Origin of the sequence: Holdemania sp. 1001095H_141210_F2, assembly GCF_015558105.1 — a bacterium.
Classification (GTDB): Bacteria; Bacillota_I; Bacilli_A; order Erysipelotrichales; family Erysipelotrichaceae; genus Holdemania.
In genome coordinates this window covers 200,352-245,881 of the sequence record NZ_JADNPO010000002.1, presented here as the reverse complement: position 1 = coordinate 245,881, position 45,530 = coordinate 200,352, and the positions used below count along the sequence as shown (strand labels likewise).

General features: G+C 50.6%; 45 protein-coding genes and 2 tRNA genes (1 of these 47 only partly in view). 33 read left to right on the top strand and 14 right to left on the bottom strand.

Annotated features, from left to right (window positions below):
• Nucleotides 1–231, bottom strand: a 231-nt coding sequence (locus I2G61_RS16330; protein ID WP_229100645.1) for a hypothetical protein, incomplete at its 3' end; no start/stop codon positions are given.
• A 157-nt stretch (nucleotides 232–388) separates the two neighbouring features.
• On the opposite strand from I2G61_RS16330, the gene tsaE reads away from it, so the two are divergent.
• The 6 genes from tsaE (at nucleotide 389) to asnS (ending at nucleotide 5,230) form a co-directional block, all read left to right on the top strand.
• Nucleotides 389–838: a tRNA (adenosine(37)-N6)-threonylcarbamoyltransferase complex ATPase subunit type 1 TsaE gene (gene tsaE, locus I2G61_RS02530; protein WP_072683634.1), complete on the top strand. Its 450-nt coding sequence runs from the start codon at nucleotides 389–391 to the stop codon at nucleotides 836–838.
• Complete coding sequence (gene tsaB, locus I2G61_RS02525) at nucleotides 835–1,446, top strand: tRNA (adenosine(37)-N6)-threonylcarbamoyltransferase complex dimerization subunit type 1 TsaB (protein ID WP_072683633.1); 612 nt, start codon at nucleotides 835–837, stop codon at nucleotides 1,444–1,446. Before tsaE ends, tsaB begins: the two co-directional genes overlap by 4 nt.
• Nucleotides 1,443–1,892 (top strand): ribosomal protein S18-alanine N-acetyltransferase, encoded by a 450-nt coding sequence (gene rimI / locus I2G61_RS02520; protein WP_072683632.1) that lies wholly within the window; start codon nucleotides 1,443–1,445, stop codon nucleotides 1,890–1,892. The genes tsaB and rimI overlap by 4 nt, the downstream gene beginning before the upstream one ends.
• On the top strand, nucleotides 1,889–2,911 hold the full coding sequence (tsaD, locus tag I2G61_RS02515; RefSeq protein ID WP_072683631.1) for a tRNA (adenosine(37)-N6)-threonylcarbamoyltransferase complex transferase subunit TsaD: 1,023 nt from the start codon (nucleotides 1,889–1,891) through the stop codon (nucleotides 2,909–2,911). The genes rimI and tsaD overlap by 4 nt, the downstream gene beginning before the upstream one ends.
• A gap of 54 nt (nucleotides 2,912–2,965) precedes the next feature.
• Nucleotides 2,966–3,586, top strand: coding sequence for a redox-sensing transcriptional repressor Rex (locus I2G61_RS02510; RefSeq protein ID WP_006060166.1), 621 nt, complete (start codon nucleotides 2,966–2,968; stop codon nucleotides 3,584–3,586).
• A 261-nt stretch (nucleotides 3,587–3,847) separates the two neighbouring features.
• Nucleotides 3,848–5,230 (top strand): asparagine--tRNA ligase, encoded by a 1,383-nt coding sequence (gene asnS / locus I2G61_RS02505; RefSeq protein ID WP_072683630.1) that lies wholly within the window; start codon nucleotides 3,848–3,850, stop codon nucleotides 5,228–5,230.
• Nucleotides 5,231–5,355: 125 nt separating this feature from the next.
• Here asnS and I2G61_RS02500 read toward each other — a convergent pair whose 3' ends face one another.
• A complete protein-coding gene (locus I2G61_RS02500; RefSeq protein ID WP_139248560.1) occupies nucleotides 5,356–6,216 on the bottom strand; it encodes a hypothetical protein in 861 nt (286 codons plus the stop codon).
• A gap of 87 nt (nucleotides 6,217–6,303) precedes the next feature.
• Between I2G61_RS02500 and I2G61_RS02495 the strand changes: the two genes are divergently transcribed.
• The 5 genes from I2G61_RS02495 to murQ all read left to right on the top strand — a co-directional run bounded on the left by I2G61_RS02495 (nucleotide 6,304) and on the right by murQ (nucleotide 11,821).
• Nucleotides 6,304–6,516 carry a hypothetical protein gene (locus I2G61_RS02495; protein ID WP_139248559.1) on the top strand — a complete coding sequence of 71 codons (213 nt, stop codon included), beginning with the start codon at nucleotides 6,304–6,306 and terminating at the stop codon, nucleotides 6,514–6,516.
• A gap of 245 nt (nucleotides 6,517–6,761) precedes the next feature.
• A complete protein-coding gene (locus tag I2G61_RS02490; protein WP_072683628.1) occupies nucleotides 6,762–7,574 on the top strand; it encodes a phosphorylcholine transferase LicD in 813 nt (270 codons plus the stop codon).
• Nucleotides 7,575–7,589: 15 nt separating this feature from the next.
• Nucleotides 7,590–8,894: an N-acetylmuramoyl-L-alanine amidase gene (locus I2G61_RS02485; RefSeq protein WP_072683627.1), complete on the top strand. Its 1,305-nt coding sequence runs from the start codon at nucleotides 7,590–7,592 to the stop codon at nucleotides 8,892–8,894.
• A gap of 108 nt (nucleotides 8,895–9,002) precedes the next feature.
• A complete protein-coding gene (abc-f, locus tag I2G61_RS02480; RefSeq protein WP_072683626.1) occupies nucleotides 9,003–10,856 on the top strand; it encodes a ribosomal protection-like ABC-F family protein in 1,854 nt (617 codons plus the stop codon).
• Between the two features lie 68 nt (nucleotides 10,857–10,924).
• Entirely contained in the window at nucleotides 10,925–11,821 is an 897-nt protein-coding gene (murQ, locus tag I2G61_RS02475; protein ID WP_195547864.1) for an N-acetylmuramic acid 6-phosphate etherase, read from the top strand.
• Nucleotides 11,822–11,879: 58 nt separating this feature from the next.
• On the opposite strand, the gene I2G61_RS02470 is transcribed toward murQ, so the two are convergent.
• Nucleotides 11,880–12,119 (bottom strand): hypothetical protein, encoded by a 240-nt coding sequence (locus tag I2G61_RS02470; RefSeq protein ID WP_072683624.1) that lies wholly within the window; start codon nucleotides 12,117–12,119, stop codon nucleotides 11,880–11,882.
• On the bottom strand, nucleotides 12,106–13,356 hold the full coding sequence (locus tag I2G61_RS02465; protein ID WP_072683623.1) for a helix-turn-helix transcriptional regulator: 1,251 nt from the start codon (nucleotides 13,354–13,356) through the stop codon (nucleotides 12,106–12,108). Before I2G61_RS02465 ends, I2G61_RS02470 begins: the two co-directional genes overlap by 14 nt.
• 520 nt (nucleotides 13,357–13,876) lie before the next feature.
• Here I2G61_RS02465 and I2G61_RS02460 point away from each other — a divergent pair.
• The 3 genes from I2G61_RS02460 to I2G61_RS02450 all read left to right on the top strand — a co-directional run bounded on the left by I2G61_RS02460 (nucleotide 13,877) and on the right by I2G61_RS02450 (nucleotide 16,266).
• Nucleotides 13,877–14,152 (top strand): helix-turn-helix transcriptional regulator, encoded by a 276-nt coding sequence (locus I2G61_RS02460; RefSeq protein WP_072683622.1) that lies wholly within the window; start codon nucleotides 13,877–13,879, stop codon nucleotides 14,150–14,152.
• 46 nt (nucleotides 14,153–14,198) lie between these two features.
• Nucleotides 14,199–14,489 (top strand): hypothetical protein, encoded by a 291-nt coding sequence (locus I2G61_RS02455; protein WP_072683621.1) that lies wholly within the window; start codon nucleotides 14,199–14,201, stop codon nucleotides 14,487–14,489.
• Between the two features lie 277 nt (nucleotides 14,490–14,766).
• Complete coding sequence (locus tag I2G61_RS02450) at nucleotides 14,767–16,266, top strand: hypothetical protein (protein ID WP_195547863.1); 1,500 nt, start codon at nucleotides 14,767–14,769, stop codon at nucleotides 16,264–16,266.
• Between the two features lie 227 nt (nucleotides 16,267–16,493).
• Here I2G61_RS02450 and udp read toward each other — a convergent pair whose 3' ends face one another.
• From udp to I2G61_RS02435, 3 genes are all read right to left on the bottom strand, one after another.
• Nucleotides 16,494–17,282 carry a uridine phosphorylase gene (gene udp, locus I2G61_RS02445; RefSeq protein ID WP_229100644.1) on the bottom strand — a complete coding sequence of 263 codons (789 nt, stop codon included), beginning with the start codon at nucleotides 17,280–17,282 and terminating at the stop codon, nucleotides 16,494–16,496.
• 100 nt (nucleotides 17,283–17,382) lie between these two features.
• Nucleotides 17,383–18,459 carry an NTF2-like N-terminal transpeptidase domain-containing protein gene (locus I2G61_RS02440; RefSeq protein WP_195547862.1) on the bottom strand — a complete coding sequence of 359 codons (1,077 nt, stop codon included), beginning with the start codon at nucleotides 18,457–18,459 and terminating at the stop codon, nucleotides 17,383–17,385.
• Nucleotides 18,460–18,470: 11 nt separating this feature from the next.
• Nucleotides 18,471–19,448, bottom strand: coding sequence for a phosphodiester glycosidase family protein (locus I2G61_RS02435; RefSeq protein ID WP_083538428.1), 978 nt, complete (start codon nucleotides 19,446–19,448; stop codon nucleotides 18,471–18,473).
• 517 nt (nucleotides 19,449–19,965) lie between these two features.
• Here I2G61_RS02435 and I2G61_RS02430 point away from each other — a divergent pair.
• The 7 genes from I2G61_RS02430 (at nucleotide 19,966) to I2G61_RS02400 (ending at nucleotide 27,008) form a co-directional block, all read left to right on the top strand.
• On the top strand, nucleotides 19,966–21,189 hold the full coding sequence (locus I2G61_RS02430; protein ID WP_195547861.1) for an ABC transporter substrate-binding protein: 1,224 nt from the start codon (nucleotides 19,966–19,968) through the stop codon (nucleotides 21,187–21,189).
• 63 nt (nucleotides 21,190–21,252) lie between these two features.
• A complete protein-coding gene (locus I2G61_RS02425) occupies nucleotides 21,253–23,052 on the top strand; it encodes an iron ABC transporter permease (protein WP_195547860.1) in 1,800 nt (599 codons plus the stop codon).
• 1 nt (nucleotide 23,053) lies between these two features.
• Entirely contained in the window at nucleotides 23,054–24,172 is a 1,119-nt protein-coding gene (locus I2G61_RS02420) for an ABC transporter ATP-binding protein (RefSeq protein ID WP_072683616.1), read from the top strand.
• Between the two features lie 34 nt (nucleotides 24,173–24,206).
• Complete coding sequence (locus I2G61_RS02415; protein WP_072683615.1) at nucleotides 24,207–24,854, top strand: YesL family protein; 648 nt, start codon at nucleotides 24,207–24,209, stop codon at nucleotides 24,852–24,854.
• A 98-nt stretch (nucleotides 24,855–24,952) separates the two neighbouring features.
• Nucleotides 24,953–25,029 (top strand) — tRNA-Glu (locus I2G61_RS02410).
• A 7-nt stretch (nucleotides 25,030–25,036) separates the two neighbouring features.
• A tRNA-Trp gene (locus I2G61_RS02405) sits at nucleotides 25,037–25,110 on the top strand.
• 236 nt (nucleotides 25,111–25,346) lie between these two features.
• A complete protein-coding gene (locus I2G61_RS02400) occupies nucleotides 25,347–27,008 on the top strand; it encodes a diphosphate--fructose-6-phosphate 1-phosphotransferase (protein WP_072683614.1) in 1,662 nt (553 codons plus the stop codon).
• A 101-nt stretch (nucleotides 27,009–27,109) separates the two neighbouring features.
• On the opposite strand, the gene I2G61_RS02395 is transcribed toward I2G61_RS02400, so the two are convergent.
• The 4 genes from I2G61_RS02395 to thrC all read right to left on the bottom strand — a co-directional run bounded on the left by I2G61_RS02395 (nucleotide 27,110) and on the right by thrC (nucleotide 30,634).
• Nucleotides 27,110–27,697 carry a shikimate kinase gene (locus I2G61_RS02395; RefSeq protein ID WP_072683613.1) on the bottom strand — a complete coding sequence of 196 codons (588 nt, stop codon included), beginning with the start codon at nucleotides 27,695–27,697 and terminating at the stop codon, nucleotides 27,110–27,112.
• Nucleotides 27,698–27,821: 124 nt separating this feature from the next.
• Complete coding sequence (locus I2G61_RS02390) at nucleotides 27,822–28,259, bottom strand: ACT domain-containing protein (RefSeq protein WP_006060701.1); 438 nt, start codon at nucleotides 28,257–28,259, stop codon at nucleotides 27,822–27,824.
• A complete protein-coding gene (thrB, locus tag I2G61_RS02385) occupies nucleotides 28,252–29,145 on the bottom strand; it encodes a homoserine kinase (protein WP_072683612.1) in 894 nt (297 codons plus the stop codon). Before thrB ends, I2G61_RS02390 begins: the two co-directional genes overlap by 8 nt.
• Nucleotides 29,138–30,634: a threonine synthase gene (thrC, locus tag I2G61_RS02380; protein ID WP_072683611.1), complete on the bottom strand. Its 1,497-nt coding sequence runs from the start codon at nucleotides 30,632–30,634 to the stop codon at nucleotides 29,138–29,140. The genes thrB and thrC overlap by 8 nt, the downstream gene beginning before the upstream one ends.
• Before the next feature lie 97 nt (nucleotides 30,635–30,731).
• Here thrC and I2G61_RS02375 point away from each other — a divergent pair, with 97 nt between their 5' ends.
• From I2G61_RS02375 to I2G61_RS02355, 5 genes are all read left to right on the top strand, one after another.
• On the top strand, nucleotides 30,732–31,901 hold the full coding sequence (locus tag I2G61_RS02375; RefSeq protein ID WP_072683610.1) for a homoserine dehydrogenase: 1,170 nt from the start codon (nucleotides 30,732–30,734) through the stop codon (nucleotides 31,899–31,901).
• Entirely contained in the window at nucleotides 31,898–33,235 is a 1,338-nt protein-coding gene (locus tag I2G61_RS02370) for an aspartate kinase (protein WP_072683609.1), read from the top strand. The genes I2G61_RS02375 and I2G61_RS02370 overlap by 4 nt, the downstream gene beginning before the upstream one ends.
• Nucleotides 33,232–34,236: an aspartate-semialdehyde dehydrogenase gene (locus I2G61_RS02365; protein WP_195547859.1), complete on the top strand. Its 1,005-nt coding sequence runs from the start codon at nucleotides 33,232–33,234 to the stop codon at nucleotides 34,234–34,236. The genes I2G61_RS02370 and I2G61_RS02365 overlap by 4 nt, the downstream gene beginning before the upstream one ends.
• Nucleotides 34,237–34,517: 281 nt before the next feature.
• Nucleotides 34,518–34,871 (top strand): demethoxyubiquinone hydroxylase family protein, encoded by a 354-nt coding sequence (locus I2G61_RS02360; RefSeq protein WP_072683607.1) that lies wholly within the window; start codon nucleotides 34,518–34,520, stop codon nucleotides 34,869–34,871.
• Nucleotides 34,872–34,883: 12 nt separating this feature from the next.
• Entirely contained in the window at nucleotides 34,884–35,696 is an 813-nt protein-coding gene (locus I2G61_RS02355; protein ID WP_229100643.1) for a family 1 encapsulin nanocompartment shell protein, read from the top strand.
• Nucleotides 35,697–35,871: 175 nt separating this feature from the next.
• Here the strand turns inward: I2G61_RS02355 and I2G61_RS02350 are convergent, their stop codons facing one another.
• Both I2G61_RS02350 and I2G61_RS02345 read right to left on the bottom strand, forming a co-directional pair.
• Nucleotides 35,872–36,516, bottom strand: a complete 645-nt coding sequence (locus I2G61_RS02350; protein ID WP_072683605.1) for an HAD family hydrolase — start codon at nucleotides 36,514–36,516, stop codon at nucleotides 35,872–35,874.
• Nucleotides 36,513–37,502 (bottom strand): hypothetical protein, encoded by a 990-nt coding sequence (locus tag I2G61_RS02345; RefSeq protein WP_072683604.1) that lies wholly within the window; start codon nucleotides 37,500–37,502, stop codon nucleotides 36,513–36,515. Before I2G61_RS02345 ends, I2G61_RS02350 begins: the two co-directional genes overlap by 4 nt.
• A gap of 223 nt (nucleotides 37,503–37,725) precedes the next feature.
• On the opposite strand from I2G61_RS02345, the gene I2G61_RS02340 reads away from it, so the two are divergent.
• The 3 genes from I2G61_RS02340 to I2G61_RS02330 all read left to right on the top strand — a co-directional run bounded on the left by I2G61_RS02340 (nucleotide 37,726) and on the right by I2G61_RS02330 (nucleotide 40,371).
• Complete coding sequence (locus I2G61_RS02340; protein ID WP_072683603.1) at nucleotides 37,726–37,938, top strand: HTH domain-containing protein; 213 nt, start codon at nucleotides 37,726–37,728, stop codon at nucleotides 37,936–37,938.
• A 117-nt stretch (nucleotides 37,939–38,055) separates the two neighbouring features.
• On the top strand, nucleotides 38,056–39,534 hold the full coding sequence (locus I2G61_RS02335) for a glycoside hydrolase family 1 protein (protein ID WP_072683602.1): 1,479 nt from the start codon (nucleotides 38,056–38,058) through the stop codon (nucleotides 39,532–39,534).
• A 96-nt stretch (nucleotides 39,535–39,630) separates the two neighbouring features.
• Nucleotides 39,631–40,371 (top strand): AAA family ATPase, encoded by a 741-nt coding sequence (locus tag I2G61_RS02330; protein ID WP_072683601.1) that lies wholly within the window; start codon nucleotides 39,631–39,633, stop codon nucleotides 40,369–40,371.
• A gap of 57 nt (nucleotides 40,372–40,428) precedes the next feature.
• Here the strand turns inward: I2G61_RS02330 and I2G61_RS02325 are convergent, their stop codons facing one another.
• Entirely contained in the window at nucleotides 40,429–41,334 is a 906-nt protein-coding gene (locus tag I2G61_RS02325; RefSeq protein WP_072683600.1) for a LysR family transcriptional regulator, read from the bottom strand.
• A 177-nt stretch (nucleotides 41,335–41,511) separates the two neighbouring features.
• Between I2G61_RS02325 and I2G61_RS02320 the strand changes: the two genes are divergently transcribed.
• The 4 genes from I2G61_RS02320 to I2G61_RS02305 all read left to right on the top strand — a co-directional run.
• Nucleotides 41,512–43,236 carry an FAD-dependent oxidoreductase gene (locus I2G61_RS02320; RefSeq protein WP_072683599.1) on the top strand — a complete coding sequence of 575 codons (1,725 nt, stop codon included), beginning with the start codon at nucleotides 41,512–41,514 and terminating at the stop codon, nucleotides 43,234–43,236.
• Nucleotides 43,237–43,437: 201 nt separating this feature from the next.
• On the top strand, nucleotides 43,438–44,250 hold the full coding sequence (locus I2G61_RS02315; protein WP_072683598.1) for a MerR family transcriptional regulator: 813 nt from the start codon (nucleotides 43,438–43,440) through the stop codon (nucleotides 44,248–44,250).
• A gap of 20 nt (nucleotides 44,251–44,270) precedes the next feature.
• Nucleotides 44,271–45,251: a serine hydrolase gene (locus I2G61_RS02310; RefSeq protein ID WP_072683597.1), complete on the top strand. Its 981-nt coding sequence runs from the start codon at nucleotides 44,271–44,273 to the stop codon at nucleotides 45,249–45,251.
• 117 nt (nucleotides 45,252–45,368) lie between these two features.
• Nucleotides 45,369–45,530, top strand: partial view of a hypothetical protein gene (locus I2G61_RS02305; RefSeq protein WP_072683596.1) — the start only. The gene runs 315 nt beyond the window's last position; the window shows 162 of its 477 coding nt (coding positions 1–162); the start codon lies at nucleotides 45,369–45,371; its stop codon lies off the right edge, out of view.

The window sequence follows — 45,530 nt, the reverse complement described above, 5'->3', positions numbered from 1 at the left end:
CGCGGCGAGAATAGCTATGCCTGCCATAGTGAACGTAGCTCGTTGCCAGGTTCTCCGGTTCCCTTTCTCAGGGAGCCTTTTTTTTGTTTCTCGCTGGATTGATCCGGAAGGGGGGAGGAAGCGGTTTGTTTCGTTGAGGAAATCCGGAAGCGCTGGAATGGATTTCCATGCATATTGAATCAAGGATTCATAAAATAAGGGGAAACGGTTCTGTGTTAAAACGGTTTTCATCTTTTTTATTGCTTTTCAGATTTGCAATCAGAGTTCCAATCAAAAAGGAAAAATAAAATAATTGTCGATTTAAATACAGGTATGGTTTTCTTTCTCCCGTGCTTTAAATCTGTGCTATAATATTTTCCAAGTGACACTGAAGAAAGGATGTGAACAAATGAAGCTTGAATTCATAACGGAAACACCGCAGGAAACCAAAGCTCTCGGTGAGAAAATGGGAAGTTTATCCAAGCCCAATATGGTGTGGACGATGAGCGGGGATTTAGGCGCCGGCAAGACGACGCTGACCCAGGGGATTGCCCGGGGACTAGGAATCACCCGCACTGTCAGCAGTCCTACTTTTACGATATTGAAGATTTATCAAGGCCGTTTGCCATTGTATCATTTTGACGCCTATCGTCTGGAAGGGACGCATCAGGAACTGGGTTTTGAGGAAATGATCGACGGCGAGGGCCTGACGGTTATCGAATGGCCTGAATATATGGAAGACCTGGATCAAACGGAACCGCTGCGGATTACGCTGCGTCGCTTAGGCGAGAATCGCCGCCAGATCGTTTTGGAAACCGAAAGTGAAAAGTATGTCGAATTGATGGAGGCATTAAAATGATTACTTTATGTATGGATACCAGCAGTAAGTTTCTGGTGCTGGCTTTGATTGAGAATGATCAGCTCATCGGCAAACGCTGCCTGTCTTCCTGGAAGCGACAGTCGGAAATGATCTTTCCGCAGTTAACCGCATTGCTTGAGGAATGTCATTTGACGCCGAAGGCGATCAACGAAGTCGTAGTGACAAAAGGACCGGGCAGCTACACCGGCGTGCGGATCGCGATGACGATCGCCAAGGTGTTATGCTCTACGGCGCATTTACCACTGTATGCGCTGCCGACGTTGGAACTGATTGGGGCTGGAAAAGAGAAAGCTGGCGTACTGCTGGACGCCCGCAGCCAGCGTGCTTATTTTGGATTTATTGAAAAGGGAAAACTGATCGGTAAAGAAGACGTGCTGCCGCTCAGCGAGATTCAGGCGCGGATTGAAGAAGCCGGCGATTTAGAACTGGTCGGTGATTGTTCCCTGTTGGGGTTGGAAGATTGTTATCCCGATCTGGCAGAAGCTTTCCTCCTTGCGCGGCCGCAATGGCAGAAGGTTGAGAACGTTCATCTGTTAGTGCCGGAGTACCTGAAATCGGCCGATGACTATCTGGTAAAAAAAGCATGATCCGGGAAATGACGCTGGACGATTTAGAAATTGTCTGCGAAATGGAGCTGCGGTTGTTTAGTTCGCCCTGGCCGCGGGAAAGCTATGAATATGAGTTAAAGGAAAACCCATACTCTCATTTATTTGTGGCTGAAAACGAAGCAGGAACGATTGTCGGCTATGCCGGCATCTGGACGACGTTCGATCAGGCGCAGATCACGACAATCGGCGTGGATCTTCCTTACCGCCGTCAGCATTGGGCTTCGCGGCTGATGGATCACATGATCAACTGCGCCGCAGAGAATGGCTGCGAAATGATTTCGCTGGAGGTTCGCGTCAGCAACGCCCCAGCTTTGACCTGTTACAAAAAATATGGTTTTGAAATTATCAATATCCGGAAAGGTTATTATCAGGATAATCATGAAGATGCGTATTTGATGATGAAACCAATAGGAGGGAATTTATGAAACGGAATTTAATCCTGGCGATTGAGTCCAGCTGTGATGAAACAGCCGCCGCGGTGGTGGAGGATGGCTGTAAAATCTGTTCCAACATCGTTTCTTCACAGATTAACGTCCATAAAAAATACGGCGGCGTTGTGCCGGAGGTCGCTTCGCGGATCCATGTTGAAAATATTTCCGTTGTGATCGAAGAAGCGCTGGTTCAGGCTGAAGTAACAATGGATGATATTTTGGCGATCGCGGTAACGCAGGGACCCGGCCTGGTCGGCTCGCTGCACGTCGGCGTCCAGGCTGCGAAAACCCTGGCCTGGTATTACGATAAGCCACTGATCCCGCTGCATCACATCATCGGGCACATCTATGCCAACCGCTTTGTCGACGAACTGCGGTTCCCGATGATTGCACTGGTGGTGTCCGGCGGTCATACCGAGCTGGTCTGGATGAAGGATGAATGGTCATTTGAAATCCTCGGCACAACGCAGGACGACGCGATCGGCGAGGCTTATGACAAGGTTTCCCGGGTGATGGGAACCGGATATCCGGGCGGCCCGGTCATTGATAAAATGGCGAAACAGGGACATCCGCATTACACCTTGCCGAAGCCAAAGACGGAAAAACCGCTTGATTTCTCCTTCAGCGGTCTAAAATCAGCGGTCCTGCAGCTGATCGACCGGGAAAGTAAAAAAGGTGAGGAGCTGAACAAGGAAGACCTTTCCTACGCTTTCCAGGAAGCGGCGCTGGACACGCTGCTGAAAAAGACGATGCAGGCGGTCAGGGAATTTAAACCGAAGCAGGTTGTGCTGGCAGGCGGCGTGGCGGCCAATTCGCGCCTGCGTGAGAAAATCTCGGAGATGATTCAGGAAACGCCGGAGGTTCATCTGACGATTCCGCCGTTATGGTGCTGCACGGACAATGCCGCGATGATTGGCGCTGCGGGATGGACGGCGTATACGCACGGTTTAAACGGCTCGTTGGACATCGCCGCGAACCCGTCGATGGAAATTGAAACAAGTTCAATTCATTAAATCATTCACAATTTAAAACAAGTGTGCTAGAATAATGCAGAAGGGGTTGATAGTATGCCAACAAAGTCAGTCCCTAAGGCTACACTGCAGCGTTATCCAATCTATCTGAAAGCTTTACGCAAACTCAAAAATTCCGGCGTAACCCGGATCATGTCCAAGGAGCTTTCGGAATATGTGGCTATTGAGTCCACGACGATCCGCCGGGATTTCTCATTCCTGGGATCGCTGGGGAAGCAAGGTTATGGCTATGACGTTGACCGCCTGATTGAAATATTCAACGAGCAGTTGGGCATGGGATTCGATGAGAAGATTATTCTTGTCGGAGCAGGCAACCTTGGGAAAGCTTTAATGAATTACAATCGCTGGAACCATGTTGTCGGCGAGATTGTATGTGCCTTTGACATCCGTCCGGAGTCTGTCGGGAAGACGCCGATTCCGGTTTACCACGTTGATGAAATGAAGGATAAGATTCCAGAAGGTTGTCGAATCGCGATCCTGTGCGTTTCGTCGAATGTTCAGGACGCAGCCGATCGTTTGATCGAATGCGGCATTACCGGGATTGTTGATTTCTCGCATGAGCATTTCCAGGTTCCCAAGGGAGTTCTGGTCAAGCCGATCGACGTTGTATCCACGATCCAGGAACTGGTTTTTGAAACCAACAATATGAAAAAGTAGAAGGCAGCGAAAAGAGAACGATCCTATTACTGAAGCACAGCGAGCCGGGCAGGGTGAAAGCCGGAGTTCAGTCAGGGAATGCGGAACACTCTGGGAGCCGGATCGGAGAACTGACAGTAGACGATCCCGTCGGCGGCGTTAACGCACCCTGAGGCCCGATGATTTTGCGATCATCCGGGTAAATGAGGATGGCACCACGTTGTTGAACGTTCCTTGATCAGGAACGTTTTTTTATTCATAAACAAACAAAAGGAGAAAAGTATGCTTACATTCATGACCGTCAGAGAACTTTACGAGATGGCCTGTTCCGGCAGCACCATGGAAACCGATCAGATCGAGTATGCCCAGCTGCAGGGATGGGTCAGAACCAACCGCAACAACGGCTCCATCGGGTTTATCGAGCTGAACGACGGAACGTATTTCCGCAACGCCCAGCTGGTTTATTCTTCCGATCTGGCCAACTTTCAGGACGTGTCCAAATATCTGACCGGCACGGCGCTGACCGTCACGGGAAAAGTCGTGCTGACGCCGCAGGCAAAGCAGCCGTTTGAGCTGCAGGTCACAGAAGTGATTTTGGAAGGCGCCTGCGACAACACCTATCCGCTGCAGAAGAAACGGCATTCGTTTGAGTATCTGCGCGAGATCGGACATCTGCGTCCGCGCAGCAACACCTTTAACGCGGTTTTCCGCGTTCGCTCGGTCCTGGCGATGGCGATCCATGAATTTTTCCAGGATCAGGGTTTTGTTTATGTCAACGCCCCGATCATCACCGGCAACGACGCAGAAGGCGCCGGCGAGGTCTTTACCGTCACTACCCGTGATGATGGCAACTACGAAGAGGACTTCTTCGGCAAGAAAGCAAACCTTACAGTTTCCGGTCAGCTGCAGGCGGAAGCGTTTGCGATGGCTTTCCGTGATGTTTACACCTTTGGTCCGACCTTCCGTGCGGAAAACTCCAACACAACGACCCATGCTTCTGAATTCTGGATGGTCGAACCGGAAATTGCGTTTGCAGATCTTGAAGATGATATGGATCTGATTGAAGATATGATCAAATACTGCATTCAGTACGTCATGGACAACTGTCAGGAAGAAATGAAATTCTTCAACCAGTTTATTGACAACACGTTATTGGAAAGGCTGAATCATGTGCTGAACAGCGAATTCGTCCGGATGCCATACACCGAAGCGATCGATCATCTGTTGAAAGCCAGGAAAAAGTTTGAAAACCCGGTTTCCTGGGGAATGGATCTCAACACGGAGCATGAGCGCTATCTGTGCGAAGAAGTTGTAAAAGGTCCGGTCTTCCTGATCGATTATCCGAAGGATATCAAAGCGTTCTATATGCGGATGAACGATGACGGGAAAACTGTGGCAGCCTGCGATTTGCTGGTGCCGGCAGTCGGTGAACTGGTCGGCGGTTCTCAGCGTGAAGAACGGCTGGAAGTGCTGCAGAGCCGAATGAAGGAAATGGGTGTTCATGAAGACGGACTGCAGTGGTATCTGGATCTGCGCCGCTATGGCGGCTGCCAGCATGCGGGCTTTGGTCTGGGCTTTGAACGATTCATCATGTATGTTACCGGAATGCAGAATATCCGCGATGTGATCCCGTTTGCCCGTACCCCGAAGAACTTATTGTTCTGATTGAGTTTTCCTTCAATCAACTTTTCGGCAATTCAATTTAATCTTACTGAAGATGAACTGACAAATGAAAAAGAGTTAAACGTCGTTTGGATATTTAACTCTTTTTCATTTTAATATTTCCAAAGTTAACGATGAAGAACGGCTTGCTTCATTTGAACATTTTGATTCGCTTTTTCATGGATTTGCCTATGAAAATCTTCCGGTGTATGAATTGCATCTAAGCTTTGAATAAGGTCAAAAAGTGTTTCTCCGTCAAGTTCTTCGATTTGTTTTTCTTCCTGCTCGGTCAACTCTATCCGCTGTTTCAGCACAAGCTTAACCAACATTTTCTGACCTTCTATTTTTCCTTCCTCTTTGCCTATTGATTTCCCTTTAGCGATGCCTTTTTCATAAACCACCTGTTCATCCCGTTCGTCAAACCTGGCCCGCATCCGGGCCAGCGCCAAATTGGTGTCTCTTAAAAAATCCATTTTCTTCTCTTCCATCATTTGAATGATTTCCTCCTTTTCTGATAATTCCTGAATCCACTTCTGTTTTTCTGCAACGTGACTGAACCGAACCGTGTAGTGTATTTTCTCCGACAGCCTCCATTCTTCCACCGGCTTCTTTTCCAGCGCTTCCAGCTTGTCCATTTCCACCCAAAGAATCCGACATCGCCCGTCCGGTAAAGGAACTGCCTTTTCTTCTTTCGTATAACGATAATCATGCAGATAACCGTCATTCTTTTGGATTTGCGGGACATGGTTGGTAAGCATGACCTGAACGACCGGATTAAACTCATACAGATCACCAACACAGAGCTGATCGGCAACAATGCGGGACAGATATCCCTGCGAACGCATTGCCAATGAATCACTCATCTGATAGTTCTGCATCTCAAGATTGATTACCAGGAGGGTTCCTCGTTCATCTTCAGCTTTAATCAGTAAATCAAATCGAATCCCTTTCTCGCCGCGATGATTTTTTACAGGCTCGGTATTCATCATCGAAGTTCGGACTAACCGGCAGAGAAAGAGATCGGAGAAATAAGCGATCCGGATCTTTCTGGATATTTCATCCTCAGAGCCAAAGGTGTGGCGGAAGACGTCGTTTTCTCGGAAATCAATGGTGGCCAGAAGCTGACGGATTTGAGTGGAATCCAGACAGAGCGTCAGCGGTTGCAGGGGATCGTTGTTATGAAGTTTCTTCGTATTTTCCATCGCAATAAAAACCTCCTCTACTTTAATATTGCGGAAAATCAGAAAAAGCCTCATAAAAAACAGAACTTTGTAAAAATACTTTATTGAGTTTGTCTTTCAAATTAATGTTAACTCTTTTGAATTGCCATTTCAAGGGTAAACTGAAAGTTAAATGCCAAATTAGAAATAATTGGGGAAGGCATGACAAATATCCAAAAAAAGATGCATGGAGCCTGAATGGCTGTATATTTATGGCATAGCCTTTGAGAATCAGACCCTTTCGTTGCGTACAAACTAAAAAAACTTGAGGTTGATCTTCAATTCTCTTATAATAGAGCGTAGGATGTGATGACATGAAAAAATACGTATTAAAAACAGATGAAAACGGCAACGAGATCACCGTTGCCGATGTCCATAAGGTGCTTTTGGAAATGCTCAAAATGATTGACGGCATTTGCCAGAAATACAACATACCTTATTTCCTCAACGGCGGCAGCGCCTTAGGCGCGGTTCGCCATCAGGGCTTTATTCCATGGGATGACGATGCGGATATCGCCATGCTTTATGAAGACTACAAGCGCTTTATCGTCGCTTTGAAGCAGGATCTTCCGGAAGGCTATACCTTTCAATGCTTTGATACGGATAAACGCTATAATCCGTTAATTCCGGGGATGAAGATCCGGAAAAAAGGAACGTATCTGAAAGAAGTCAATACGTTGTTAGCCAACCGCTGTACTGAATGCGACGGAATTTTCATCGACGTTTTTGTTTATGATTACTGCGCCGCAAGCAAAACCATGGATTTGCCGCTTCGGATGTTGAATCAGCTGATTATGCCGTTTATCATTCTCTTTGACAACCTGGGCATGAATCCGTTGTTCCTCAAGCGCTGGTTCGTTTCCAACGCCCGGATGTATGGGAAACTTAATGAAGGAAGCAAGAAGATCGGCTTTGATCTGACATGGACGTTTAAGAGTCCATTGAAACCATTTATCTTTGATTATGACGATATCTATCCTGTTCAGTATGTTCCGTTCGAGGATACGCAGCTGCCGATTGCGCATCATCCGCACGAATACCTGTGCACAGCGATTGCACCAAGCTACATGACGCTGCCGCCGGAAGAAGAACAGAAACCGAAACATATCGTTGACATCCGGTTATAAGGAGTTTTGGAAACCATGACAGTGGAACCAAGCTATGTCCCGCGCGGCTCCAAACTGCGCTGGAAATCTTTCCTGTTCATCTTTATCGCCTGCTGCATACTCGCGTATGGAGGGCAATGGTTGTTGAATCAACGCCAGAAAAAACAAGTCGATACGTATGGCGTCTGCGGTTTGAGTAATCAGAAAACCCGGCAGCTGTTTGAAAATCAGATTGTTGATGAAGCGCAGCTGTTGTCGTTGGGCGATTATCTTTACTATGGAGAAACGCTCAATCTTTATCATGAGACCTATAACCGCAGCGGTCAGGATCTTTTTGCCGGCAAGACAGTCATTCTGCGCAATGTATGCAGCGGTTTGGATTTTGTTTATATGATGGAAAAAAACGCCGACGGTCAGATTCCTCTGGAAGATCTGGACGAAGGCTTTTATCAGGTTTTCATCATGCAGGATCTGAAAGAAAAACAGCTTGTCAGTGATAAAAAACTGCGCGATACCTTCTACACAGTGACGCGGGAGAACACGAATAAAAAGATCGAGCTGATTGCCGATCAGAATCTTTTCGACAACCCGGAAGAAGAACCGTTTTTACAAAAAAACTACGTGTTTATCCAGGTGAGCACCCAACCGCAGCCGGAAGACTGGATCGATGTGATGATCGATCCCGGCGCGATGCATCAGGATAATGGATATACCGACAAAGGCGTACACGGCAACGGTTTGTTAGCGTATGAAGAAAATTACAAAATTGCCGTCAAACTGAAGGATCAGCTTGAAAAACTGGGCTTGAAAGTCGAACTGACTCGGGATCTGGATGAAATCGTCAACAGCTACGGCGAGGATGGCCGGCTGGACCGCGCCTATTCCCAACATGCGCGGTATTACATCAATATCGAAATGAAAAGCGCGACAAACGTCAACTTGCGGGGAACAGATATCGTTTATTCTTCCTTTTCTTCTAACCGGATGGCTTCCACCGTGCTCAAATCTATCGTCGAAAATACATCCCTGACGTATGCCCGGGAAGCGACGGGTTCGGCCAGCGGGACGAGCATCGGCGAAGATGGAACCGCGTATGACGGTCAGAAAATCATCCGTGAATCGGGTGGACGAATCCTGGGCGCCGGGACCTTTTCTGAAGCTTCCCGTCAGAATCAGACGTTTGCGGCGGAGAATCGTTATGGCATGCAGGCATTAACGATTCAGTATTTGTTTTTAAGCAACAGTGAGGATGTTGCAGCGTGGCAAAATGAGCTTGACAGGATTGCAGAAGCAACGGCTGCCGGATTAGCGAAAGCGATGCGGATTCCCAGCGGCAGTTAAACCTTACGGGCGCAAAGTTTCAGTTAAAATCAAGAATGAAAAAATTCGGTAACCTGCCAGTTCAAACGGCAGGTTCCTGTTGTTAATCAAGGAAGGAGAGTGACATCCATGCTCTATCAAATCAGCCGCGGGAGTAAATCTTTCGGCACGGAAACCGTGTTTGAGGATATTCAGTTTGAGATCCGGGGCACTGAGAAAATTGCGGTCGTCGGCCGCAACGGATGTGGAAAATCGACGCTTTTAAAAATTATGACCGGCGAGCTGGAGCTGGACAAAGGTGAAATTCACAGTACCTCCGGCACGCGGATCGGTTATCTGGCCCAGACGACCTTTCCAGACGAAACCTTAACCGTCCGGGAAGACCTTGAAAAAGTCTTTGAACCCTTGCAGAAATTGAAAGCTCAGCTTGATAAGCTGACAGAACGCATGGCAACGGATTACAGTGAAGCGGTGCTGGATCGTTATGCTCAGCTGGAGACACAGTTTGAGATGGCAGGCGGTTATACGTGGCAGTCGGAGTTAATGACGGTGTTTACGAAGTTTGGCTTTCAGGAAGAAATGCTGGATAGAACGATCAATACCTTTTCCGGCGGTCAGAAAACACGTCTTGCATTTGTTAAATTACTTTTAAGCAAACCGGATATACTGCTTCTGGACGAACCGACCAACCATCTGGATTTGGAAACGATCGAATGGCTGGAAGGGTATCTGAAGCGATACAGCCGGGCTGTCGTGCTGGTTTCCCATGACCGGATGTTTCTCGATCACATTGCGGAAGAAGTTTATGAGCTGGAATATGGTTCGATGAAGCATTACACCGGCAACTACACGAGCTTTCAGAATCAGAAGCAGCAGGATTTAATCCGTCAGCAGCAGATGTATAATCGTCAGCAGAAGGAAATTGAGCGGTTGGAAGGCTTGATCGAGCGTTTCCGCTACAAGGCGACAAAAGCGGCGATGGCGCAATCGAAGATCAAGGCGCTGGAGCGGATGGAAAAGATCGACGCCCCTCAGAAAAGTGATACCCGGAGTTTCTCAGCGCATTTTGTTCCGCGGTTAAAAGGTGGAAAAACAGTGCTGGAGATCAAGGATCTCAAGGTCGGTTACGATCATCCGTTATGCGAGATTTCCCTGGAAATTTTATCAGGGCAGCGAATTGCGGTGCTGGGGCCTAACGGCTGCGGCAAGAGTACGTTGATGAAGACGCTGGTCGGTGATCTGCCGGCGTTGGGCGGGGATTATCTGTATGGTCATCAGATTGAAACCGGTTATTTTGATCAGCAGCTGGCGCAGTTTTCCTCCGGGAAGACAGTGCTGGAAGAATTGTGGGACGATTATCCGGAACTGGACCGGACTCAGATCCGGACGGTGTTGGGACGTTTCCTGTTTACCAGCGACGACGTGTTCAAAACGGTCGACGTGCTTTCCGGGGGCGAAAAGGTTCGGCTGTCTCTGGCGAAATTGATGCTGCGTCAGGCGAATTTCCTGCTTTTGGACGAACCGACCAACCATTTGGATATTGTAGGCAAGGAAGCACTGGAAGAAGCGCTGAACGGATATACCGGAACGATTCTGTTCGTTTCGCATGATCGTTATTTTATCAAGAAGATAGCTACGGCGATCCTGCATATCGACATGCAGGGGAATGCTGTCTATTATCCGTTTGGTTATGAACAATTCGATGACGATCAGCAGCAGAAGGAAAAGGAACAGGCGCCAAAGAAAGACGCTGAAGTTCAGCGTCAGACTCCGAAGCGCAATCCGAATGCCCGCGAAGCGGCCAAGCTGGAAAAGCAGATCGCGGAAAAGGAAGAACAGCTGGAAGCAATGCGTGAAAAGCGGTTTGATCCGGAATACTACCATGATTATCAGAAAATGAATGAACTGGATGAACAGATCGACGATCTGCACAATGAGATTGAGCATTTAATGCAGCGCTGGGAAGAATGTTTGGAGGGATAGAAATCCGGTCTTGTCCAAACCCTGTCAAAACGCTATAATAAACATGAGGAAAAAAAGGAGAACACAACATGTCTGAAGTAAAATTAAATCATTTAACAACAGAACGCCGTAACGAGAATACGATGAACCTCGATACGCTTTCCACCCGCGAATTATTGGAAATCATGAACGAAGAGGACCACAAGGTTCCTGACGCGGTTCGTGAAGCAATCCCGGAAATTGAAAAAGCCGTCCAGGCGATTATTAAAGCGCTGCGCAGCGGCGGCCGTCTGATTTATATGGGCGCTGGGACATCCGGACGGTTAGGCGTCATTGATTCCGCCGAATGCATGCCGACCTTTGGTACGACCTATGAAGTCGTCGGCTTACTGGCAGGCGGTCCAGGTGCATTCTTAACTGCGGTCGAAGGCGCTGAGGATGATGCAGAATTAGGCAAGCAGGATCTGGTCGATCAGAAGCTGACTGAAAAAGACGTTGTCTGCGGCATCGCGGCCAGCGGCAGAACTCCGTATGTTATCGGTGGTTTAGATTATGCGCGTTCCATTGGGGCGACAGCGGTTTCCGTCGCTTGCAACAAGAACAGTGAAGTTGGCAAGCATGCGGATGTTGCGATTGAAGTCGATGCCGGTCCGGAAGTTTTAACAGGTTCAACACGTCTGAAATCCGGCACTTGCCAGAAATTAATCCTGAATATGTTGTCAACAGCTTCCATGGTTGGCTATGGCAAGGTTTACGGTAACCTGATGGTTGACGTCAAAGCGACAAACTTGAAGTTGATCGAACGTTCCAAGCGCATCATCATGATGGCAACGGACTGCGATTATGAAACAGCGGCAAAGATGTATGAAGTATCCGGCAATTACCCGAAGGTAGCAATCGTCATGATTCTGACAGGCTGCACAAAGGAAGAAGCGGAAGAACGTCTGAATAAGAACGAAGGCTTTGTTCGTCAGGCAATTAAATAAGGTAGAAAAAACTGCAGCGCCTGGGATTTATTGACTATCCCTTAGTGCTGCAGTTTTTTTATTTTCGATGCTTGTGGTTCCAAGAGTGATATTCTGCCAGCAGCAGCGCTGACAAGGTTTTCAGATCATAATCGTCGTTGATCAACAAAGATTTCAGAGAATCACTGCTGGAATTAAATGGATATTTCATGCGCAGAGCCATGAGCGGCAGCGGATCAGCAGGATCTTTTCTCAGCTTTTCCTTAAGCTTCCGTAAATCATTTTCCATTTGCACTCTTAATTCTTCATCGTTGATCATATTGCATACCTCTTTTATTTAACTCATTTAATTTCTTAAGATATTTAACTTGCTTGACGATGGAGCGGGTTTCGTAATACTGAATCAGTTGTTCGTAAATGAAGATCATGCCTTCTGAACTACCTTCACGGTTTAAATACTTCTCACAGGCTTTAAGTTTAATTTCTATTTCTTTTTCATGGTTTGATTTTCTTTGGAGGTTAATGATTTCCAGCATATCTTTTATAAACTTATTCTTAGGATATTGTTTACTATATTCTAAGAATTCATCTAGTTTATCATATTGATCAGTCTGCAATAATGTCCAAGCTATTCCATAAAAGATTTCAGGGATATTCTGCCATCCGGGTCTTAACTGTTTATAGATATTCTCAGCTTTATTATATTGTGTGGCATTTACATAATTATTCCCAGCATTACACAGAATCATATTTATAGTTTGATCAGATAATTGTTTAGAATAAGTTTTTAATAATTTGTCATAGATTTTTCCTGCTTCTTCAGGGTGGTTTTCATGCGAATAAATAATAGCTTCATGCATCATTGTATAAGCTATCCTCTGAAAATTGCCTTCTTCTTTGAAGAGTGTGTCAGCCTTTTTATTGTAATTATGAGCGAGAGTTAGATGTCCTATTTGTATTAAACAAATAGCTGCATGATAGTATAACAGATCAGTATAATATTTGACGGTGTATGGTAAATTTAATAGAGTTTGAAAAAAATCCATTGCTTGATCTAATTTTAATTTGTTTTTTTCAGCTATGCCTTGATATAGGATAAATTGATAATTTTGTACAGAGTTTAAACAGTCTTGATATGTTTTTATAAATTTTATTCTTTTGAGTTCTTTACCATTGTTAAAAGTAATATTATATATAAATAAAGTAAGATTGTAATCTAAAAACAAAAGCGAGTTGTTTAATATATCATTTTGTTTTTCTAATTTTGTATATAATACTGAAGCTTCTTCGTATTGGAAAAAGTATAATTTTTCTTTAATCAGATTCATTAGCGTGCTTTGTTCTGCTAACCAATCCGTGGTTAAAGAAGGTAATTCCAATTTGTTTGAGATCGTTCTATATAATTCTTCTGTAATAGGACGGAGACCTCTTTCCATCTCGCTAAACGAAGAATTAGCCATGGGTAATGACTTTGCAAAGGCTTCTTGCTTCCAATTTAATTCAATTCGTCTTTTCCTAATTAAAGCTGCTTTTAGTTTACTTTCATCAGTATTCATTGTATCCATAGCCTTCTTTCGTAAAAAAGAGTCAAATCATCTGAATTTTTATAGTTATTTATATGTCATCTATGCCTTTTTTTCAAAAGGACTTTCGTTGTGGATTGGCTCTATGAATTTTATAATTATTACAGACAAACGTTTGTCCTGAAGAAAGGACAGAAAAGATGAAAAAGATTTTAGTTAGTCTGATGCTGATTCTGCCGTTAATGGCCGCTGTTCCAACAGCCTCGCCTGTTTTGGCAAATTATGGATTCAGCGTTTATGGTCCCAATTAAATAACTAAACTAAGGGCCCTTAGTTTTTAATTCATCTTAATCTGTTATTAGATCCTATCTATTCTGCATATTAGTTTTCATATTAATCTGTATATCGCTAAATATCACTTCCAATAACCCAATTTTCCATATTATACCAAAAATGTTCATTTTAATAAACGGTCAAAATAGTCGATTGCTAGTCTTATATGTTAAATTTTCGACCGCTATAATAAAATCAACGAAAGCGGGAGAGATCAGCTATGAGTGAAAATGAACAATTTTTTGATCTAAATTATGCTGTCTATCTGCGCATTCAGGAAATTATGGTAATCTTGGATATCAAGAGTATCAGTAAGCTGGCAGAAATGTCCGGTGTTAATAAATCAACGATCAGTACACTGAAAACAAAAAAGGATAAAACGGTGACCTTGCAGACAATTCGATTGATCTGCAAAGCCGTTGGGATGACACTTGCTGAATTTTTCGATTCACCGCTGTTTCCAAATGACAAAGAGAAACTCTTGATCGAGGGATAATTCCTTCGATTTTTTCATATATTGAAAGTGAAAGAGGGATGGAAAAATGGATGAAATGATGGAACTCATGCATCAATTACTGCTTGGCAATGGTATTTTAATCGCAGGCTGCGTTTATGTGTGCGCAGAATTGCTAAAATCATTTTTACCGCGGATGAACAGCACCTGGATTCCTTTGATCGGCGCGATCATGGGCGTGGTGCTGGGATTGGTAATCCCTGATTTTTCAGTAGGCCAGGGTATGCTGGTAAAAGCGATCAGCGGCCTGTGTCTGGGATGGGCGGCAACGGGCGCTTTCGAATCCATGAAATGTATTAAAAACCGTCAACATAGTTAAGCAGAATGAACATTCATCAGGCGGAGAACTGAAACGGTTCTCTTTTTTTGTTTGCCGGAACTTTCTTTGCTGGAATAAGACGCTTCGAAACTATAAAATTCATGAAAACACAGAGCAGTGAAATTGTTGAAATATCAGAGTGAGGTGGAGAAAAAGGAGTATAAATTTCACAATGAATGTGCGGAAGCCGGCGCAGACAGAGCTGGTAAACTATGGTACAATAATACGGAAGAAGCGTAGTTTGCGTTTTCGTATACGAATTGAAGGAGACTAGAACATGAGTGAAAACCAGCCGGAAAAGGCTTTATTTCAACTGATCGCCGAAGCATTGACGCCGGAGGGCACATTGCCGAAGGATTTCTCGCTGCCAAAGGAAAAAGTACAGAATAAGCTGATCTTCGCCGACGGAGCGATGGATGGCATTAAGTTATACCATACTCAACCCAAAGAGATAGATCTCGAACCGGTCTGCCAGGCGCTGCTGCTTATCAGCCAGGGGCAGGAAGAAGCCGGGAAAACACAGCTGACGGCCGCGTTGGCGCAGCACAGCGTGATTGAAGTGATCGACGCTCTGCACAAATGGATTTATGAACATCATCAGCAGCTGGATCCGGGGAAGCTCTCCGGTTTCGCGATCCGCTGCATCATGACGTCGGCGGATCCGGAGCTGATCAAGCTGGGGCTGGCAATCATGGAACTGTTGAATACCGATAAGCAGGAAGCGCTGAAAAAAGTGATCCGCGCATTGGCGCTGTGCAACGAATTTACGCTGTACTGTCTGTTTATCATGCGCAGCTGGACCGGCGGCAACGATGAAATTTTTGATCTGATGCAGAAGGTTCATGGCTGGGGCCGGATTCACTGTGTGAATCAGATCGATCCAGCAAACCGCCTGATCAAAAAATGGCTGCTGGATCATGGCTGCGAGAATAACGTGGCTCCGGCATATTCGGCCCTGACCGTAGCGAAGAAGTGCGATTTGATTGATCAGCTCCGCCGTGATGATTTATCACCGGAGGACTGGGCGGGAATCACGTTGATCATAGACGGTTTAATGGCGGAAGGCCCGGTTGCGGGGATCTCGGAAATCGAGGACCGCGAAGGGGTGTTCACCGCTTATCTGAAGCAGGCGGAACATTTCCCGATGACGTTAGCGACCGTTCAGAATCTGATCGCGATCGCTCAGTATATCGACGGCGAACTGGTCAAACTGCCGGAGGTCAAGAAGCAGTGTCTGGAACTGTTGAAATCATCGGAATGCTACGTCACCGTCAGTGCGGCGATGGAACAGGGCAAAGGATTTGAAGAAGCGTTGAAGCTGAGCATCCCGTATGAAGAAAAGGCGATGACCTGGCTGAAGCAGAATCCGGTGGAGCATTGCATGGCGGCGCGGTTATTAATGGCTTCGGAAAAGGACTGCGACGAGATTCTTGCGCTGTATGCCGACTGCCTGCCGTTAGAGACGATGGCCAGCGGTCCTGCGGATGTGCTGGGACTGGGGAAGGATTATCAGAATTTCCATGCGTTGGCGGCGATATTGCAGTCGCTGCGGCTATATCCGGGCAAAGGTGCGGAGTTTATCCGCTGCGCTCTGTTGTGTCCGGTCATCAGCTGCCGGACCTATGCGCTGGATACGCTGGAAAGCTGGGTAAAATTGGCGCAGACTTCGTTAAAGGGAATCGCGCCGCAGCTGCTTGTCGTACTTGATCAGGCTGAGGAACTGGAAGTGAAGGATGAGCTGAAATCCCGGATTCAGGCGTTGAAGCGTGCGGCTTAAGCAAGTTTTTCAAACGGGAAAACTCAACCAGAGAACAATAAAAGACAAAAGGGATTCCAAGCGCACAGACTGGATCCCTTTTTCATAAATGAAAAAATCCAGAGGGAGAAGCGTCGGGCGGCGTTTCTTTTCTGGATTTCATTGATTTTTGTGCTGATGGGGTTAAGATCGAAAGGCAGGGGCAGCTCCGTCAGTTCAGGGACAGCTGATTGCCGTGACGATTGAATTTAAGCCTTCTGATCTGCCAGATCGGCTTTGATCAGTTCGCGCAGCGCTTCAATCGCCGCGCGGATCGGGGCTTCGGTATCGTGATGCTGGATATTTTCCAGTCCTGCCTTTTCCCGCTGCTGATTGGCAACCGTCAGGAAGACCGAGCCGACGCGGCAGCGCAGATAGCCGCCGACGATAAACAGCGCCGCTGACTCCATTTCGCTGGCCAGACAACCCATTCTTAACCAGGCGTCCCATTTGCGCAGCAGTTCTTCATGATTTGGCAATTCTTCCGGTTTGTGCTGGCCATAGAAGGCGTCTTTGCACTGCACCACGCCGACATGATAGGGCATATTCAGTTTGGCAGCACTGTGCGCCAGCGCATTGACAACCTGAAAATCAGCGACTGCCGGATATTCAATCGGCGCGTATTCCTTGCTTGTACCTTCAAAGCGGATGGCCCCAGTGGCAATGACGAGATCGCCGCCTTTGACATCCAGATCCATTCCGCCGCAGGTGCCGACCCGGATGAACGTATCCGCGCCGCAGACATGCAGCTCCTCCATCGCAATCGAAGCCGAAGCGCCGCCGATTCCGGTTGAAGTCACGCTGACCTTCACGCCGTCCAGCTTGCCGGTATACGTGACAAATTCGCGGGAATCCGCGACCAGTACCGGATTGTCAAAGTGCGCCGCAATCTTGGCGCAGCGCTTCGGATCGCCCGGCAGTAAAACGTAGCGGCCGACCTCGCCTTTCCCAACGCCGATGTGATATTGTTTCCCTGAACCTTCTGTATAATCAATCATGCTTGTTCCTCCTTTGTTAAGGGCTTTCATTACTTATAATGTACCACAGCAGAGATATCAAAAAAAGCGACATTTGTCGCTTTTTGAGTGTTTTGTTGAATTAATTGTTGGCTGGATTGAGGTCGTTGTTGACGACCAGGTCGATCGCTTTCCAGCTGCCAGAACTGTGGGTCAGGACAATCTGGTAACCGCAGTGATAAGTCCGGTTGCCATACGTGTTGCTCAATACAGTGTAGTCAAAGATGACCTTGCCGACCAGATCATGCTCACCGATTTGAATCAGATCGAGAACCTCGGCATTTTCAAACTTGACGCCCGCATGCCCCGTATACCACTGGTTGTCCATCGTGCGGATCTTGGCCGCAAATTCGCTGCCGGACAGGAAGTAGCCGGTCAAGGTGCCCAGGCCGCCGTCGCCGGTGGCATAGCGCGCCGCTGCTTCGGCAATCGCCGTCATCGTTTTCTCGCCTGCACTTTTGATCTCGCCGCTGGCAGCTTGGCCAACGTAGAAACGCTCTTCATAGGCATCTTTGACAACGACATAGCCCTCGGCGGTGATCTCCGGCTGGGACATCAGCTCGCTGATTTGATAACGGGTGACGGTCGGGGCGGCGGAACTGGTCTTGTAGCGGTCGAAGGTGCCGGCCGGAACCTTGGTCTCCTTAACGTAGTCGCTGCCTAAGAGAATGCCGTTGACCTTGACCTGCGCTTCTGCCGGGGCGTCGATCAGATAGCTCAGGTTGCCGGAACTTTGCATGACGGTTTCCACCAGCCAAGTCTCGTTCTCCTTGCGCAGATTCAGCGTTGAAACTTTTCTGTCCTTGGAATAGACGCCATAGGTGCCTTCATACCCTTCCGCGGATTTATCATCTTTAACATAGTTCAGATCTTTAAAGTCGACATCGCCGTAGATTGTATTCATCGCCGCAGTGAAATCAGCTTCGCTGCTCAGACTGCCGGTACGGGTCTGGAACTGTTGATATAGTTCAGTATAATCCTGCTTTTCAATCTGTTTCATGTACGCCTGCAGCGCGGCGTCGGGCGTTGTTTTTTCATACGCGCTCATCTTGCCGTTGACCAGAGCCAGCACGCCGGCGGAAGCGCCGATCACGATCGCGAGAATCAGTCCGATCATCGCCAGGGCAGTGCCTGTTGGAATTCCTTGTTTTTTACTCATTGCGGTTTCTCCTATTTCACGATAAAGGCGGTCGGCACGCGGCGGTCACCTTTGATCGATACAGTGGTGTTCAGGGTTTCTCCGTCGTAGACCATGACGGTGGAATTGCCGCCGTCCAGATTCGCGGCGTTGACGGCGTCATACTGCTGCATGATGTCGATGATGTCCTGATAGGTTGAGCCGAAGCTGCTCGGCTGCCGGCCGTCCAGCACCATCAACAGGAACGCGCCGTCGTAGCGTTGACCGATCACGGTACGCGGATTCAGGCCCGGATGCCGTCCGGTTTCGAAGACGACTTCCCAGTTTTTGATAAAGACCGGACCGAAGGTTACGGCGTCGCGGATATCATAATCCAGCGCCTGCTGAGCGGTCATATCGCCAACGACCAGCTGATTGGCGTTGTTGATGCCGATAACCGGCGTGAATTCGCCGGGGGTGCCGCTGATCAGCTTGCCGTCGTGAATGACGATGCCGTAAGCGGTGCCGCCATTGCCGTTGCCGCCGGCATCCTCAAAGCCGCCGGCGTTGATCCCGGCGATCGCGTTGTTGTCCTGAATGTATTTTTCGACGGAATAGCCCGGCGCTCCGGAATCCATATTTGGATTGCAGGCGACGAAGACGCGGGATGGATCGTGGACGATCATCAGCTTGCCTTCAAAGGTCGTGCCTTTCAGATCAATGATCTCGATCGCGTCCTGATCAGCGCTGGGAACCTCGGCAGACTGTTCGCTCTGGTCAGTGAGCTGCGGATTGCGGATCGCATCCAGTTCGGCTTGGGAATAGAACAACCCCGCGGCCTTGTACTGCAGGCTGCCTTCGTCCATCGTTTCCAACAGATGCCGGGTGTACGCTTTGTATGGCCCGCGGTAGATCGAATTGAGCGCCAGCGTCCCGGTAATCCCGGCACCCGCAAGCACCATCACCAGAATGATGCCGCTCAGCGCTCCGGCCGAAATCCCGGATTTTTTCGCTTTTCTTTTTTTACTCATTGAATTCCTGTATGAAGTTCACTCTTCATACGACTCCTTTCTTTTCTCAGTGTTGAACCACAGCCTAATTATATCGGCAATGGGGCGAGAAAACAATGCGCAAGCCGACGAAAACAATGAAGACTTCATGACGAAGCTTTGCAAATCAACGCCGAAGCGTCTGTTAAAACATAAAAAAAATTTAGGCTATAAGTGCGAAATCGCCTTCATTTTTCAACGGCTTTGGGGTTTGCCGCATCCAGAAAGAGAGCAGAGATTCGCATCGTTTCCTGTTTGAATCTAAAAATAAATTAGAATTTTTTTAGAGGTAGGGAATGAATCCGGTAAAAATTTCCTGAAAACAGGTAAAATCATCGAAAAATAGGAATAAAGCCTGAAATTTAGTAAGAACAATGTGGTAATTGTTTGCTTATTCCAAATAATTTCACAAATTGGTTTCAAATCGTTGAAAAATAAAAAAATTAGTTTTAAGATGGATTTAAGAAAGCGGTTACATAACCGTCGGAGGTAAGGAAACATGAGAAAAGTTTTAACTGTCCTGTGCTGTTTCTTTCTCTGTGCCGCAGCCTTGAGCGGATGCTCAGACAAAGGGACAAAGGAACCGGAGAAGCAGCCGGACAATGCCCAAACACCGGGCGAGTCCACGGAGGGAATCGATCAGTCGACCTTTGAGGAACTGCTGCAGAAGGGGATTGAGAACGGCAAGAAAGTAACGGTCTATTCCACTCATTCCGTCGTCGTCAGCGGCTGCGAAGCGTTTAAGAACAAATATAACTTAGACGTTGAATTTGAATGCACGCAGATCGGCGATACCAACCAGATCACTCAGGTTGCGGAGGAAGTTGCCTCCGGCGCTGAAGGCGCGGATCTTATCTTTATCCAGGACGGCGCGCGCGTCATGTCCGATCTGGTCGAGGAAGGCTACGTCTATAACTGGTACAATCAGGAAATTTATGATCTGGTCGGCGCGGATACAGAACCGCTGTTAGTCTACGATTACTGCAACAAGGTCTTCATTTTCAACAGCGATAACGTCAAGGAAGAAGACCTGAGCAATATCTGGTATGTCACCGACGAGCAATACAAAGGCACCGTTCAGATGAAGGATCCGTACAGCGAGGGCGTCAACATGGACTTCCTGACGCAGATCACTTCCGACGACTACGCGGCCAAGCTGGAAGCGGCGTACAAAGATTACTACGGAACCGATCTGGTGTTGGACAGCGATTGCCCGAATGCCGGTTACCAGTGGATCAAGATGCTTTACAACAACGGTCTGGTCGTCGGCTCCTCGGACGGCGATATCGCCCAGGCAATCGGCGCGGAAGGTCAGAGCGAGCAATGGTCGGCCTTAATCACGCTGAACAAATATAAGAAGAATCTGGATAAGGGCTACAAGCTGGGCTTCGCCTCCAACGTCACGCCGTTTGCGGGCTTCATTTATCCGATCTACGGCCTGTTGACAAGCAATGCCGACAACCCGGATATGGCGAAGGCGTTCCTGTGCTGGCTGTTCACCGAAGAAGGCTGGTTCGGCAACGGCGAGCTGAAGATCAACGACGGCTCCCTCTACAACGGCATGACCGGCCGCTTCGGCGATTACTCCGGCAATACCAATCTGAAAGTTACCGACGGCGACAAGACGGTCAAGGAATGGAAATCGATCTTGGTCGAAGAAGATCCGATCTACTGCTCCGAGCGCCGCGCGGATGTTGAAGACTTCATCAATCTGATCAAATAAGAAAGCTCTCGGAAGGTTGTGGTGTTCGCCATCACAGCCTTTCTCACTCTTAGGGAGGGGAATATGAAAAGAAAGCTCAATCAAGTCAAGACATTCTTCAGCAAACCCTATAACATCCTGTTGGTGCTCTTTTTGATCGTTCTGACCTATCTGGTCGTCTTTCCGCTGTTTTCGATCGTGAAGGATACCTTCCTGGTCCATTCCGCTGAGAAATCCCGCGTCCATCAGGCGGTCGGCAGCTTGACAGCGTATCATTGGAACCGCACGTTCGCCAGCGTTTACAGTAAATCCTTATTGTATGAACCGCTGGCCCACAGCCTGATCTGTTCGATCAGCGCCTGCATCGTCGCAATTTTAATCGGCGGGGGCTTTGCCTGGCTGGTTACCCGCAGTGATCTGCGCTGGAAAAAAGTCCTGACCAAGCTGTTCATCTTCCCATACATCATGCCGAGCTGGACGCTGGCGTTAGCCTGGAAGAATTTCTTTAAAAACGCTGCGGTCGGCGGAGCGACCGGCATCTTCACGGCACTGACGGGGATCGCGACGCCGAATTGGTTCGCTTATGGACCATTTCCGATCATTCTGGTCACCGGGCTGCATTATGCGCCGTTCGCCTATATCCTGATCGGCGGCATCCTGCGCAACATGGATGCGAATCTGGAAGAAGCGGCGGTCATCCTGAAAACCAGACGCCTGCGGATGTTTACGCGGATTACAATTCCGATGGTCATGCCGGCCGTGCTGAGCACGGTTATTCTGGTCTTCTCCAGCGCGATGAGTTCATTCGCCGTACCGCAGTTCCTCGGTCTGCCGGTGCGTTATTACGTGCTGACCACCGAGCTGTACGCCGCGCTGCAGGGAACCAACCCGGGCGTCGGCTACATTCTGGCGATTGTCATGATCATCATCAGCGTGCTGATCATGCTGGCAAACCAGAAGCTGATCGGCAAGCGCAAATCCTATGCGACGGTGACGGGCAAAAGCGCCAACGTGTCGCTGTTCCATTTAAAGAAAGCCCGCAGTCTATTGTCAGTGCTGGTGCTGTGTCTGGTGCTGTGCATGTCGGTCGTCCCGCTGATCTCGTTCTTACTGCAGTCGCTGATCATTATTAAAGGCAATTACAGTCTGTCCAACATGACGCTGGATTTCTGGATCGGCAGCTCCAAGGGCGGCAACGATGTCATGGACAAGGCCGGAATCCTGATCAACGCGGATGTCTGGAAGACGTTGTTCAACAGTCTGAAGCTTTCGGCGATCGTCGCGGTGGGCGCGGGTACGCTGGGCTTTCTGGCCGGCTATGCGATCGTGCGCCGGCGGGGAAGCAAGCTGAGTCAGATCGTAGAAAACCTGACGTTTATCCCATATCTGATTCCGTCAATGGCTTTCGCGGCGATTTATCTGTCGATGTTCTCACGGCCGCACGGGATCATTCCGTCGCTCTACGGCACCTTTGCGATTCTGGCGCTGATCGGGACGGTCAAATATTTGCCGATGGCCTCTCGTTCCGGTGTGAATTCGATGCTGCAGCTGTCGCCGGAAATTGAGGAGGCCGGCATCATTCAGGGCATTCCCTGGGTCAAACGGATGGCGAAGATCATCGTGCCGATCGAGAAGTCGACGATCGTCTCCGGCTATCTGCTGCCGTTTGTTTCCAGCATGCGTGAGCTGAGCTTATACGTGATTCTGGTCACCGCAAATAACCGCGTGCTGACAACGTTGTTATTCATGTATGATGAAAAGGGCTGGGAGCAGTATTCCAACGCGATCAACCTGTTGATCATCTTCGTCGTACTCGTCGTCAACTTCGCTGTGGAAAAGCTGACCGGAGCTTCGATTGAAAAGGGTGTAGGAGGAGGAAATTAACATGCCGACGATACGGTTAGTCGATATTACAAAGCGGTTTGGCAAGGATTCTGTTGCCGTAAATCATTTGAATCTGGAAATTAAGGACGGGGATTTCGTTTCCCTTTTAGGACCTTCCGGCTGCGGCAAAACGACGACGCTGCGGATGATCGCCGGGCTGGAAACGCCGAGCGAAGGCGAGATCTACATCGACGATCAGCTGGTGTTCTCCGATGCCAGGGGCGTCAATGTTTCACCGGATAAGCGCAACGTCGGTTTCCTGTTTCAGAACTATGCCCTGTGGCCGCACATGACGGTGTATAAAAATATTTCATTTGGTTTGGAAAACATGAAATGGCCGAAGGAAAAGATCGACTCCCGGGTGAAGGAAATCTGCCAGACGATGCGGATTGAAGAATACATTCAGCGCTATCCGTCTGAATTGTCGGGTGGTCAGCAGCAGCGCGTTGCGATCGCCCGGACCTTAGCCCCGAACCCGCGGGTGTTGTTGATGGACGAACCGCTGTCCAACCTGGACGCCAAGCTGCGCAACGACATGCGCGCTGAACTGAAGCGGCTGCACATGGCGACCGGAGCGACGTTTGTCTATGTAACCCACGATCAGTCGGAGGCGATGACGCTGAGCTCGAAGGTATGTCTGATCAAGGAAGGCGTCTTGCAGCAGTATTGTCCGCCATTGACGTTGTATGGTGAACCGGCGAATTTATTCTGCGCTGATTTCATGGGCAATCCGGCGATGAATTTCATTTCCTGCCACGGGATCAAAAAGGATCAGGCAGTCGAATTGACCTGCCGGCATTTCTCGGTTCGTTTCACGCCGAACCAACCGCTGGCGCTGCCGGCGGAAGGGGATTATGTTTTAGGCGTAAGACCGGAATTTGTTAAAGTCAGCGCGGACGAGGGCATCGAAGGCACGGTTGTTTCCTCATTGCCAAGCGGGATGGAAACAACGTTGTCGCTGGCGGTCAAGGACATCACGTTGTCGGCGGTGGCCTTCGGCAGCATCGACTTCGCGATGGATTCCGTCATTCACTTCGGTTTTGAAGGGGATCGGTATATCCTGTTTGACGCGCAGTCGACAGAAAATCTGGGACTGGGTTCCTTACAGATTTTAAACTGATTTAAATAGGGTAATCCTGAAAGAGGAGTGGAACATGGGCGAAAAAGGAGAAAAATTATTTTGGACCGGCGTCGACCGGGTAATGAACATCGTGCTGCTGGGCTTTCTGTGGCTGATCTGCAGTCTGCCTGTCGTCACGATCGGCGCCTCCAGTACGGCGCTCAACGCCTCGATGAGCGGTTATGTGCGGGGAGATCGCCGCTCGGTGATAAAATCCTTTTTCGCCGCGTTTCGTCAGCATTGGCCGCTAGCCACGAAGATCTGGCTGATCCATCTGGTTGTCATCGCGGTGCTGCTGTGGGATTTGATTTATTATCGGATCGGCGAATCGTCGCAGGATGTGCTGGGGGCCACGGTGGCTGCGGTTGGGCTTGGGCTTGTCTTTTTTGAATTGTTGATGGTCTTTGCACTGCTGGCGGAAGTTCCCGGGCTGACAGTAAAAACAGCGCTGGCGAAGGCGCTGGACCTGGCGTTTACTTGTTTCTTGGAGTCGTTGTCTATCGCGGTGCTGACGCTGGCGGTGCCGGTGGCAGTCTTCTTTCTGCTGCCGGGATTCCTGCCGGCATTGCCGGGCTTGATTGTGTATCTGGACTGGCAGATCCTGCCGAAGATGTTCCAGAAAGCCAAGTTTAAAAAGGGCAGCCGGGAACAGAATCGGATGTTACGGAAACAAAATCACTGAAGGCGGAAGGCGGAGCGAAGTTTCTGCCTTCGTTTTTTTATTTTTTTGTTGAAATCATAAAAAGTTTATGCTATTATTACAAAGCAATCGGAAAAAATGGCTCGTTGGTGAAGTGGCTTAACACAGCGCCCTTTCACGGCGTCATTCACGAGTTCGAATCTCGTACGAGTCACCATTTTTTTAGGGGTGTGGTTCAATGGTAGAACAGAGGTCTCCAAAACCTTTGATGGGAGTTCGATTCTCTCCACCCCTGCCACTTATTCGCAAAGCCTTTCTGAAAGGCTTTTTTTATTGCATAATAATCCCCAGTTTAGTCTAAAAATAAAAGTACCAGATTGAGAAATATCGCCGGGAAATTGGACCCCGGCGATCAAATCTTCCGGATGTTCCTTTTTTGTGTCTTTTGTCACGCTGAACACGCGAATACCGGTTTACTTTTCAGGTTAAATATCTTAAAATTACGATGTATCTAAGATGAGAAGGAGATTAACTATGAAAATTTCATCACTACAATCTGCTAGATATGAGTATTCACCGAAACTTCCAGGTATGCTGAGACATGGCATTGCCAATATCGGGGTTCAGGAAGGCGAAGAAACTCAAAGCGCAGCCGATCAGGAAGTAATCAAACGCTTATTTCCAAACACATACGGCAAAAAAGAAATTACATTTGTTCAGGGTGAGAACACGGCGGAAACGAAGAAACAGGTCGTCGGCGTGATTCTTTCCGGCGGTCAGGCTCCGGGCGGACACAATGTCATCTGCGGCTTATATGATGCTTTAAAAGCTGCGAATAAAGAAAATGTTCTCTATGGTTTCAAGAATGGTCCGATCGGTTTGATTGAAGACGATTATTTGATTTTTGACGATGCCTACATCAACCAGTACCGCAACACGGGCGGATTCGATATCATCGGTTCCGGCAGAACGAAGCTGGAAACTAGCGAACAATTCGCGATCGTTGCGGATGTCTGCAAGAAGCATGGAATTACGGCGATTGTCATCATCGGCGGCGATGACTCCAATACCAATGCGGCGGTTTTGGCTGAATACTTTGCGGCGCATGACACCGGCGTTCAGGTCATCGGCTGCCCGAAGACGATCGACGGCGACCTGAAGAACGAAGACATCGAATGCTCGTTCGGGTTTGATACGGCGACCAAGACTTACAGCGAAATCATTGGCAACATCGAAAGAGACGCGAATTCCGCGAAGAAATACTGGCATTTCATCAAAGTCATGGGCCGTTCCGCTTCCCATGTCGCTCTGGAATGCGCGCTGGAAACGCAGCCGAATATCTGTCTGATCTCCGAAGAAGTATCGGAAAAGAAAATGTCGCTGTCGCAGATTGCGGATTACATTGCGGATTCCGTTGAAAAGCGTGCGGCAAAGGGCATGAACTTCGGCGTTGCGATCATTCCGGAAGGCGTCGTTGAATTCGTACCGGAATTCTCTGCGTTAATTCAGGAAATCAACGAACTTCTCGCCGGAAGCAAGGCTGACGCGTTCAACGCGCTGGCGACGTGGAGCGAAAAGTATGCGTTCATTGAACAAGGACTGACGAAAGAATCCATGGGCGTCTTTGCGATCCTGCCGGAAAACATCCAGCAGCAGCTGTTCCTGGAACGCGATCCGCACGGCAACGTCCAGGTTTCTCTGATCGAATCGGAAAAATTATTCTCGGCGTTAGTCAAGGATAAACTGGATGAAAGAAAGAAAGCCGGAACGTATAAGGGAAAATTCAGCCCGCTGCATCATTTCTTAGGCTATGAAGGACGATGCGCGTTCCCGTCTAACTTTGATTCCGACTACTGCTACTCGCTGGGATATAATGCGTTCATGCTGATCCAGTATGGCTATAACGGGTATCTGTCAAAGATCTCCAACCTGTCCAAGCCGGCCAGCGAATGGACAGCGGGCGGTATGCCGATCACGAAGATGATGAACATCGAAAGAAGACATGGCGAAGACAAGCCGGTCATCAAGAAAGCACTTGTCGAGCTGGATGGCAAGCCGTTTAAATTCTTTGAGGCTCATCGTGAGGAATGGGCTGTGGAAACCAGCTTCGTTTATCCGGGCGCGATCCAGTATTACGGACCAGCTGAAGTCTGCGATATCACGACGAAGACGCTGGCGCTGGAACACGCTGAGTAAAACAAAAACATTCTGTTTCCTTCCGAATCTGTTTTAAAGTAACAAAAAAAGAAATTGCCGAATGGATTGAATTTTCCAAGGGGCAATTTCTTTTTTTCATTTTATCGAATGTGTTCAACTGGAATCTCTGCGATATCAGAAGCGTGAATCAGCTCGTTGTACGTGCTCAGGACCAGCTTCAGATTTTCTGACAAAGGATTGGCGCCGTTTAAATAAAGCACGCGGCAGGGCAGACTGGCCGCCCATTCCAGATGCCGTTTGCGGCAGGGAGAACCGTCGGTTTCGTAGCGGTCAGAATCCGCCAGGAAACGCTGGTGCGCTTCAAACATATCCCCGCCCGGCAGAATCCGCGCGCCGAAGGCTTCCAGTTCCCTCTGGTGCAGACGCTGCCGGCGAAGCTCGGCCGGAGCGTCGACATGCACGGCCAGATCAAACAACGGTACAAACGGCGCATTGAAGCTGTCCATTGATCCAGCCATGACGAAATGATCGAATGGAGTAATGTCATGCATCAGCCGTTCGGCTTTTTCTGTTCGCGAAAACATGAGCGTGAACGGAACTGGCGTGTCTTTGCGCCATAGATAATCGTCGATGTCAAAATAGGGATAACCCAGTTCACTGGCCGTCATCCTGCCCAGCGTGGTTTTTCCTGAACCGGAAGAACCAAATAAAAGAATACCTCGCGTCATCGCTTACCCTCCCCTGATATACTGTCCGGACTTTTATTCTATCCCGGAAATGCAGGTTCCGCAATCGGAAGCTTCCAGAATCAAGGATAATCAACATGTTTCGCTCTGGCGGAAGGAAGTTTTTTTATTCCAGGTCGATCAGGCGGACGTTGGTCACGCCCTTTTTCTCTTTCAGGCTGCGCAGCACTTCGTCGATGGAACAATCCAGATCTGAGATATCCAGCGAGAGGCTGACCGAGGCGTGATCATGAATCGGAATTGACTGGTTGATCGTCAGCACGCTGGTGTGCTGGGCCGCCAGTTCGTTGAGCACCTCGCTTAACACGCCCTGCTGATGTGTCAGGATCATGCTTAACACAGCTTTGCGGCCGCGCGCGTTTTCCGAGAAAGAAAAGATCGAATCTTTATATTTATAATAGGTGCTGCGGCTGATGCCGACGCGCTGAACAGCTTCGCTGACCCCTTTTACTTTGTGCTGTTCGACAAGATCGCGGGCTTCCACAACTTTCGCGTAAAAATCCGGCAGGATTTTCGTGTTGACGATCAGATATTGTTCACTCATAGGGTTCCTCCTTGCATTCAATACGGACGCCTTCCTGTTGGACGCGGCAGGGCAGCAGCTGCCAATGATGATCCAGTGTTTTGAGCTTTAACGAAAGGGCAGCTTCCGGAAGATCATCGAGAAATAAGGCCAGCAGCGTCGGCCCGGAACCGCTGATCATTACCGCGGCGGCTCCCTGATCGACGCATAACTGTTTTACAGCCGCATATTCCGGAATCAGCGGGATGCGGTAAGGCTCGTGCAATGGTTCGTTCATCGCCGCTTCCAGCAACGCGCTGTCCGCCGTTTCCAATCCTTTTAATAGAAAAGCCAGCTTGCCCAGAGCGCCCGCGGCCTGGGCATGAGGAATCCTCTGAGGCAGAGCCTGGCGGGCACGGCGGGTTTCCAGTTCGAAGTCCGGGACCAGCGCGGCCAACCGCAGACGTTCGCTGACGCTGAAGTCGGCGGTCAACAGACAGTCCTGATCGATCAGCGCGGCCTTCAATCCGCCTAACAACGCCGGGGTGACATTATCCGGATGACCTTCCAGTTCACAGGCCAGCCGCAGAAGATCCAGCGTGGAGACCGGCTCGTTCAACAGCGCGTTCGCCCCGCACAGGCCCGCGAGGATGCAGGCGGAAGACGATCCCAGACCGCGGCTGACCGGGATCGGCGAATCAATCGTGATCCGGACGGGGATTGGTTTCTCGTTCAGCTTTTGAAACAAACGGCAGTAGGCTTTCCAGACTAAATTATTCTCGTTGCAATAACGCCGGGGACAACCGGTAATCGCAAACTGCGCGGCGGGGGTGAAAGTGAAGCTGGCTTGTAAGTCCAGCGCCAGTCCCAGCGTATCAAAGCCGGGGCCTAAATTGGCGGTCGTCGCCGGTACGGTCACTTTAATCATGATTCATCGCCTGCACTTTCTGCCGGACGTAATCGAGAATCGCATCCTTTTCGATCTGATCGGTATGCCGAACTGGTTTGTCCCGCAAGCCTTGCAACGGAGCGGGAATTGGAATTCCGGTGCGTTTGCTCAACTGTTCCATCGCCATCCACTCGTCCATTTCAGCCGCACCGAACAAGGCTTCATAGACGTCCTTGCTGAACTTGAAGCACGAAGCGGTCGCCAGGACAACGCATGGATTTTTTTCAAATCCTTCACTTCGCAGCCGGCGCAGGACGTGCACGCCGACTGCGGTGTGCGGATCGAGGACCTGACCGCTTTGGGCATAGACCTGCCGGATGGTTGCGGCAGCCTGCTCGTCGGTACAGTCGCCGCAGGCAAATTGTTTCTGCAGGCGGCGGAGTAACGCGGAGTCAATCTGATATACTCCCTGTTTCTGCAGCTGCTCCATATAGGCCGCGACCTGTTGGCCATCCAGTCCTGTTTCATGCGCCAACAGGCGTTCCAGATTGCTGGAAATCAGGATATCCATCGACGGCGACGTCGTTTTCTTTAATGTCCGCCGGCGGTTGTAGCGGCCGGTAGTGAAAAATTCGGTCAGGACGTTGTTGGCGTTGCTTGCAACGATCAGCTTGCCCACGGGCAAACCCATCTGCCTGGCGTAATAGCCAGCCAGAATATCGCCGAAATTTCCGGTCGGCACACTGAAATCCAACGTCTGCCCAGCCGTGAGCACGCCTTGCTGACGCAGCTGGCGGTAGGCCCAGAAATAATAGACGATCTGTGGAACCAGCCGGCCGATATTGATCGAATTGGCGCTGGAAAGCTCAAGCTGGCAAGCGTTGAGCGCGGTGCGCAGCTGCGGATCGGCGAAGCAGCGCTTGACTGCGCTCTGGGCGTCGTCAAAATTGCCGCGGATCGCGCACACGCCGACGTTGCGACCTTCGCTGCTGACCATCTGACGCTGCTGGATTTCGCTGACAAGATGATCAGGATAAAAGACAAGCAGCTCGCAATTCGGCCGATTTTTGAAACCTTCCAGCGTCGCTTTGCCGGTATCGCCGGAGGTTGCCGTCAGGATCAGCGTTTTCTGCGGCTGACTCTGCCGCCGGGAAGCTTCCGCCAGAAATAACGGCAGCAGCGACAGCGCGATATCCTTAAACGCTGCCGTCGGTCCGTGATACAACTCCAGTAAAAAGTCGGAACCCAGCGGAGAAAGCTTCACGATGTCCTCCGCGTCGAAGCGTCCCTTGTAAGCCTGATGAAGCAGAGCCTGAAGCGCGGGGGCGTCCAATCCGTCGGTAAAGCAGGCCAGCACAGCCTGGGCGATGGCCAGATAACTGAGCGGCAGGGTCTCCACGTCGATCTGCCGGTTTTCCCAGTCGGTCGGGATGATTAAGCCGCCGTCGTCAGCCACGCCGTTTCTGACCGCCGTCCAGAAATCCCCTTCAATATGCGAACCTCGCGTACTGCATAACTGTTTTTTCATGTGTCCACCTCTTGAATTTTTTAACAGTTCTATGATACAATGTCTTTCAATGAAAAACAAGTGTATTTATTTTGGATACACGCAAGGGGGAATTCATTTGAAAATCGCAATGCTTGGCTGGGGTACCGTTGCCCGCAGCCTGATGGAACAGATTGAGAAGCGTCATGATCCAACGCTGCAGGCCGCGGCCATTTTGATCCGGAAGCCGCATCCGCTGACCCATCCGGCCATGACTTATGATTACGCGGCGATTTTAGCGGATCCGCAAATCGAGATTGTCGTTGAAATGATTTCCGGGGCCGAGGCGGCGTGGAATTATTGCCGGCGGGCAATGGAAGCGGGCAAATCGGTCGTGACCTCCAACAAGGCGATGGTTTCGGCGCATTATGGGGAATTGCTGGAACTGGCAAAGAAGCAACAGGTCCAGTTCCGTTATGACGCCAGCGTCGCCGGGGGGATTCCCTGGCTGCGGACGATCAGTGCGTTAAAAGCTACCGATCCGATTCTGGCGGTCGAAGGGATCTTTAATGGAACGACGAATTACATCCTCGATCACATGGAGCGCGATGGGTTGTCGTTAAGCGAAGGCATCGTTCAAGCCCAGCGTTTAGGTTATGCGGAAGCGGATCCCAGTGCGGATTTGGAAGGGGAAGATCTGGCGCGTAAGCTGATGATCAGTGCCGGCTGTGCTTTCAGCGGGCGGCTTCTGCGCGATCAGTTTAAGGTACAGGGATTGCAGGGGTTAACGAATCAGGATATTCAGGCGTTTGAAGCGAAAAAGAAACGCTGCCGGCTGTTGTCGGTCTTAAAGAAAACGGAAGTGGGAATTCAGGCTCGCGTCGAGCCGGTATTGCTGCCCTCATCCGCACCGCTGGCGCAGATCCGCGATAATCTCAACGCCGGCGTGCTGCGCACAGCCAGCCTGGGCGAGCTGACCTTGATCGGTCAGGGGGCGGGCGGACCGCCGACGGCACACGCCGTGCTCACCGACATTTTGGAAATAGTAAAGGGGTGTCCGGTTGCGCCGCTGCGGCTGCGTGAAATGAAAATCAGCGAAGCCGCCGGGGATGCTCGCTATTATGTGGGAACCAACGACCAGACCGCCCCGCTTTTTAGCGGAGTAACCGCAGAAATCCGGCGCAGCGAAGGGCGTGTTCAGCTCTGGACGCAGATGGAGGACAGCCGGCAACTTCAAGCTTTAATCACTCACGCCCGGACACTTGATCCGCAGCTGTTTGCCGCGCGGATCCAGGAGGAAGAAGCATGATCGTCGCAAAATTCGGCGGCTCCTCGTTAGCCGACGCCAGTCAGTTTCAAAAAGTCAAAGCGATCGTGAAGTCCGATCCCGAGCGTCAGATCGTCGTCTGCAGTGCGGCGGGAAGACGCACAAAAACCGATAATAAAATCACGGATCTGCTTTATTTATGCCACGCGCATCTGCAATATTCCGTTTCCTGCGAGCCGCTGTTCGATTTGATCCGCCAGCGGTTCTGCGAAATCCGGGATGCGCTGGGGTTAAGTCTGGATCTGGAGGAACCCTTAGCCCAGCTGAAAGAAAAAATGCGTCAGGGAATCAGCCAGGACGAGCTGGTATCGCGGGGAGAATGGCTGACGTCGAAGCTGATGGCAGCGTATCTGGACTGGCCGTTTGTCGATGCGGCTGAGGTGATCCGGTTTGGCTATGACGGCAAGATCGATCACAACGTCACCCGCCAGCTGATCCGGGCGCAGGCTCAGCAGACGCCCCGGTTCGTCATTCCCGGCTTCTACGGCGCGCTGCCCAACGGCCGGATTAAGGTCATGGCCCGCGGCGGATCGGATATTACCGGCAGTTTAATGGCCTCGGCGCTGTCCGCCCGGCTGTATGAAAACTGGACTGACGTCAGCGGGATTCTGATGGCTGACCCGCGGATCATCGACCATCCCGTTCAGATCGAGAGGATTACCTACAGCGAACTGCGCGAGCTTTCCTATATGGGCGCAAACGTCCTGCATGAGGACGCGATCTATCCGGTCAAGGACGCGAACATTCCAATCGTCATCCGCAATACAAACCAACCGGACAATCCCGGCACCCAGATCGTCGATCATGTCGATCCGGCACTGGAAGACCGGTCGCGGTTTGTCACCGGGATCGCCGGGAAGAAGGATTTCACGGTCATCACGATGTACCGCCACAACGCGTCCAACGAGGTCGGTCTGTTGAAGCGGGCGCTGGAGGTTCTGGAAAAATATAAGATCAGCGTTGAACATGTCCCATCGGGCATTGATAATTTCTCAATCGTCGTTTCCACGGCCGCCATTGCCGACAGTCTGTATGAAATCGCGGCGCAGTTAAAACAGGTGTGCGAATGCGACGATATCAAGGTTGTCAACAATCTCAGCCTGATCGCCGTCGTGGGCCGCAACATGGCGCTGCAATGCGGCATCTCCGGCCAGCTGTTTCAGACGCTGGGCGCGCATCAGATCAACATCCGGATGATCGCCCAGGGCTCGGATGAAATCAACATCATCGTCGGGGTGGAGAATGAAGACTTCAGCCGGGCAATTCAGGTCTTATACGCGGCGTTTTCGCCGAAAGCAGGGAGGATGCAGGCATGAAAAGCTGTCGAATTGCCATTTTGGGCGCTACCGGTGCGGTGGGACGCACGATGCTTCAGGTTCTGGAAGAACAAACCGACTGGCCGATCGGACCGGTAAAGCTGCTGGCCAGTCCGCGCAGCGCCGGCCAGACCTTGATGTTTAAAGGTCAGCCGCTGACCATCGAAGCAGTCAATGAGGACAGCTTCGCGGACGTCGACGTTGTTCTGGGAGCCGTAGAAAACGAGCTGGCCAAGCGCTGGGCGCCGGTGATCGTCAAAGCGGGCGCGGTGTTTGTCGACAACAGCAGCGCGTTCCGCTTGGATTCAGATGTGCCGTTAGTCATCCCGCAGATCAATCCGCAGGATATCCGCACGCATCAGGGGATCATCGCCAATCCCAACTGCGCAACGATCATCGCGCTGATGGCGGTTGCACCGATTTACCGGCTTTCGCGGATTACACGGATGATCGTTTCGACCTATCAGGCAGTCTCCGGCGCCGGGGCTGCAGGTTTAGCGGAATTAAAACGCCAGATCACCCAGCTGGAGGCGGGAAAGTCAGTAACAGCGGAAACCTTCCCGGTTCAGATCGCGTACAACCTTATTCCGCAGATCGGCGGCTTTGATGAACAGGGCTACAGCTCGGAGGAAATGAAGCTGCAGAACGAAGGCCGCAAAATCCTTCACGATCCGGCGCTGCGGGTCAGCTGCACGTGCGTCCGCGTGCCGGTGCTGCGCTGTCATTCCGAGTCGATCACGCTGCAAACCGAGCGGGAAGTCAGTCTGGATGAAGTCCGTCAGGCGATCACGGAAGCGGAGGGCGTCGTCCTCAACGAACAGCCGTACCCGACGCCGCTGGCCTGTACGGATCAGGACATGGTTGAGGTCGGCCGGCTGCGGCGGGATCTTGCCAGTGAACAGGGCATCGCGCTGTGGTGCTGCGGTGATCAGCTGCGCAAGGGCGCGGCGACCAACGCCGTTGAAATAGTCCGCGTCTGGTGGCGGGATCAGGCAGCCTGACCATCGAGGAGAATCCATCAAAACCGGATCAAGGCCAAAGCCTGAAATTTCATATTCAAGAAAGCCGGAGAAACCCGATGCCGCTTGTGCCTTCAGTGCAGCAGCGATTTGCAGGAATCTGGCTTTTTTTATCGGCGCGGATGGAAAGCAAAGCAATGTTTAAATTGATGAAAATTATTTTATGATTGCTGCAGAAAATAAAACAAAGTTAAAATGATAATGATTATCGCTATTGTAAAACGAACGGATTTGTGGTTTAATAAAGCCAAGGAGGGATGAACATGCCAAACTTTGCGAATCCATTTCAAGGAAATGTCAACCGAAAGATGACCAACGCCGAACTGATGCAGGCGATCCGCCTCGACATCGCGGGCGAGTTGGAAGCAATTTATCTGTACGAATCCCATATTTTAGCGACGGACGATCCTGCCGCAAAAAAGGTGCTGGAGGATATCCGCGATGAGGAAAAGGCGCACATGGGCGAACTGATCACCCTGATGCGTTATCTGGATCCATCAGAAACCGATCATTTCTTAGCCGGTGAATCCGAGGTCAGGGAAATGCTGGAGGATCTGGGAATTGTCAAAAACACTGAGGTGAAGACCGGATTGACGGTCGGATCGCTCAAGGAGTAGGAAGGAGAATTGATGATGGATGTGTTAGGCAGAGAATCCGCGCCGATCAATGCGGCGTTGTGGAAGCAGATTGATGAAACCGTAATTGAAACTGCCCGGAAGTTGTTGATTGGCCGCCGGTTCTTATCGCTGGCCGGTCCGCTGGGGGCGGGTGCGCAGAGCGTGATCGTTGACAGCGCCGCGATGGAGGAAGAACTGGAAGCGGGCATCGGCCAGATCCGCGGCCGCCGTTTTCAGCCGTTAATTCAGTTGTTTGAGGATTTTACTTTATTGTGGCGTGATTTGGAAAGCGTGGAAAGCGGGATGCCGCTGGATCGTTCACGGATTCTGGATGCGGCGCGCAGACTGGCCCGGCGGGAAGACGAGCTGATTTTCTTCGGGAATCCGGCGGCGGAAGTAACCGGACTGGTCAACACCGAAGGAACTGTGCATCTGCCTCATGGCGACTGGAGCCAGAGTGAGAATGCGTTTGCGGATATTGCCCAAGGCTTGAACGAGCTGGAAAGCCGCGGTTATGTCAGCGGTATTACGCTGTTGCTGAGTCCGGATCGAATGTTGGATTTACAGCGGATTCAGCCGGGTACCGGCATGCTGGAAGTCGACCGGATCGCACGGCTGATCGGCGGATCCGTCTTCAAATCACCGGTATTGAAACAGAATCATGCGCTGCTGATCGCGGCGGAGCCGGAGAATGTCGATCTGGCGTTGGGTCTGGATCTGAGCACGGGTTATCTGGAAACGAAGGATTTCAATCATGCCTTCCGGATTCTGGAAACACTGGCGCTGCGGATTAAACGGCCGGAAGCAATCGTTGTGTTTGACTGATCGGTCTTTGAAAGGGATCGGGCAAGCGATCGCGCTTCAGTGGATCCTGTTTTAGAAATCATAAGAAAAAAGCCCTGGGGTAAGCACCCGGGGCTTTTTGTCAAACAGACAGACGAACCGGGAGGACTGCTTATGGATTCAGTCAGATCCGCCTTCTGTTTCGGAATAAATAGATTTAGTGAGAGGAAGATGCATTCAGACCTGCCAGTTTCAGCACATCGCTGACTTGCGGCAGAAACCAGGTCGGGGTTGTGGCCGGCCGGTCGTTCCGCCCCCATCCAGCCAGCGCACAATCGCATCCGGCGCGCAGCGCACATTGCAGATCGTAGTCGGCATCGCCGATATAAATCGTGGTTTCGGCTTTTGCGCCGCTGCGTTTCAAATAATTCAGCATCGGCTCGGGGTCCGGCTTATGTCCAACGGTGTCGTCGGCCGTGACGATGAGTTCGAAATATTGATCTAAGCCCAGGGCGCTGAAATCCTGCGCCAGTTCGATTTGTGTCTTGGAAGTGACGACGCCCAGAGCTATGCCATGATCGCGCAAGGTCCCAAGCAGCTCGATAATTCCGTCGAAGATCGTAACCTCCTGGAGAAATTCTGTATATTTTGCGTCCCATTCCCGCAGCACCTGTTCCGGATGATCCAACTGAAACCGTCTCAGTGCGTCTTTTCCGGGAATGCCCAGGGCAAACCGCAGATCCTCGGTTCTCAGCGCGATTCCTTGACGGCCCAGCGCCCATTGCAGGGAGTGCAGCACCGCCTGCTCGGTATTCAGCAGCGTCCCATCGATATCGAAGACCAGATGCGTATAAGTTTTCATGCGCAAACCTCCGGCTGATTCATTAACTGCATTGCCCGGCGGCTCAGCCCGATTTCATAATCGGCACGGAAATCATCCGACAAAAGCAATACCGGCGGCTGAACTGGGGCAAAGCAGGCGTTGAGCTGAGTTTGAATTTCATCGAAGTGATCGACGAAGAACGGATGGGTATACAGCTGGATGAAATCCGGATCGGTGATGATGGCGTAGGTCAGGATACAGCGCAGAATGGATTCCGGCAACGTATCCGGCCACTGGTTCGCATTCAGTCCGGCTTCACGGACCCAGGGCAGCAGTTCGATTTCTCCGGCAACCTGATGAGCGCCCTTGACCGTTTTGCCGCCGACGACAAAGCTGGAGCCAAACCCGCAGCTGCCCAGATAGAAGCTGATCAGGGTCGTATGATCGTTCATCCGGCAGCGCTGCCAGCAGCCTTCCGAGGAAATCCACATGTCGTTGCCCAATGTGCCGTTCAGACCGCTGGCGCATTCCAGTTCTTTTAACAGATTCATTCCTTTGAGCTGGGGATATTCAAAACTTTGCTGGACAGTTTCACCGTTGGTATTGGCGGCGATGCCCAGACAGAAGCAGCACAGCGAAGGTTCCTGACGGCGGGCCTGCAGAAGCAGACCCACGAGGGTATCAAACAGATCGGAGTCAATTTCGATCCGGCCCTGGCTTTTCGTCATACCCAGGCTGTCGAGGATAAACCAGTCGAGATTCTGACCTTCCAGAATCATCGCGATCGCGTTGCGGTAATCCGCATTGTATTGATAGATCCGGCTGCAGCGGCCGCCTGAGGAACTTCCGGTGCCTGCGATCTGCAGCTGCCGGGCGGCGACCATTTCATCGACGATCTTGCCGACCGTCGGAAAGCTCAGTCCGGTTTTTTCCGCCAGCTCGGTCTTGCTGAAAGGTCCGCCCATTAAAAATGCGTCCCGGATTTTTTGAAGATTAATCTGTTTAAGCATTCCGGCATCGGCCATGGCGAAAGCCTCCTTTATCCTTTAAGGGTGAACAACATTTAAACACTTTTTAAAACTAATTTAATATTAAGCCGCAGATTTCTTTTTGTCAAGCTGACGTTCACTGTTTTTTTGTTCCTCAATCTCCTTGATTTTTTGTAGAAGAGAACTGCGGTACAAAATCAGCGGTTTTCTTGGAAAATGAATTAATTTCATGATACTCTTAAAAAGAAGGGGTGATCGTATGCTGAACCAGCGGCAGAAAGCCATTTTAAAATATCTGGAAGAAGAAACATACACGACGGCTTCCTTTATCGCTCAACAGCTGGATCTGTCCGACCGGACGGTGCGCACCGAGCTGAAATTGCTGGCTGAAGAGCTGCCGGATTACGGGATGGCGCTTCTCAGCAAGCCGAAGTTCGGATATCGCGTCGCTGTTCAGCCTGCCCGCCGATGATCGGATTGGCGCTGCGGCTGTGGACTTGAGACACAGAAAAAATGAATTTTTGGCTGTACAACAAGATGAAATTCAGTACAATAAAGATAAAATCAAAGAAAGTATTGGAGGAATACCATGGGACAAGCATTTCCGGAACATTTTTTATGGGGCGGCGCTGTCGCGGCCAATCAGATCGAAGGCGCGTATCTGGAGGATGGCAAGCAGCTTAATGTCACCGACGTGGTTGTTGGAATTCTGAACGAACCGGACTTAAAATGGAATCCAAAGCGGCAGAAATGGGAACCGGTGCTGAAAGCCGACAAGGTATATCTCAGTCATGAGGCGATCGATTTTTATCATCGCTTCAACGAGGATCTCGCATTCATGGAAGGGATGGGGTTCCAGGCATTCCGCACGAGTATTTCCTGGGCGCGGATTTTCCCCAACGGCGACGAAACCGAGCCCAACGAAGCCGGTCTGCGGTATTACGACGAGCTGTTCGCGCAGATGCGCCGGCGCGGCATGGAGCCGGTGATCACGCTGAGCCATTATGAAATGCCGCTGCATCTGTTGACGGAATACGGAGGCTGGCTGAACCCGAAGATGATCGATTTCTGGATGAAGTATGTCGATGTCGTTTTCCGTCGTTATCACAACGTCGTGAACTACTGGATGACGTTTAACGAGGTGAACAACCTGTTCAGAATTCCGTTTGTGGCCGGCGGCGTACTGGACATTCACCCAACGCATCCGGAACATGTCAATCAGGATCTGACCGAGCGGCAGCTCTATCAGGCAGCGCATCATCTGTTTGTCGCCAACGCGAAAACCGTGCAGCTGGGTCATCAGATCGACCCACAGGCCCAGATCGGCTGTATGCTTTCGCTCTCCAGTCTGGCGACGTATCCTTATACCTGCGATCCGCAGGATATTCTGGGCGTGATGGAACATCAGCACAAACAGATGTTATTCCTGGATGTTATGGTGCGCGGGGAATATCCGGGTTATGTCCGGCGGAGCTGGCGTGAAAACGGATCGCGGCCGGATATGACCCAGGATGAGCTAAAGCTGATCCGCAGCTTTCCGGTCGACTACATCGCTTTCAGCTATTACCGCAGCACGGTTTATCATGCCGGAGCGGAAATCCGGACGGATACCGGCGGTTCGGCAGGACTGGACAATCCCTATCTTAAACAGACTTCCCCGACGCCCTGGCGCTGGCCTGTCGATCCGCAAGGGCTGCGCTATGTCTGCAACTTTTTGACCGATCATTATCACAAGCCGCTGTTTATCGTGGAGAACGGGATCGGTTTGGACGAACAGCCGGATGAAACCGGAGCGATTCACGATGATTTCCGCGTCGAATATATCCGCGAGCATCTGATCCAGCTGCGCGAAGCGATCGCGGACGGCTGCGATGTGATGGGGTATCTGTATTGGGGACCGATTGATATCGTGTCGGCGGGCACCGGCGAGATGCGCAAGCGCTATGGATTTGTGCATGTCGACCGGCAGAACGACGGCAGCGGGACGCTGAAACGGACGCGCAAGGACAGCTATGAATGGTTCCGCAAGGTCATCGCGACGCACGGCGAAGATCTGAGCGATAATTAAACGAACGCTTACGAAGTGGGACGATCTGAATTCTTTCAGGTTGTCCTTTTCTTTTAGTCTTACTCTGGTACAATAAATTCAAGAGGTGAGGCCGTCATGCTGGAAGCTTATGAACTGTATCTGCGCCAGGTCCGCATCAACGAAGGCGACGCCGGACGTTCTGCGGGATATCCGTTTGCGATCCCGCTGTTTCAACATTTTCAGCCGCTGACGTTTCATAAACCGCTGACGTTTATCACCGGGGATAATGGCACCGGAAAATCGACGCTGATCGAAGCGATCGCCGTTGGGATGGGCTTTAATCCGGAAGGGGGAACACGCAACTTTCAGTTTTCGACCCGGGAAACCCATTCGTCCCTGTATCAGGCGCTGACGCTGGTTAAAGGCGTGCGCCGCTGCCGCGACGGCTTCTTTTTCCGGGCTGAAAGCTTTTATAACGTTGCTTCGGAAATTGAAAATATCGCGGCCGAGGACAGCCGCATGTTAACGGGCTACGGCGGGGTGTCGCTGCACAAGATGTCGCATGGGGAGAGCTATCTGACACTGCTGCGCAGCCGGCTTTCCGGACATGGCTTTTATCTGTTTGACGAACCGGAATCCGCGCTGTCGCCGACCGGGCAGTTTGCGATGCTGGCGATCATGAACGATCTGGTCCAGGAGGATTCCCAGCTTGTGATCGCGACTCATTCGCCGATCCTGCTCGCCTGTCCGCAGGCGGAAATTCTGGAAATCCAGGACGACGTGCTGGTGCCGGTGAGCTATGACGAGTCGCAGACGGTCAACCTGTACCGCCGATTCCTGAATAATCCGCAGATGATCCGTCAGATTCTCGATTAGTTTGCATCAGAAAAGCATAAAAAAACGGACGGAAGTCCGTGAAGGAATAAAGCCGGATCAGAGCCGGGCTTCATCCGGACGATCCGGCGCGGGGACGCGGGTCTGAAAATAGTGGATCAGCGTTTTTTCATCTTCGGTGAGCGTGTGGTTTTTTAACCAGGAAACACCGTAGCTCCAGGTATGATCGTCAAACGGTACGCTGGTGAACACTTCGGAGGCTGGCAGCCGGGTTTCATGCTCGACGGTCAGCGCAATGCCATGGTTATCGCAGACAAACTGCCGCAGAAGTTCCATTTCCGAAGTCGTCAGCACAACGTTGGGGCGAAACCCCAGCTTGCGGCAGCCGTGGATCACAAAGGCATACGACTTGAATTCTTTGCCAACCATCATAATCCGCTGGCCGCGCAGGTCGTCAAACGTGATCCGCGCTTTTTTTGACAACGGATTCTGCCGATTAATCCAGAAATGGAAAGGTTCGCTGAACAACGGCTGAGTATGAAAACGGGTCTGGTCAAACGGCGCGACCGTGATGGCCAGATCCAGCTGCTTGTCGAGTAATTTCTGTTCGCAGCGCAAGTCCGGCAAATCCTCATGCTGAATTTCAATCCGCGGATATTGCTGGCGGAATTCAACAAGCGTGTTGATGCCCAGCGAGCCGATTGTGCCATAGGAGAAGCCGATCCGCAGACGGCTGGACTTCGGTCTTGCCAGATCCTCGATTTTTTCCAGCGTATCGTTATAATCTTCCAACGTCCTGACGGCAAATTCGTAGTAACACTCACCCTGTGGCGTCAACAGCCGTCCCTCGTCGGTTTTGACAAACAACGGCGCGTTCAGTTCCTGTTCCAGCTGCCGGATCGCTTTGTGCAGCCCCTGCGGCGAGATGTAAGCGGCTTTGGCGGCCTTGGCGAAAGAAGCTTGCTGGCATACTTCGACGAAATAACTTAAAGTCCGAAAATCCATGACAAAATCCCCCGATTTTTTTAGTTTCTTTCCTCTTTGATGTTGTGATCATTATAACATATATTGTGAAAACATAAACACACTGGAAACTTTTGGTTGCGAAAAGATCAAATAACAGATGATTGGCGAATTCCCAAAGTCTTGTGATAATGGAATCACAAGAGGAGGAAACAAGAAATGAATCAAAACCACAAGATAACCAGCGGCATCTCGCGCCGGGATTTCCTGAAAGGTGCGGCAGCCGGTGCTGTCGGGCTGGCGGCGGCCGGGCTTTTAACAGGCTGTGAAAGCCAGGAAACGCCGACGTCAACGCCATGTCCTGAACCGACGGCCGCTTCCGGTCAGTTCGCCTGGGAATCGGCTCCGGAGCCGATTCCAGAGGATCAGATCAAAGAAACTGTCGAGAGTGATATCGTTGTCGTGGGCGGCGGCTTCAGCGGTCTGTGCTGTGCCCTGTCCGGCCGGGAAGCGGGGGCAGAGGTTGTCCTGATCGAACGGATGCGTCAGGTCATCGGCCGCGGCGGATCGATTTTCGCCATCAACTCCAAGCTGACTAAGGAAAAGGGCTACGAATTGAGCGAGGAAGAAATCAGTAAGATTTACAAACGGATGATGGGCTATCATTCCTATCGTATCGACGGCAGCAAGTGGATGCTTCACGCCCAGCGCAGCGGCGAAGCGATGGACTGGCTGATCGATCACATGACGACGGCCAGCCAGGTCGGCGGCAATGATCTGACGCCGGTTATGGAACATTGGTATTCGGATCCGGAAGACGTCAACGGCGAATTCCCGGGCACGCATGAATTCTTAGGCGGCCCGAATGGCAAAGGCCCGGACGATAATCCGCAGCAGGACGTCTGCGACAACATGGCGGCATACTGCGCCAAGGCCGGCGTCGATATGCGCTATGAAAACGCCGCAAAGCAGCTGGTGAAGGACGGTGACCGCGTGATCGGGGTGATCTGTACCAACGCCAATAACGAATATGTGAAATACATTGCCCGCAAAGGCGTCGTCATGGCGACCGGCGATTTCGGCGCGGACGAGGAAATGCTGCAGAAGTACATTCCATGGGCGCTGCAGGCGGGCCGCGGGGGAATCTGGGAAGGTTCGGGCCACAAGATGAGCTATTGGGCCGGGGCGGCGTTGGATAAGAGCGAAACGCCGGCACCGATGATTTTCTGCTTCCAATGGCGCAGCATCACCCGTCAGGTCCGGGCGTTCCAGGGATTGATGGTCAACAGCGACGGCGTGCGCTACATCAACGAAGACAATGTTATTTCTCACGGCGGTCTGTCGCTGATGCATGAAAAAGGCCATCACGCCTATGCGATCTGGGATACCGCTTATGCCTCCGAACCGCAGTGGCAGAATCACCGCTATGTCGACGGACCGAAGGTATTTGAGAACGAACAGGAAGTCATTCAATATTGGGATGAGATCGTTGCCAGCTCCGGCACCATTGAAATGAACGGCTCCGGTTCGATCGACGTCAAGATGGTCAAAGCCGACACGATCGAGGAGCTGGTTGAAAAGCTGGGACTGCCGAAGGAAACGGCGATTGCGACGATCGAGCGCTATAACGGTTTCTGCGAAAAGGGAGTGGACGAAGACTTCTACAAGCGCAAGGAACTTTTGCTTCCGATCAAGACCGGCCCGTTCTATGGGATTAAGTGTACGCCGTGGTTCCTGTCCACCGTCGGCGGCATCCGCTGCAATAACAAGATGCAGGTGCTCAATGAAAATAATGAAACGATAGAAGGGCTGTACTGCGTCGGTTCGATGGTCGGCGATATGTACTGCAACTGCTATTCCACCCACTTCCCGGGACATAATTTAGGTTCCACCTGCCTGACGTTCGGCTATCTGACTGGAAAATATCTGGCCGAGGAAGCTTAACCGAAAGGAGCCGGATCTCAGAAATTTGTCCGGACTGAATTCTGATCCGGATGAGGAAATAAAAGAAAAGTTTTGTCTGTTTTGCGGCGTTGTTTCAGCGCCGCTTTTCCTTTGTTTAAAATTTCCAGAATTGATCGCTTGACTTTGCCCTAAGGACAAGGTGTATCCTGAAGCCAGACACAGGAAAAAGGAGGAAAAAAGATGCTGACGATCGGCGAATTTTCAAGGATCTGCCGGGTTTCAACGAAAACACTGCGCTATTACGAAACGATGGGTCTACTTCAGCCTTGGCTTGTCAATCCTGCGACCGGGTATCGGTTCTATACCGCAGATCAGCTTGGGACAATGCGGCTGATCAACCGGCTTAAGGCCTACAACTTTACGCTGGAAGAAATCAAGCTGCTCGTCGTCACGTTCAATGGCGAGCGAAGCAGTCTGAGCGCGGCGCTGCAGGAAAAAAAGCAGGAACTTCTGCGTCAGAAAACGCTCCTGAATCAACGGCTGCAGCAGCTGGACGGGGACATTGAAAATCTCCGGCAAGGCTGTCCGCTGGTCAACGCCGGGGATGAGATTGTGGTGGAGTTGACGGAAATGCCGGCGATGACGCTGCTTTCGCGGCGTTTAAAAGTACGGGAAGGCGATTTCCCGCTGGCCTATCAACAAAGCTTCGGCATCTTGCTGGATAAACTTCAAAAACAACTGCTGACGATGGACGGATCGCCGATGACCTTATTTCATGACGATGAATTCAGCGAGGAAGGATTGGACACGGAATTTGCGATTCCTGTACGGGAAACCACGGAGGAAACCCGGCTTTTCCAGCCAGGTCTCTGTTTAAAAACTGTAGTCAGCGGTCCGGACGCGGATTTCCCGGCGGTCTACGCCCGCCAGATTCAATGGGCTGAGGCGGAAGGATATCACAATGCGGATGCGTTGTTTGAGGTCTATCGTTCTGATCCGCGGGATGATCCGCAGGCGTTTTACGCCGAAGTCTATTATCCGGTTAGAAAATAAACAAGGAAAAGAGGAAGAATATGGATCCGAAAAAACTGTCCGCTCTCGACAAAATCATCAAAACAGACTATCCGAATCTCGCCGGACTGGTCGTCTGCCATAATGGCCGGCGCGAACTGGAAGCGTATTACAACGACTTTACCGCTGAACATCAATTTCACGTCTTCTCCGTGACCAAAAGCATCGTTTCCCTGTTGATCGGAATCGCTCTGGAACGCGGGGAAATTACCGGAGTGGATCAGAAAATTCTCGATTTCTTTCCCGAATTTCCAGTCCGCAAAGGACATGAGCTGCTGCGTGAGGTCACGCTGAAGCACTGCCTGACGATGACGGTTCCGTATCGTTTTCGCTTTAATCCCTATACGAAATATTTTACAAGCGACGACTGGGTCAGCTTCGCGTTAAATCAGATCGGCGGGCGGGGACAATTAGGTGAATTTCGCTATGCGCCGATCATCGGTCCGGATATACTGACCGGAATCCTGACACGCGCAACCGGAAAAACGGTGCTCGACTATGCCCGGGAACACTTGTTTGATCCGCTGGGCATTGCCATAGAGAAAAGTCTTTTCTTTGAAACGAAAGAAGAACAGATGGACTTCTACAAGGCGGCGACAAACAGCTGCTGGGTCTGCGGACCGAACAAGATCAATACTGCCGGATGGGGTCTGACGCTTTCGGCGCGGGAAATGGCGGCGATCGGCGAGTGCTGCATCCATGGTGGTCAAGTGGACGGAAAACAGATCATCCCCCAAGCCTGGCTGAAGGAAAGCACCCGCACGCAGAGCTGCTGGGAAAAACGAAATTTGAACTACGGCTATCTGTGGTGGATCGTGGAGGAAGCGGAGCCTTCGTTTGCGGCGCTGGGCGACGGCGGCAATGCGATCTACGTCAATCCGCAGAAAAACCTGGTCGTCGCGATCGCGTCCACGTTTGTGCCGCGGGTCAAAGACCGGATCGACTTTATCCGCGGTCAGATTGAACCGTTATTCTGCGAATAATCAAAACGGACTTATCTGATCACACAAAGACCGGAGGCAAGAACGCTTGAATCCATCAGCGAAAAAGAGTTGACGGGACGAGGTCAGAATGGTCTAATGAGAACGAGGTGATCGCAGATGAATCCGATTGAAGCTCAGATTGAAGAATTGAAAAATAAAGATCAGAAGACCGCGTATCAGGCGTTAAAGCACCTGTTGGCGATCAGTGAGACCCGCGCGGAGGTTTCATACTATTTTGACAGGTTCGTGGCGCTGCTTCAGGATCCTCAGTCTTATGTC

What these genes read in the sequence shown, in the direction of transcription:
- tsaE (WP_072683634.1), top strand. Translation starts at nt 389, where the DNA reads ATGAAGCTTGAATTCATAACGGAAACACCGCAGGAAACCAAAGCTCTC.
- tsaB (WP_072683633.1), top strand. Translation starts at nt 835, where the DNA reads ATGATTACTTTATGTATGGATACCAGCAGTAAGTTTCTGGTGCTGGCT.
- rimI (WP_072683632.1), top strand. Translation starts at nt 1,443, where the DNA reads ATGATCCGGGAAATGACGCTGGACGATTTAGAAATTGTCTGCGAAATG.
- tsaD (WP_072683631.1), top strand. Translation starts at nt 1,889, where the DNA reads ATGAAACGGAATTTAATCCTGGCGATTGAGTCCAGCTGTGATGAAACA.
- I2G61_RS02510 (WP_006060166.1), top strand. Translation starts at nt 2,966, where the DNA reads ATGCCAACAAAGTCAGTCCCTAAGGCTACACTGCAGCGTTATCCAATC.
- asnS (WP_072683630.1), top strand. Translation starts at nt 3,848, where the DNA reads ATGCTTACATTCATGACCGTCAGAGAACTTTACGAGATGGCCTGTTCC.
- I2G61_RS02500 (WP_139248560.1), bottom strand. Translation starts at nt 6,216, where the DNA reads ATGATGAATACCGAGCCTGTAAAAAATCATCGCGGCGAGAAAGGGATT.
- I2G61_RS02490 (WP_072683628.1), top strand. Translation starts at nt 6,762, where the DNA reads ATGAAAAAATACGTATTAAAAACAGATGAAAACGGCAACGAGATCACC.
- I2G61_RS02485 (WP_072683627.1), top strand. Translation starts at nt 7,590, where the DNA reads ATGACAGTGGAACCAAGCTATGTCCCGCGCGGCTCCAAACTGCGCTGG.
- abc-f (WP_072683626.1), top strand. Translation starts at nt 9,003, where the DNA reads ATGCTCTATCAAATCAGCCGCGGGAGTAAATCTTTCGGCACGGAAACC.
- murQ (WP_195547864.1), top strand. Translation starts at nt 10,925, where the DNA reads ATGTCTGAAGTAAAATTAAATCATTTAACAACAGAACGCCGTAACGAG.
- I2G61_RS02470 (WP_072683624.1), bottom strand. Translation starts at nt 12,119, where the DNA reads ATGATCAACGATGAAGAATTAAGAGTGCAAATGGAAAATGATTTACGG.
- I2G61_RS02465 (WP_072683623.1), bottom strand. Translation starts at nt 13,356, where the DNA reads ATGAATACTGATGAAAGTAAACTAAAAGCAGCTTTAATTAGGAAAAGA.
- I2G61_RS02460 (WP_072683622.1), top strand. Translation starts at nt 13,877, where the DNA reads ATGAGTGAAAATGAACAATTTTTTGATCTAAATTATGCTGTCTATCTG.
- I2G61_RS02455 (WP_072683621.1), top strand. Translation starts at nt 14,199, where the DNA reads ATGGATGAAATGATGGAACTCATGCATCAATTACTGCTTGGCAATGGT.
- I2G61_RS02450 (WP_195547863.1), top strand. Translation starts at nt 14,767, where the DNA reads ATGAGTGAAAACCAGCCGGAAAAGGCTTTATTTCAACTGATCGCCGAA.
- udp (WP_229100644.1), bottom strand. Translation starts at nt 17,282, where the DNA reads ATGATTGATTATACAGAAGGTTCAGGGAAACAATATCACATCGGCGTT.
- I2G61_RS02440 (WP_195547862.1), bottom strand. Translation starts at nt 18,459, where the DNA reads ATGAGTAAAAAACAAGGAATTCCAACAGGCACTGCCCTGGCGATGATC.
- I2G61_RS02435 (WP_083538428.1), bottom strand. Translation starts at nt 19,448, where the DNA reads ATGAGTAAAAAAAGAAAAGCGAAAAAATCCGGGATTTCGGCCGGAGCG.
- I2G61_RS02430 (WP_195547861.1), top strand. Translation starts at nt 19,966, where the DNA reads ATGAGAAAAGTTTTAACTGTCCTGTGCTGTTTCTTTCTCTGTGCCGCA.
- I2G61_RS02425 (WP_195547860.1), top strand. Translation starts at nt 21,253, where the DNA reads ATGAAAAGAAAGCTCAATCAAGTCAAGACATTCTTCAGCAAACCCTAT.
- I2G61_RS02420 (WP_072683616.1), top strand. Translation starts at nt 23,054, where the DNA reads ATGCCGACGATACGGTTAGTCGATATTACAAAGCGGTTTGGCAAGGAT.
- I2G61_RS02415 (WP_072683615.1), top strand. Translation starts at nt 24,207, where the DNA reads ATGGGCGAAAAAGGAGAAAAATTATTTTGGACCGGCGTCGACCGGGTA.
- I2G61_RS02400 (WP_072683614.1), top strand. Translation starts at nt 25,347, where the DNA reads ATGAAAATTTCATCACTACAATCTGCTAGATATGAGTATTCACCGAAA.
- I2G61_RS02395 (WP_072683613.1), bottom strand. Translation starts at nt 27,697, where the DNA reads ATGACGCGAGGTATTCTTTTATTTGGTTCTTCCGGTTCAGGAAAAACC.
- I2G61_RS02390 (WP_006060701.1), bottom strand. Translation starts at nt 28,259, where the DNA reads ATGAGTGAACAATATCTGATCGTCAACACGAAAATCCTGCCGGATTTT.
- thrB (WP_072683612.1), bottom strand. Translation starts at nt 29,145, where the DNA reads ATGATTAAAGTGACCGTACCGGCGACGACCGCCAATTTAGGCCCCGGC.
- thrC (WP_072683611.1), bottom strand. Translation starts at nt 30,634, where the DNA reads ATGAAAAAACAGTTATGCAGTACGCGAGGTTCGCATATTGAAGGGGAT.
- I2G61_RS02370 (WP_072683609.1), top strand. Translation starts at nt 31,898, where the DNA reads ATGATCGTCGCAAAATTCGGCGGCTCCTCGTTAGCCGACGCCAGTCAG.
- I2G61_RS02365 (WP_195547859.1), top strand. Translation starts at nt 33,232, where the DNA reads ATGAAAAGCTGTCGAATTGCCATTTTGGGCGCTACCGGTGCGGTGGGA.
- I2G61_RS02360 (WP_072683607.1), top strand. Translation starts at nt 34,518, where the DNA reads ATGCCAAACTTTGCGAATCCATTTCAAGGAAATGTCAACCGAAAGATG.
- I2G61_RS02355 (WP_229100643.1), top strand. Translation starts at nt 34,884, where the DNA reads ATGATGGATGTGTTAGGCAGAGAATCCGCGCCGATCAATGCGGCGTTG.
- I2G61_RS02350 (WP_072683605.1), bottom strand. Translation starts at nt 36,516, where the DNA reads ATGAAAACTTATACGCATCTGGTCTTCGATATCGATGGGACGCTGCTG.
- I2G61_RS02345 (WP_072683604.1), bottom strand. Translation starts at nt 37,502, where the DNA reads ATGGCCGATGCCGGAATGCTTAAACAGATTAATCTTCAAAAAATCCGG.
- I2G61_RS02340 (WP_072683603.1), top strand. Translation starts at nt 37,726, where the DNA reads ATGCTGAACCAGCGGCAGAAAGCCATTTTAAAATATCTGGAAGAAGAA.
- I2G61_RS02335 (WP_072683602.1), top strand. Translation starts at nt 38,056, where the DNA reads ATGGGACAAGCATTTCCGGAACATTTTTTATGGGGCGGCGCTGTCGCG.
- I2G61_RS02330 (WP_072683601.1), top strand. Translation starts at nt 39,631, where the DNA reads ATGCTGGAAGCTTATGAACTGTATCTGCGCCAGGTCCGCATCAACGAA.
- I2G61_RS02325 (WP_072683600.1), bottom strand. Translation starts at nt 41,334, where the DNA reads ATGGATTTTCGGACTTTAAGTTATTTCGTCGAAGTATGCCAGCAAGCT.
- I2G61_RS02320 (WP_072683599.1), top strand. Translation starts at nt 41,512, where the DNA reads ATGAATCAAAACCACAAGATAACCAGCGGCATCTCGCGCCGGGATTTC.
- I2G61_RS02315 (WP_072683598.1), top strand. Translation starts at nt 43,438, where the DNA reads ATGCTGACGATCGGCGAATTTTCAAGGATCTGCCGGGTTTCAACGAAA.
- I2G61_RS02310 (WP_072683597.1), top strand. Translation starts at nt 44,271, where the DNA reads ATGGATCCGAAAAAACTGTCCGCTCTCGACAAAATCATCAAAACAGAC.